We start from the raw sequence: 57,327 nt of genomic DNA, 5'->3' as shown, positions 1-57,327 counted from the left end.
ATCCGGCTTGGCGGCCACCGACAGTCCGCGGCGCTGTGCCTCCTCGCGCACGAGCGCCTTGGAGGGAGTGGGCGCCAGCGGGAAGAGGCAGTGGCGCAGCTGCTGCTCGTCGAGCACGCCCAGCACGTAGGACTGGTCCTTCGCGTCCTCGGCGGCCCGGTGCAGCTCGGGGCGGCCGTCGACCTCGATCACGGACGCGTAGTGGCCGGTGCACACGGCGTCGAAGCCCAGTGCCATGGCCTTGTCGAGCAGGGCCTCGAACTTGATCTTCTCGTTGCAGCGCAGGCAGGGGTTCGGGGTGCGCCCGGCGGCGTACTCGCTGATGAAGTCGTCCACCACATCGGCCTGGAAGCGCTCGGAGAAGTCCCACACGTAGAACGGGATGCCCAGCTTCTCGGCCGCCCGCCAGGCGTCGTTCGAGTCCTCCACGGTGCAGCACCCGCGCGAACCCGTGCGCAGCGTGCCGGGCATGCGGTTCAGGGCCAGGTGCACGCCGGTGACGTCGTGCCCGGCCTCGACGGCGCGCGCCGCCGCGACGGCGGAGTCCACTCCCCCGGACATGGCTGCCAGGACGCGCATGGGGATCTCCTCACAGTGCTTCGGGGTGCTCGATGACCGGCGGGACCGCCGGATCGCCCCTCCAGGGTAGCGGTGCGACGGCAGCCGTGTCCGCCCGGAGCCGCACCGGGCTGCCCGACGACGGTCGGGCGCCGGCTCAGGCGCCGGAGAGCCCTGCGGCCAGGGCGCGCGTGGATCTGCGGCAGGGCCGCGACCAGGGCGTCGACGTCGGCCTCGGTGCTGCCCCGCCCCAGGGTGAAGCGCTGGGCGCCTCGGGCCGTGCGCTCATCCAGTCCCATGGCCAGCAGCACCCGCGACGGACGCGGCACCCCGGCTGTGCAGGCAGACCCGGTCGAGGTGGCGAATCCGGCCGCATCCAGCAGGAAGAGCAGGGAGTCGCCCTCGCAGCCGGGGAAGGTGAAATGGATATTGCCGGGAAGGCGCAGCCCGGAGTGAGGCCGATCCAGCGGTCCCCGCAGCACGGCCTGGGGCACGTCCGCCCGGATGCCGTCGATGAGGCGGTCGCGCAGCTGCGCCAGACGCCGCGCCTGCTCCGGCAGATCAGCCGTGGCCTCCCGCACCGCCGCCGCGAACCCGGCCGCACCGGCAGCATCCAGGGTCCCGGGGCGCAGCCCGCGCTGCTGTCCGCCGCCGTGCAGCAGCGGGCGGATCTGCGCTGCGCGCCCCACCACGAGTGCGCCGCTTCCGACCGGGGCGCCGATCTTGTGCCCGGAGACCGCAATCGTGGTCAGCCCGGGCAGCCGCGAGCTGATCGGCAGGGCCCCCAGAGCCTGGACGGCATCCACGTGCAGCGGGACCTGGAACTCGGCGCAGACCTCCGCCAGCTCGGCGATCGGCTGGACGGTGCCGACCTCGTTGTTCGCCCACATCACGGCCACCAGGGCCACCGATCCCGGATCGCGGGCGAGCATCGCCTTCAGCTGGGCGGGATCCGTGCGGCCGAGCTCATCGACCTCCAGCACCTCGAGCTGCGCGCCGCAGTGCTGGGACAGGTGCTCGGCTGGCTCCTGGACCGCAGGATGCTCGATGCTCGAGACGATCACCCGGCGTCGGCTCGGGTCCTGCGCGGTCCGGGCCTCCCACAGCCCCTTCACGGCCAGGTTGTCGGCCTCGGTGCCGCCCGAGGTCAGGATGACCTCGACCGGATCGGTCTCCAGGGCTGCCGCGATCGCGTCCCGGGACTCCTCCAGCACGCGGCGGGCGGCGCCCCGGAGGCGTGCAGCGAGGACGGGTTGCCGCCGCGCAGCAGCTGTTCGTGCACGGCACGGGCTGCGCCGGCAGGACCGGGTGCGTGGCGGCGTGATCGAGGTAGACGGGCCCGGCGGGCTGGGCGGGGGGCTGCGGATCGGACACGCGGCCAGTGTAGGGAGCCGCCCCGACGGGCTACCGTGACCGATGTGACCGCCGCACCGAGCTCCGTGCCCCGAACCCCGCCGACGGGGTGCCCGCCCTGCGGCATCCGGTGCGCAGCCTGGCCGGGCGGCGGATCGACTTCCGCCGCGACCTGCTGGTCATGGGCATCGTCAACCGCACCCCCGACTCGTTCTACGACCGGGGCCGGACCTTCGGGCTCGAGGCCGCCGTGGCCGCCGGGGAGCGCCACGCGCGAGGACGGCGCGGACTGGGTCGACGTCGGCGGCGTGCCCTTCGCCCCGGGCGAGGCCCTGGATCCGAGGGTCGAGGCCGATCGCGTGGTCCCGGTGATCGAGCAGCTGGCGCAGCTGCGCCCCGGTCTGATCCTCTCGGTCGACACCTTCCACGCGTCGGTGGCCGACGCCTGCCTGGCCGCCGGCGCGCACGTGGTCAACGACACCACCGGGCTCTCCGATCCCGAGATGGCCGAGGCGGTCCGCGACCACGACGCCCACGTGATCGTCACCCACTCCCTGACCGGTCCCGGCGGCCCCCGGACACCGGTGCCGAATCCGCGCTACGACGACGTGGTCGCCGAGGTGCGCGAGTTCCTGGCCCGGCGGATCGACCACGCGCTGCAGCACGGCATCGCGGCGGACCGGCTGATCATCGATCCCGGCCACGACCTGCACAAGACCACCGTCCACTCGCTCGAGCTGACCCGGCGCCTGGGCGAGATCACGAGCCTGGGCCATCCCACGCTGGCGGCGGTGTCGAACAAGGACTTCGTGGGCGAATCCCTGGGCCTGCCGCGCGAGCAGCGCCTCGAGGGCTCGCTGGCGGCAGCGGTGGTCTGCGCCCTGAACGGCGCCCGGATCTTCCGCATGCACGAGCCCGCCCAGGCACGCCGGGCGCTGGACATGGCGGCCACGATCATGGGCCTGCGCGAACCCGTCGAGGCCCGGCACAACATGGAAGGACCACGATGACGCATCCCGATGCGCCGGAGGATATCCGCGGACTCGAGCGGGTCTGGCCCGAGCCCGGCTTCCTGAGCCTCGATGAGCTGCGCGAGGACTATGCGCGCACCTGGCCCGATGCCTCCGAGGGCTCCGGGGCCATGATGATCAGCTCGCTCGACGGCTCGGCGGTGCTCGGCGCGGTCTCCGGCGGACTGTCCTCGCCCGCCGATCAGAAGCTCATGGATGTGCAGCGCGGCGTCGTCGACGCCGTGGTGATCGGCGCAGGGACTCTGCGCGAGGAGGGCTACGGGGGCCTGCAGGTCCACGACGATTCCGCCGCCTGGCGCCGAGCCCGCGGCATGAGCGAGCACCCCGTGCTCGTGGTGGTCTCCCGCAGCCTGGACCTCGACCCGGCCTCGGACTTCCTGGCCGAGGCTCCCGTGCGGCCGCTGATCCTGACCGGTGCCGCCTCCTCCGCGCAGCGCAGGAAGGCCCTCGAGCAGGTGGCCGACGTCGAGGTGATCGACGACGGCACCGGCGGCGTTGATCCGCAGGCCGCCCATGAGCTCTTCGCCCGGCGCGGCTGGCAGCGGATCCACAGCGAGGGCGGTCCGACGGTGCTGGCGGCGTGGATGGCTGCGGGGCGGATCTCCGAGCTGCACCTGAGCCTGTCCCCGTGCTCGCCGGCCGGACCCGGGCTGGCCTGCTGGGCGAGGCGATCGACCCGCAGCGCCTCGAGCTGGCCCAGGTGCTGCGCGACGGCTCGATGCTGCTCACGCGCTACCGGGTCCGGAAGGCCGCGCAGCGCCCGTAGACTCTGGGCCCATGGTGCGCATGCTTCTGGTGGAACCCGAGATCCCCGGCAACACGGGCAACGTCATCCGCCTCTCGGCGGTGACGGGTGCCGAGCTGCACCTGGTCGAGCCGCTGGGCTTCGACTTCGACGACGCCAAGCTGCGCCGCGCCGGACTGGACTACCACGACCTCGCGGGCATGCACGTCCACGCCGATCTCGAAGCCGCGTGGGAGGCGCTGCGACCGCAGCGCGTCTTCGCCTTCACCACCACCGGCACGTCCTCCCACACCGCCGTGCAGTGGCGCGACGACGACGTCATGATGTTCGGACGCGAGTCGGTGGGGCTGTCCGAGCAGCACAAGGCGGACCCACACGTGACGCAGGAGATCCGCATCCCCATGCTGCCGGCTCGCCGCTCGCTCAACCTGGCCAACAGCGTCTCGATCGCCGTCTACGAGGCCTGGCGCCAGAACGGCTTCGACGGCGCCGTGTGAGACGGCGAGCCGCCGCTCAGCACCCGAGCGGCGGCTCCGGCGCACCGACCCGGACGAGCGCTGACCTGCCCGGGGCCGGTGCCGCAGATCAGTCGGCGTCCGCCGCGTTGCCGACCGTGACCTCGACGGTCTTCTCCTGGCCGTTGCGCTCGTAGACCAGCTCGCCCTTCCCGCCTGCCGGGACCTCCCGCACAGCGGCGGTGAGCTCATCGGCATCGAGGGTGGTGTGGCCGTTGAAGCTGCGGATGATGTCGCCCTCCTGCAGGCCGGCGTCATCGGCCGGCGAGCCGTCCTCGACGGGGCGCACGAGCGCGCCCTCGAGAAGGTCCGGCTCTCGCCGTCGTCGGCCGCGGCCGCCGAGACCCCGGCGCCCAGGTAGCCGTGGGTGGCCTCGCCGGTGTCGATGATCTCCTGGGCGATGCGCTCGGCCTGATCGATCGGGATGGCGAAGCCGACGCCGATGCTGCCTGCACCGGCGGATTCCTCGCCCGAGGCCGAGGCGATCGCCACGTTGATGCCGACGACCTTCCCGTCCACGTCGACCAGCGCGCCGCCGGAGTTGCCCGGGTTGATGGAGGCGTCGGTCTGGATCACGTTGAGGAACACCGATTCCGTCTGGCCCTGCGAGGAGTCGCCCTGGCCGTAGTCGAAGAAGAAGTCCTGCCAGCCGCCCCCGCCCTGGTCCTCCTCCGAGCTCTCGCCCTCGTCTGGGGTCTCGGGCACGGCGGAGGAGGCCACGGCGATCGTGCGATCGGTGGTGGAGATGATGCCGTCGGTGACCGTGCCGGACAGCCCCAGCGGAGCGCCGATCGCGATCGCGGTATCCCCCACGTTCAGATCGGACGAGCTGCCCAGCTCGGCGGGCACGAGCCCGTCCTCGTCGATCTTGATAACGGCCAGATCGGACAGCGGATCCGTCCCGACGACCTCGGCAGTGGTCACCGTGCCGTCCGAGAGCTGGACCTCGATCGACGGGTCGCTGGACTGCCCGTCCATGGTCACCACGTGGGTGTTGGTGAGGATGTGGCCCTCCTCGTCCAGGATGATCCCCGAACCGGAGCCTGCGCTCTGGCCGTCCGACGAGGAGATCGTCACGACCGAGGGCGAGGCCTTGGCCGCGGCGCCGGTGATCTCCGTGACGGAGTCGGTGTCGTTGACGATCAGCTCGCGCGAGGCCGCCGCTGTGGAGGCGGCGTCCGAGCCGGCGACCGTGTCCACGGCCGCGTAGGTCCCCGCCCCCACCAGGGCGGAGAGGATCAGACCGCCGGCGATCAGACCGGCACCGCCGCGGCGGCGGGTCCGCGCATCGGTGCCGCCGGCCTGGTGCCCCGGGCCGAATCCGGAGCCGGCCTGAGAGCCCGCTGCCTGCGGCTGCTGCGAGTACGGGCTGTGCGGCTCCGGCTGTCCGTACGGGCCTGCCGAGGACGCCTCCGCCTGGGGTCGCGTCGACGAGCCGGAATCCTGCGAGCCGGACGAGTACGGCCCTGCCGTCTGCCGCTGATCGCTCCCCTGCTGCTCAGGGTGCTGCTGCCCGGCGCGGGGATCCTGCCTGACGATCGGCTGCCGGGCCGTGCGCGGGCGTCGCCGTCGGAGCCGGGGGACCGGCTCGTGGGGCCGATGCCCCGGCTGCCATCCGGTGCCGCCGTCTCGGCGGTCGTCCGGACGGGGGTGTCGGCGCCGTTGCTCAAGCCAGTGCTCCTCATGCGAAGTTCTCGTCGATGGATGCGCCCGGACCGTCCGGGAACTGCCCCGGATCGGGCCGCGCAGGCCGGGCCCGCGCACGCGCATCGCGGCCCACAGTACCCAGCGTATGCCTGGAACACCGCTGGGTGTCGGGACGAGACCCCTGGGAGCCGCCTGTCCGAGCTCTGTGCGTCGACTGCCCTGCCCTCGGGGCGTCGCACCGGGCACCTATACTCGCCGGTGAGTGACCGACACCACGTCGCGGATGCCCTCGTCCATCGGATGCTCCGGTGCGCGCCGCACGCGACCGACCCCACGGAGACCATGCCTCAGCACAGCAGCAGGGCCAGCCGCCGATCCGGTGCCGCACAGCGCAGCATCGTCTGCGCCCTCGGGGCCGTCGCTGTGCTCAGCGCGGCCTCCCCGGCCTGGGCGGAGCCGCCGGTCGACCTGCCCAGCGACGAGCGCATCGTCGACGACTCGGGCGTCCTCCAGGATCCCGCCGGGCTCGAGGAGCAGATCGACGAGCTCACCCAGGATGAGGGCATCACGCTCAGCGTCGTGATCGTCGACGAGTTCACAGATGCCGCCTCCGCCGACGAATGGGTCGAGCAGACCTGGCTCGCCAGCGGGATGGGCAGCTCGGATGCCCTGCTGGCGGTGGCCTCCGAAGATCGGGAGGCGCGCTTCCTGGCCGGCGACGGCGGCGGCATCAGCCTCGACGAGCAGGACAGCATCTATCAGGACGAGATCGTCCCCGAGCTGTCCGACGACGACTGGGACGGGGCGGTGGCCGGTGCCGTCGAGGGCCTCGACCAGGCCGCAGGGGGCACCAGCGGCTCCTCCGACAGCGGCGACGGGGGCCTGTCCTTCAGCCCCGTGCTGCTGGTCCTGCTGATCGGCCTGGCCGCGATCTTCGTCCCGTTCGTCCTTCGCGTGGCCCGGCGAGTGAACAGGCAGCGCGCCGGCCAGCGTCAGCAGCAGGGCGAGGCCCGCCAATCGCGCTACGGCGAGTTCGCCGATGTCCCGATCAAGGAGCTGCGCGTCCGCGCCGGGGAGCAGATCGTCGCCGCCGACAACGCGATCCAGCACTCGGAGCAGGAGCTCGAGTTCGCCCGTCTGCAGTACAGCCAGGCGCAGGTCGCCCCCTTCGAGGAGGCGATCCGGCAGGCCAAGGAGCACATGCGGGCCTGCTTCGCGCTGCAGCAGCAGCTCGACGACCACATCCCGGACACCGAGGACGACCAGCGCTCCTGGCTCACGGAGATCATCGGCCGCACGCGGGATGCGCAGCGGCCTCTCGAGGAGCAGAAGGAGGCCTTCGCCGGGCTGCGGCAGCTGGAGACCCGTCTTCCCGAGGCCCTCGCCCAGCTGAAGGAGGAATCGCAGCGCGTCTGTCCGGAGCTCGACGCCGCCGCCGCCCACATCGACCAGCTCAGCACCCGCTACGCGGACTCGGCGCTGCAGCCGCTGCGCGAGGACCTCGGCCAGGCCGCGAGCGCCCGCGCTTCGCGGACGACATGGCGGCAGCGGCCGAGGAGGCCGCCCACAGCGACGACCGCTCGAGCGCCGTCGTGCGGCTGCGCGCCGGCGAGGAGGGCGCCGGCCAGGCCGCCGAGTGCTGCGCTCGATCCGGGAGGCCGCGGACGGGCTGAGCGCGGCGGAGACCGGTCTGCGCGATGCCATGGCCCTTGCCCAGCGCGACATCGCCGAGGCCGAGTCCTATGCGGGCGATGGCTCCCGGCCGGATCTGGCGGCCGCCGCGGCCGGGGTGCGCTCCGTACTCGGGACCATCGACCAGCAGCTGAAGGACCAGCGCATCGACCCCGTCGAGCTGCAGCACCGCCTGGATCTCTCCCGGGATCAGCTCGATCGCACGCTGGGAGGGCTGCGCACCGCCGCCGAGCAGGACCGAGCGCTTCGCGGGCGGCTCAACCAGGCCATCGACTCGGCCCGAACCAGAGTGCAGGCCGCCGAGCGCTACATCTGGGGCAACCGCGGCGGCATCGGCCACGAGGCCCGCACCCGGCTCGCCAACGCCCAGAGCTATCTGGAGCGCGCGCAGGAGCTCGCCCAGTCCGATGCGCAGGCCGCTCTCGATGCGGCGCAGCAGGCCGAGCACCACGCCCAGCAGGCCCTGGACGGCGCCCACACCGACTCTCTCGACTTCTCCCACCGCCGCTCCCCCGGATCCGGCAGCTACGGAGGGGCCGCGCTCGGCGGCATCCTCCTGGGCTCGATCGTCGACGAGGTCATGGACGGCTCGCGCCCGCGGCTCCGGCGGATTCAGCGGCGGAGGCTTCAACGGCGGGTTCAGCGGAGGCTTCGGCGGAGGAGGGTTCGGCGGCGGGTCCTTCGGAGGCGGAGGGGGACGACGCCGTTCGAGCGGGGGCTCCTTCGGAGGCGGCGGGCGCCGCTCCGGCGGAGGCGGCGGACGTCGCAGCTCTGGCGGGAGGTTCTGAGGGCTCCGCCCGAACTCTCAGACAGACTCCCTCTCAGCACTCTTGACCAGCAGGCCGCACCGACCATCAGATTCCCAGCACCATCAGCTCCCCATCCACAGGAGGAACCGACATGTCCAAGCAGTCCATCTTCGGGCGCATCGCCCAGCTCACCCGCGCCAACATCAATGCGCTGATCGACCAGGCCGAGGATCCGCAGAAGATGCTCGATCAGATGGTGCGCGACTACACGGAGAACATCCGCGAGGCGGAGGCCGCCGTCGCCCAGACCATCGGACAGCTGCGGATGCTGGAGCAGGATCACGACGAGGACGTGCGCGAGGCCCAGGAGTGGGGCTCCAAGGCCCTGGCGGCCTCGAGCCGGGCGGATCAGTTCCGCAGCAGCGGCCAGAGCGGCGAGGCCGAGAAGTTCGACAACCTGACCAAGGTCGCCATCCAGCGCCAGATGCAGCACGAGTCCGAGGCGCGCGCGGCCGAGCCGCAGATCCAGGCGCAGACCGAGGTCGTCAACCGCCTCAAGGACGGTCTGAACAAGATGCACGGCAAGCTCCAGGAGCTGTCGAACAAGCGCGATGAGCTCAATGCCCGGCAGAAGACCGTGCAGGCGCAGTCGCAGGTCCAGGATGCGCTCAAGGCCTTCGACGTCATGGATCCCACATCCGAGGTCTCGCGTTTCGAGGACAAGATCCGCCGTGAGGAGGCCCGCGTGATGGGCCAGCAGGAGCTCGCCGCCTCCAGCCTGGACGCCCAGTTCGAGTCACTGGAGGATCTCAGCCAGGAGTCCGAGGTCGAGGCCCGGTTCGCCGCCCTCAAGGCCGGGCGCACCACCGATCACCTCTCCAGCCTGCCCGCGCCCCAGCAGATCGGCGAGATCGAGCACTGAGCCCGCTGGACCCGACGGCCGGCCCGCTCCCCCGAGACACGGGGCCGCGGACCGGCCGTCGGTCTGTCCGCGGCCGATCGGCGCGCGAGGGCCCTGACGAGGGGGCCCTTTCGCCGGGCCGAGCCCCCTGACGGGCAGGCCCCGCTCTCCCCTGCCGTCCGCGGCAGCGAGGAGTCGCTTGTGCAGGGCATCGGCAGGATCAAGCCCTGCACAAGCGACTCCTCGCTGCCGATGCGAGTCTCAAGGTGGGTCCATGCGGGGTTCAAGGTGGGCACAGGGTCCGGGCACAGCAGAAGACCCCCGGAACCGACGGTTCCGGGGGTCTTCTTCACTACGTGGTTGCGGGGGCAAGATTTGAACTTGCGACCTCTGGGTTATGAGCCCAGCGAGCTACCGAACTGCTCCACCCCGCGGCGACAGAGAAAGACTATACGCACTTCCCCGAGCCTTCGCAAACCGAGGGTCGCCCGGCGTTCACGGCCCGTCCACCAGCCTGTCGCCGACTGCCTCACCCGCAGACGCAGGAGGGCCCCGTCGGGGTCGTGCGGTGCACGCCTTCCCGACGGGGCCCTCCTGCGCCTCAGCAGCCGACCGGCTGCCCGATCACTGATCTGCGTTCGGATCCGTGGGACCCGGCGAGGCGCTGGGGTCGATGCCCTCGGCCGTCATGGCCCGCCCCAGGGCGTCGTCGAGACGGTCCTGAGCCTCGCCGTAGGCGGCCCAGTCGCCCTCCTCCATGGCCGTCTGCGAGTCCTCCATGGCATCGGCCGCATCCGACAGCGCCGAGTCCAGGTCGGTGCCGCCGCTCGGGCGGTGGTCTCGCCATCGGCGGGCTGCTCCTCCTCGGCCGGCTGCTCGCCGTCCTGGCCCTCCGCCGCCTCGGCGGCCTCGGCCTCGGTGACGCCCGCGCCGTCGGTCGTCTGAGCGCCCGAATCGCCGCCGAAGACCTGGTCCAGGGCCTCGTCGAGCGTGGGAGCGAATCCGACCTCCTCGCCGAAGCTGACCAGCACGCGCCGCAGAGTGGGATAGCCGGACTCGCCCGAGGAGCGGACGTAGACGGGCTGGATGTACATCATGCCGTCGTTGACCGGCAGGGCCAGCATGTTGCCGTTGATCACCTCGGAGCCGCCCTGGCGCAGCAGGTTCAGGGCGGAGGAGACCTCGGTGTTCGAGTTGAAGTTGTTCTGCGCCTGGCCCGGTCCCGGGACCACGGAGCTGCGGGGCAGCTCGAGCAGCTTCAGGTCTCCGTACTCGTCCGACTTCACGCCGTCCTCGCCGGTGCCGGCATCGCCGTTGGCGGCCAGGTAGCCGTAGAGCACGTTGCGGGAGTTCTCCCCCTCGTTCTGCTGCGGGATGAACGGGGTGGTCAGCTGGAAGCTGGCCTCCGACTCCTCCGGCATCTGCATGGAGAGGTAGTACGGCGGGATGGCCGCGGCGGCGTCGGTCGTGGGGTCGTTCGGGATCGACCAGACGTCGTCGCCGGCGTAGAACGAGCCCGCATCGGTGACGTGGTACCGGTTGAGCAGCTCGCGCTGGACCTTGAAGATGTCCTCCGGGTAGCGCACGTGCTCCATCAGCTCGGCCGACATCTCCGAGTACGGCTTGTACGAGGTCGGGAAGATGCCCTGCCAGGCCTTCAGCACGGGATCCTCCTCGTCCCAGGCGTACAGGTCCACGGAGCCGTCGTACGCATCGACGGTCGCCTTGACCGAGTTGCGCATGTAGTTCGCCTGCTCGCTGGGCAGCGCCGCGGAGGCGCCCTCGGCGGTCGCGGTGTCCTCGGTCGCGTCGTCGAGCTCCATGGGCGTGGAGTACGGGTAGGCGTCCGAGGTCGTGTAGGCGTCCACGATCCACTTGACGCGCCCGTCCACGATGGCCGGGTACGGGTTGCCGTCCACCGTGAGGTACGGGGCGACCTTCTCGACGCGCTCGCGCGGGGTGCGATCGAACAGGACCTGCGAATCGGGCCGCACGGCATCCGAGAACATCAGGTCCGTGGACTGGAACTTGATGGCGTAGGACAGCCGGTTCAGGGGGTTGCCCACGTTGGGGCCGCCCTCGCCGGAGAACGTGGTGCGGACGTCGTCCTCCTCGTCGTCCGAGGTCGACGGGCGATCCAGCTCGAGGTTCGGGTCCTCCTCCGCACCGCCGACGATCGAGTACTCGGGAGACTGCTCGCCGAAGTAGATCCGCGGCTCGTAGTCCTCCGAGATCTCGCCGCCGGCCATGATGCCGCCCTGGATGAACGACGGGGAGCCGTCGGCCTCCACGCGGTCGCCGAAGGCTGCGATCAGGCCGTAGCCGTGCGTGTAGACGACGTGCTGGTTGTACCAGCCGTCGGTCTCGCCCTGGTTGAGCTCGCGGGCGGCCAGAACGGTGTCCTGGACCTGGCCGTCGATCTCGTAGCGGTCCACGTTCAGGGTGGAGGGGAAGGAGTAGTACGGGCGGAACTGCTGCAGCTGCGCGAAGGCCGGGGAGACGACGTTCGGGTCGAGCAGACGGATGTTGGACGTGGTCTCCTCGTAGTCGGCCAGCGCGCCCTCCTGCGTCTGCGTGGTCGCGTCGTAGGCCTGCGTCTCGGTCTGATCCAGGCCGAAGGCGGCGCGAGTGCCGTCGATGTTGCGCTGGATGTACTCGTCCTCCATCTGCTGCTCGGAGGGCAGGACCTGGAAGCGCTGCACGAGCGACGGGTAGATCCCGCCTGCGACCACGGCGACGATCACGAGCATGGCCGTGCCGATCATGGGCAGGCGCCAGCGGCCCATGACGGCCGAGGCGACGAACAGCGCGGCGACGACAAGCGCAGCAGCGGCCAGGATCCCGCGCACCGGGATCACGGCGTTGACGTCCGTGTACATGGCGCCGGTCCAGCTGCCGCCGGTGTTCTGCAGAGTGGCGTAGCGGTCCAGCCAGAAGTTCACGCCCTGCAGCACCAGGAAGGCGGCGGCCGTGACGGCCAGCTGCACGCGGGCCGCGCGGCTGAAGCTCAGTCCGCGCTCGGAGAGGCGGATGGCGCCGTAGAGGTAGTGGACCAGCAGCGCCGCGATGCCGCACAGCAGCAGCGTGGAGGTCAGGAAGCCGATCAGCAGCTGCAGGAACGGCAGGGTGAAGACCCAGAAGGCCAGGTCCATGCCGAACTCGGGGTCGTCCTGCCCGAAAGGGACCTGGTGGAAGAACAGCAGCACGGTCTCCCACTGGGAGGCGATCGTGGAGGCCGTGAACAGCCCGAACAGCACGGGCACCGCGATCATGGCGATCCGGCGCACGGGCTCGAAGGCCTGCTGGTAGCGCCGCAGGTTGTCATCCGTGGCGTCGGCCGCGGTGATCGGCCGGCTGCGGTAGGCCACGCGCATGGAGAGCCACAGCAGAGCAGCCACCAGCGCCGCGGCCACCAGGAACAGCCCCGCGCGGACGATGTTCTGCGTGGCGAACACGTTCAGGTACCCGAGCTGGTCGAACCACAGGATCTCCGTGTACACCTGCGTGAAGGCGACGAACGCGGCGATCAGCGCCACCACGATGATGACGGTCGGCAGCAGGGCTCCGTTGCGCCGGGACTGACGAGCCGCGGGCCCGTCTCCAGCGGGAGTGCTGCCTGCGGGGCCCTTCGGCGGGCGGGGCGGTTCTGCCGGTCCAGCGGTCACGAGATCCTGGGCCTTCCCTGGGGGTAGGAGCGTTCGAGCCGGTCCCGGATGACGCGCTGGTCAGCGCAGCTCGAGCGGGATGGTCGAAGATGTCAGGCGCTCCGACGACAGACGGGGCACCGCCTCCATTGTCGGCCCTGACGAGCGTATGGGCAAAGTCGGTGAATCCTCTGGGAACCGGAAGAGCTGCCCGTGCTCAGCCCTGCGCGTCCCCGCAGCTGGGCAGGGCGGACAGATCGCCGTCATCGGCCAGGACGGCCAGGGCCTCCTCGGCCTCGTCGAGGGTGTCCACGGCGACGACGGGCAGGCCGTCCGGGGTGTGGCCGCGCACCTCGTCGCAGTTCTCGACCGGCGCCAGGAAGAGATCCGCCCCGGCCTGCGAGGCTCCGATCATCTTCTGCCGGATGCCGCCGATCGGGCCGACGTCGCCCTCGGCGTCGATGGTCCCGGTGCCGACCACGTGGTGGTCTCCTGCCAGCGAGCCCTCGGTGAGCTGGTCGATCAGGCTCAGCGAGAGCATCATCCCGGCGCTCGGACCGCCCACGTCCTCCAGGCCGAAGTCGACCTCGAAGGGGAAGTCGAACTCGCGGTCCAGGTAGACGCCGAGCTGACGGCCGTGGCCCTCGTCGATCGTCTCGACGGAGACGTCGGTCCGGGCGCCGTCGCGCAGCACCGTGAGCTGGGCCGTGTCATCCGGCATGGCCAGGAGGTCGTCGCGCAGGGACTCGAACGAGGCGATGGGCTCGCCGTCGAGCTCGAGCAGCTGGTCGCCGACCCGCAGGGACGACTCCGCGGGCACTCCGGGCTCGATCGCGGAGACGCTCAGGGAGGTCTCGTAGTCGTAGTCGAGGTCGTTGAGCCCGGCGGCGATCGCCATGTCCTGCGAGGACTCCATGGCTGCGGTGCCGGAGTCGGTGACCTCCTCCTGCGTGGTCGCCGGCGGGTACATGACCTCCAGCGGCACGACCGCCATCCCCGGATCCGCCCACGAGATCATGGTCTCGAGCACCCGGGGGCTCGAGCCCGGCCCGCCGACCACGTAGACGGTCGAGAAGTCGAGCTGCGAGTCGGTGGGAAAGGTCTCGGCCCCGTCGATCGTCATGATCGGCTGCTCGCCGACCTCGCCGGCGATGTCGAATGTGGGCCCCGGCCGCTCGACCACGTACGGGGTGGGGGCCCAGGCGCACACGATCAGCAGCGCACCAGCCGCGATCAGCGATCCGCCTTCCAGGCCGGGGCGGAGTCGGGGGCGGGACACGGGGATCAGGACCTCGGGATCTTCTCGGGCACCGGCGGGACGGGGCTGCTCGCACTCGACGAGCGGCACCGACCGATCCTAGTCCGACGCGCCCCGACATGCTTCCAGCGAACGGCGGGCCGCGGCCGAGTCGGCGTCGCTACGCTGGGACGACGACGCCCGCGTGCCCAGCGCACGAGGGCCGGCGGCAGACCGCCGGACGCAGCCCGACCGGGGCGGCGCCGATGCCGCACACGCAGCCATCGATCTTCAGAACAGGACCAGGACCATGAGCTCCCAGTCACCGAACGGCGACGACGACCGCGAGGGTCAGGGCCAGGACCCCTTCCAGCAGATGTTCCAGCAGTTCCTGGGGCAGTCCGGGATGTCCCAGGAGGACCTGCAGAAGATGGGCATGCCGACCGATCCCGCCGCCATGCAGGCCATGTTCGCGCAGGTGCAGTCCATGTTCTCGGGCGCTGGCCAGGACGGCCCCGTCAACTGGCAGGCCGCCAAGGACCATGCCCGCCGGGTCGTCTCGGCCGGCGGGGATCCGTCCGTGACCGATGCCCAGCGCAAGGTCGTCGACGACGCCGTCCAGCTCGCGCAGCTGTGGGTCGAGGACCACACGAGCTTCGGGCAGGCTCCGCTGCAGCCGGCTGCGTGGTCGCGCTCCGAGTGGGTCGAGGGCACGTTCGAGACCTGGCGGGAGATCACCGGCCCCGTGGCCGAGTCGATCACCAAGGCGCTGACGGACACCCTCACCCAGCAGCTGCCGGAGGAGGTCTCCCAGATGATGGGCGGGGCCTCGAACATGCTCGCCGGTGCCGGCGGGATGATGTTCGCCATGCAGCTGGGCCAGGCCATCGGCGGCCTGGCCGCCGAGGTCGTCTCGTCCTCGGACATCGGCCTGCCGCTGGGCGGGGACCGTCCGGCCATGCTCCCGCGCAACGTCGAGGAGTTCGGCGAGGGCCTGGACATCCCCGCTCAGGAGGTCGTGATCTACCTCGCCGTCCGCGAGGTCGTGCACACGCGCCTCTTCCACGCCTCGCCCTGGCTGCGCCCCCACCTCATCGATCTGATCACCCGGTTCTCCCGCGAGATCCACATCGACATGGAGCGCATCGAGGGCCTGGCCGCGGACATCGATCCTTCGGATCCCTCCGCCGTGCAGGAGGCCCTGGGCTCCGGGGTCTTCGTGCCCGAGCAGTCCGCCGAGCAGAAGGCCGTGCTGGGCCGCCTCGAGACGCTGCTGGCGCTGATCGAGGGCTGGGTCGACGTCGTGTCGGTGCGCGCGACCGCCAACCTGCCTTCGTCGGCTGCGCTGTCGGAGACCATCCGCCGTCGTCGCGCCTCGGGCGGGCCGGCCGAGCACGCCTTCGCGTCCCTGATCGGGCTCGAGCTGCGCCCGCGCCGCATGCGCGACGCCGCCGCCTTCTGGGAGCGCGTCGAGCAGCGCCGCGGCCTCGAGGACCGCGACGGCCTCTGGGAGTCCGCCGAGCTGCTGCCCACCGACGAGGATCTCGACGATCCGGAGGGCTACGAGTCCCGTCGCGGGCTGCTCACGGCCTCCGAGGACGAGCTCGACGCCGCCCTGCGCAACCTCCTGGACAGCGAGTCGATGTCCGAGGACGACGCACAGGACTCCGGCTCCTCCGCGGATCAGGATCCCGAGTCGGGCCCCGGCCCGGACTCCGATCCGGACTCGGGAGACAGCGGACGCTGATCCGGCTCCCCCAGGGCCCAGGCCGCTCCCTCGAGGAAGGCCTGGGCCCTGTCCATGTCCGGGTGCAGCGCCTCCAGACGACGGAACTGCGGACCGTGGCCGGCCTCCAGCAGGTGGCACAGCTCGTGGTGCAGCACGGTGTCGAGCACCCATTCGGGGGCGCTGCGCAGGCGATCCGAGACGCGGATCCGACCGGTGGCCGGCGTGGCCGAGGCCCAGCGCGCAGTCTGCCGGGACGTCCACACCACGTCCGTCGGCTGCGCCCGGCCCCCGAGAAGGCGCACGGAGAGCTCCCGAGCACGGCCCATCAGGTACTCGTCGCGCCCGCGCGCGTTCGAGGCAGCTCGGGTGCGCTCGCGCTGGTCGACCAGGCGTGTGGTCATCTGCTCGGCCCATCGCGCGACCTCGCGGGACGACATCATCGCGGGGACCTGCAGGATGATCCGCTCCCCCGACCAGTGCGCGGAGACCGTGCGGCGGCGGCGCTGCGAGCGCCGGACCTCGACCTCGGGCTCCTCGCCGGTCTCGGCCTCGGCGGAGGCGCCTGCAGCGGCAGCGCTGTCCGGACGATCGGCGGAGTGCTGGCGGGGGCGACGGGCGGCAGGCATGGACCGAAGGCTACCTATCCTCGCCTGTGGACAGCGCTCGAGACTGCTCGAGGCCGCGCAGACTGCAGGCCCGGGGCGCTTCCCGGATCCGCTCGGTGCGCCATCGAGCGCGCGGCCGCCTGCTGAGAGGACTCCCATGCTGCCCACAGCCCCCGTTCCCGCCGCACCGGCACGGCTCGACCCGCTGCTCATGCCCCGCTCCAGCACCACGCACCTGCGTCTGGGCGCGGCCGTGTGCGACATGCGCGTGCTGCTGCTGGGCCTGAGCCCCCTCACGGCGGCCGCGGCCGTGATGCTGGCCGGGTGCGGGGTGCGCGGCTTCACCGTGGCCGACGACGGCTGGGTCACCTGGGCGGATGCCCGCGCAGGCTCCTTCGACTCGACCGAGGTGGGACTGCCCCGGGACCTGTGCACGCGCCGGCGCATCCGGGCGGCCAACGCGCTGGCAGCCCCGGTGACCTGGACCGATGATGTCCTCACCGACGCCCGACCCGGCCGTGTGGTGCTGCGGTCCTCCCGGCTGCGGGCTGCCGCGCAGGAGGGGCTGTGGCTCGAGGTGCCCGGCGACCATCTGAGGCTGCCGGACGGGGTGCCCCTGGTGGAGGTGCTGCAGCTGCCCGAGCTCGCGGGGCTCAGCGCCGCGGTCCTTGAGCAGACCGGCGCCTGGCACCGGCGCCCCTGCCAGCAGTGCCTGCAGCGGATCGCCGAGCACGCCCACCAGGACGGCGCGCAGCAGCTGGACCGGCCTGGGCCGCTGATGGCCATGCGCGCAGCGGCGCCCGCTCATACGGCGTGGGCAGCGGGAATGGTCGTCCAGGCGGTGCTGGCCGCCGCCCTGGACCCCGAGGCGCCGCAGCAGAAGTCGCCGCGGCGGTGGCTGCCCGGTCCCGGGCACCCCTTCAGCACCCGCACCGCCGTGTCCGAGCCGCCCGGATCCGCCTGCAACCTGTGCCGCGTGTGAACTGCGCCCGGCGGATCGGCTGCCGGACGCGGCTCAGCGGGTGAGCAGGAGGTCCTTCAGGAAGCGCGACGGGCGCCGGTTGGCGCGTCCGCCCGGGGTCCGCGAGGCTGAGCACGAGAGCATCAGCTGCTCGCGGGCACGGGTGATGCCGACGTAGAGCAGTCGGCGCTCCTCGTCGATCTCGTCCGAGGTCTCGGCGAACGTGATCGGCATGAGCCCCTCCGACAGCCCCGTCAGGAAGACAGCGTCCCACTCCAGGCCCTTGGCCGAGTGCAGGGAGGCCAGGGTGACCCCCTCGACCGGGGGCGCGTCCTGGGCCACGGCCCGACGACCCAGCTCCTCGGCCACGTGCCGCAGGGTGAACGGGCCGGGGCCCTCCGTCCCGGCCCGCTGAGCGGCCTGGAGCGATTCGGTGTGCGCGGCGGCCAGGCGGTCCGTCATGTCCACCAGCGCCGCCATGGACTCCCCACTTCTCCCGCGTGCTGCCCACGGTGCGCGGGGCGTGCTGCGACCAGCCCAGCGAGCGCAGCATGTCCCGGACCTGCTGGGCCACGGCGCCGGTTCCGGACTCCGCCTCGGCCCCTGCCGCGGAGCGGATCTGCACCATGGCCTGGCGCACCTCCGGACGGCGGAAGAACTGCTCGGTGCCGCGCAGCCGGAAGCCGATGCCGGCATCGGCCAGTGCGGTCTCGAAGGCCTGGGCCTGCCCGTTGGTGCGGTAGAGCACGGCGATCTCGGTGGCCGGGACGCCGTCCTGGAGCAGGTCCTGGATGCGCACGGCGGTGCCCTGGGCCTCTGCCTGATCGTCCTGGTACTCGTGCCAGTCCGGGACGGGACCGGCGGCGCGCTGCCCCACCAGGCGCAGGGGCTCGGCCCACAGCCCCTCGGTCGAATCCGGGCCGGCACGACGCGCACTGAGCAGGCGATTGGCCGTGTCCACGATCTGCGGGGTGGAGCGGTAGTCGCGCACCAGGCGGATCACCCGGGCGGATTCGTAGCGCGCCGGGAACTCGAGCAGGTGCCGAGACGTGGCGCCCGTGAACGAGTAGATGGTCTGGGAGGCATCGCCCACCACGCACAGGTCGTCGCGCGGGCCGAGCCAGGCGTCCAGGAGGCGCTGCTGCAGCGGCGAGACATCCTGGTACTCGTCGACCACGAAGTGCTGGTACTGCGCCCGCACAGCGGCCGCGATCCGCTGGTCCTCCTCGAGGATGCCGGTCATGATGGCCAGCACGTCCTCGAAGTCGATCAGGTTCCGGTCGGTCTTGAGATCCTCGTAGGTCTGCCACAGTCGCTGGATCGTGGTGGCGCTGTGCCCGCCGGGCAGATCCCGGACGGAGCCGGCCGCGGCCTCTCGGGCGATGGCATCCGGGTACATGTCCGGCACGAGCAGCAGCGCCCGGGCGCGCTCGATCTCCCCCGACAGGTCGCGGATCGCCGCGCGGTCGCTGCTCAGGCGCATGGAGCCGGCCGCCTCCGCGATCAGCCGCGCCTTGTGCGTGACCAGGTCCGGGATGGAGCCGCCGACGGCCTGGGGCCAGAAGTACTGCAGCTGGCGCAGGGCCGCCGAGTGGAACGTCCGGGCCTGCACGCCCTCCGCGCCCAGCAGACGCAGGCGATCGCGCATCTCGTGGGCGGCCCGGGCCGTGAAGGTCAGGGCCAGGACCTTCTGGGGGGTGTAGACCCCCGTGGCGATCCCGTAGGCGATCCGGTGGGTGATGGCCCGGGTCTTGCCGGTGCCCGCGCCGGCCAGCAGGCACACCGGTCCGCGCAGGGCCGTGGCGGCCTCGCGCTGCTCGGGATCCAGGCCTTCGAGGATGCGCTCCTCGAGAGGAAGCTGCTCGGTCTCCGGCAGCGCGAACAGTGCCGCGGAGGCGGCGTCCGGGACGATCTCGCGCTCGAGGTGCTCCAGGCTCACCATTCGGCCCCCGTCAGAGGGCTGCCGTTCCAGTGCTCGATCAGGGAGCGGGCGATGGAGATCCGCCCGGGCAGAAGCAGCTCACCGACCTCCGAGGTGCGGCGCAGCTGCTCGCGGGTCACCCAGCGCAGCTCGGCGATCTCCTCGCCGTCCGGGGCGACCTGCCCGCCCTGCAGGCGCGCGGTGCAGCCGATCATCAGCGATCGCGGGAACGGCCACGGCTGGGAGCCCAGGATGCGGACATCGCCCACGTCCGCCCCGGACTCCTCCTGGATCTCGCGGCGCACCGCCTGATCGATCGACTCCCCCGGCTCCACGAACCCAGCCAGCGTGGAGAAGCGGCCCTCCGGCCAGGCCGCCGCGCGGCCCAGCAGCAGGCGCTCCTGGTCGCTTCCGGGCTCGCCGTCGGTGACGGCCACGATGATCGCGGGATCGGTGCGGGGGAAGTGCAGGGAAGAGTCCTGCGGGCAGACGCGTATCCAGCCCGAGCGCGCGACCTCCGTGACCTCGCCGCAGCGCGGGCAGCGGGGGTGGTCCAGATGCCAGGCCATGGCGGCCTGAGCGGCCACCGCCAGCGCCTCGTCCTCCGGGGACCGGCCGATCATGGACAGGGCCGCCTGACGCAGCCCCTGCCACTGATGTCCCGGGGCAGCGGTGTCGAGCTGGGCCTGGACGGCCGCGATCTGCTGGCCGAGCTCGTCGACGACGCCGTGGGTGGTGTCCTGCAGAGCGGACTGGGAATCGTCCAGGGCGCGCACGGTAACTCCCACGCGCTGCTGCGGATCATGCTCCTCGTCCGGCAGCGCGGCGGCGGCGGCGACCTCCCCCAGAAAGACCTCCGGCCGGGCGGGATCCGCCGGAAGCTCCGGCAGCTGCGAGCGCTCCAGCAGCACCAGGCGGTCCCCGTGCAGGGGAAGCCGCCCGCCGAGCATCACGAGCACGAGCCGGGCGCCGCGGCGCAGATCCGTGCGCTCGCGCTCGACCGCGCGCCGGTCCAGCGCCTCCGTGGAGAGCATGGACGAGGGGTCCAGACGATCGAAGCCCGGCCCCGAGGAGGTGCCGGGCGCCTGGTGATCGTGGGCGGAAGGTGTATCGCGGGTCTGGTCTGTAGGCACGCGACCACTGTAGAGCCCGCAGCTGACGACGCATCGCGGCCCGTCGCGTGCCCCGATGCCCCCACCGGGAAGCGGTGGAGATCGCCCGGGCCCCGCTGAGCAGGAGGGCGCTGTGGAGCGAGGCCGGACGCGGTCGTCGTGCGCGGGAAGCGACCAGGATGCGCTTGTAGGGTTGCCTGCATGACATCGTCCCTGGAGCACCTTGCGGCCGCGGCGGCCGCGGCCGTCCCCGGGCTGCGACCTGCGGGTGTGGCCCCTCCCCGACGACGACGCCGACTTCCGCTCCGCCGTGGTCGTCGATGCCTCGCAGCGCCGGTGGCGCGTGCGCAGCTCGCTGACCGACGAGGCCTCCATGCGCCTGGCCTCCGAGCACGCCGTTCTCAGTTCGTTCAGCCCGGCGCTGCGCGCCAAGCTGCCGTTCCACATGCCCACCATCGTGGGCTCGGTCGAGGACCGCGGACGGCGCCTGTTCGTGTACTCGCACCTTCCCGGTGGCCCGGTGCCGATCGACGACCTCATGGACCTGGCCGACGCTCCGCCGGCGCGACCGCAGCCCCCGAGCGCCGAGCCCGTGCCGCAGGCCGCCGCGCAGCTGGGCCAGCTGATCGCCGCGATCCACTCGCTGCCGCGCGCCATGGTCATGGACGCCGATCTGCCCGCCTACAGCTCGGAGCAGTGCCGCCGGCGCCGGCTCAGCGAGCTCGACCAGGCAGCGACCACCGGACGCATCCCCGCGGCTCTGCTGCGGCGCTGGGAGGATGCGCTGGAGGACCGCACGCTGTGGCGCTTCTCCACCCACGTGATCCACGGCGACCTCCACGAGGACAACCTGACCGTGGAGGGCAACCGGATCACGGCCGTCACCGGCTGGTCGGACGTGCACGTGGGCGATCCCGCCGACGACTTCGCCTGGCTGATCGGGGCCAGCGACCCGTCGTTCGCCGCCGCCGTGGTCGCGGAGTACTCGCGGCACACCTCCGCCGAGCCGGACCCGCACCTGCTGCGCCGCGCGCATCTGGAGGCCGAGTTCGCCCTGGCCCGCTGGCTCGTGCGGGCGTCTCACGGGATCTGCCGGAGCTGGTCGCCGACGCCGAGTCCATGCTGCGCATCCTGGAGAAGGACGTGGAGGCCTACGACCGGGAGCTCTCGGCCGCACGCGGAGCCGAGGCCGAGCAGTCGGTCGAGGCCCGCACCGAGCATGCCCGCACCTCCCGGCAGCGCGCCGAGGAGGCCTCCTTCACGGCCACCGGCCTCCACGGCCTGAACCGGGACTCGCTGTTCTCGGATCCCGCTGACGACGCAGGAGTCGGCACGGCCAAGCCTCTGGCGGACGACGACTCCCCTGAGCCTTCCGGCGCGAAGGACGAGGGTCCCGCCGCCGACCCGCACACCGGGGCCACCGTCACCCCGCTGCGCCGACCCGGCCCCGGGACGTCGCAGGACTGAGATCCAGGGCCGAGACCGCGGCGGCGGCGGCGTCGCCCACCGCGGAGGACCATGACTGCGGGCTCCTCGCGGCCCGAGGGGCTGCGACCCGGGGCGAGGTCCTCAGCCGAAGGCCCGGCTCACCATCCGCTCGAGCTGCTGCTCATCCGCCAGGTCGTGCGGGCGGATGGTCCGGTCCTCGGAGACGAAGTAGAACGCCGCCGAGACGTCCTCGATCGGCACGCCCTGCAGTCGTGACCAGCCGAGGCGGTAGACGGCCAGCTGCACGGCTCGACGCGCCAGCTCACTCTGGGCCGGCACGGCTCCGGTCTTCCAGTCCACGAGCTCCCAGCGGCCGTCCTCGGTGCGGAAGACGGCGTCGATCCGACCGCGGATGGTGACTCCGGAGATCGGCGTCTCGATGGGGTGCTCGACCGACCACGGCTGCCGGTTTCCCCACTCACCTGCCCGGAAGGTCTCGGCCAGGCGCGGGAGGTCGTAGGACTTGTCCACGAAGTCGTCCTCCGCGGGGACCTCGTCCAGGTCGAAGATCGCCGAGGACTGGAAGTGGTCCTCGACCCACGAGTGGAAGGCCGTTCCGGCGCGCGCGGCCATGCCTGGGCGACGCGGCATGGGTCGGCGGAACTGCGCGGCGACCGCCTGCGGGTCACGGCCCAGCTCGACCACCGTGGAGGCCGACAGGTGCGAGGGCAGGGCCAGCTCCTGGACCTCGCTGCGGGTCTCGTGGGCGGCCAGCAGGATGCGCGCCTCCTCGAACCAGCGCTGGATCTGCGGATCCCGGAGGCTCTGCTCGGCCTCCAGGCGCTCGATCTCCGCGTGGTCGGTCTCGGACTGCTCGCTCACCCGGTGAGCGGCGGCCTCCACCCGGGCGCGTCGCCCGGCCTGCGGGGCCGGTTGCCTCTGCACGCCGGGCTGATCCGGGTCGATGGGAGCCTGGGCCTGCTCGCCGCGCGTCTCCAGGACCTCAGGGCCCTCGAGGGGGTCGTACGGCCAGGCCGCCCACAGGCGACGCGACTGCTCGGGGTTCTTCTCGTCCGCGGCGACATCCTCCCAGCCGACGAGCTCGATCCCGTCGATGCTCCGGTGCTGGTCGTCCTGGGGCAGCTCGACCGGCGCGGAGTCGAAGGCCTTCTCCTGGGCGGCCTCCCGCGCGATCTCCAGGCCCTGCTGACCGCTCAGCGGCAAAAGCTCCAGGAGGAAGCGCGACGGCGTCCGCCGCGTGGCGGCCGAGCCAGAGAATGCGTTCGAGGACAGGTGCAGGCGGCTCCTGGCACGGGTGAAGGCCACGTAGGCCAGGCGGCGCTCCTCGGCCTCGGCATGCTGGGCGGCATCCTCCTGGAACTGCGCCAGGGAGTCGCTGAGGGCGTCGAGATCCGAGGTGTCCTCGCTCCACTGCGGAAGGAATGCCCGGTCCCCGCGCAGCGGCCAGGGGACGTCCGAGGGGTTCTTGGTCCAGCGGGTGTCCCGGGTCATGGGGAAGTGCGACTGGTTCATGCCCGGCACGTGCACGTGATCCCATTCCAGCCCCTTGGAGGCGTGGACGGTCAGCAGCTGCACCGCACCCCGAGCAGGCTCTGGCGGGGCGGTGTCGAGCTTCTCCTCGCGGGAGGCGATGTCCAGCCACCCCAGGAACGCCCCGACGTCCTGCGTGGCGCTGGCCGAGCTGAACGACGCCGCCAGGTCCAGGAAGGCGTCCAGGTCGCGGCGACCCTGCGCGGCTCGAGCGTCCGGGCGGGCGGCGACCTCGATGTCCAGACCGAGGGTCCGCTCGATCACCGAGATGATGGTGGCCAGGTCCTCGGAGAGCCAGGTCCGCAGCTCGGCCAGCTCCTCGGCGAAGGCGATGAGTCGCTGACGGCCGGTCTCGCTGAGGCTGCGTCCGGCTCCGGAGATCCAGTCCGGGCGCGGCAGGGTCTCCACGGCCTCCACGAGGGAGGCGGCGTCTACCCGGTCCGGTTCGACCAGGACGTCCTCCTGGGGCGATCCCTGCACCGCGTCCCCAGGGTCGCCTGGCGAGTCGATGTCCTCGATCAGGCCCATGTCCGCCGCAGCGCTGCGGCGCCGCTCAAGGTGTCCGGCCCAGTCGCCGAGAGCGGCAAGGTCTTGGGCGCCCAGCCGCCAGCGGGCTCCGGTCAGCAGTCGGGCCAGGGAGTCCGAGCGACCGGGATCGGTGAGCACCCGCAGCGTGGCCACGATGTCGACGACCTCCGGGACCTGCAGCAGACCGCCGATCCCGACGACCTCCACCGGGATCCCCCGTGCGATCAGCTCGCGGCGCACGGGCTCGAACTGGGAGCGGCGGCGGCACAGCACCGCCGTGGTGGGAAGCTCCTGGTCCTCGCGGACCCGGCCGCGCGCGGCCAGGATGTCGTCCGCGATGGCGACGGCCTCGTCCTGATCCGAGCGGTGCCGGGACAGCAGGACCTGCCCGCGATCTGCCTCTGGGCGCGGGTCCAGGCCGGGGACCTTCTTCAGCCCCTGTCCGGCGCTGCCGGTGCTCCACGGGGGCGGAGTGCGCAGGGGCTCGGCAGCGCTGTTGGCGACGTCGAGGATCGCGGTGTCGTTCCGCCAGGCGGTGGTCAGGAAGGAGACGGCGTCCTGGGGATCGCCGGGGGCCGGGAAATGGTCGCTGAAGCCGAAGAGCTGTCCGGCAGAGGCTCCGCGGAAGCCGTAGATCGACTGCTGGGGGTCCCCGACCGCCATCACGGAATGGCCCTGGCCGAAGAGCTCGGCGAAGATCTTCATCTGCGCGTGCGAGGTGTCCTGGAATTCGTCGAGCAGCACCACGCGGTAGCGCTCCCGCTCCGAGGCGCCGCAGGTCCGATCCTCCTGGGCAAGGCGCGCCGCGTGGCTGAGCAGATCACCGAAGTCCATGACCTCGGCCTCCTGCTTGGCCTGCTGATAGCGCTGCGCCATGCGGCACAGCACGCCGGTGCGCAGCAGACGGCCCGCGGCTTCCTGGGTGTCCTTGGTGACCTTCTTCTTCTTGCCCCCCGGTCGCGGCGGGGTCTCGAGCATGGCCTGCCCGAGCCGAGCCGTGTGCCGCCGGATCTCGTCGAGGTCCAGCAGGTGCTCCGCGGCGCCCGAGGACAGCGCGAGGACCTGCTCGACCGCCGTGGACATCTTCAGATCGGACGGGACCTCACCGTCCCAGGACTCCACGACCCGCGAGGCGATCTGCCAGGCCTGTGCCGGGCCGAGCAGCGCGGTCTCCGGCTCCAGGCCGATCCGCAGCCCGTAGGTGCGCACGAGCGCGCTGGCATACGAGTGGTAGGTCAGCACCGTGGGCTCGAGCACGGGCGCGGTGTCCCCCTGGCCGGCGGGGGCGCCGCGGTCCGCGTCGGCCGCTGAGAGCTCGGAGGGGTCCTCCGGTCCGGGCACGACGAGGCCCTTGGAGCGCAGCACGCCCAGTCGGCCCCGCACGCGGTCGCGCAGCTCACCGGCGGCCTTGCGGGTGAAGGTCACGCCCAGCACCTGATCCGCGTGCACGATGCCGTTGGCCACGAGCCACACGACCCGGTCGACCATGGTGGCGGTCTTGCCCGAGCCGGCACCGGCGACCACGAGCCGCGGGGTCAGCGGCGCGGCGATCACCTCCGCCTGCTGCTCCGTGGGCCTGTTGCCGCCCAGCGCCTCCGCCAGCTCCTGGGGGCTCCAGCGCGGCTCGACGCCCAGGTACGGGTGCGGGGATCCATCGCCCTTCATCGCCCCGGGACCTGCAGCGCAGACCGCGGGCTCCGACGCCCCCGCGGGCGAGGACGACGCTGCGGACTCCGGTTCGCCTGACCACGACGCATCCTCGGATGACGACGTCTGGGGGCGGGAGTCGTGCTCGAAGGCCATGCCGGGCTCCTTCTGGGTCTGGTCGTGGTTCGGCTCGTGCGGCGAGCGGCCGCTGGAGGCGGCGGAGACGCTCATTCGGTGACCTGCCGTCCCTCGGCGCACAGCGGGCAGATCTCCGGGAGGCTGCAGCCGATCCCGCCGTGGCCCGTGTTCGACCCTGCGGTGTGACTGGCCAGGAAGCGGTCCCCTGCCACCAGATCCGCAGCGGCCGAGACCAGCTCGCGGACCTGCACGCCGCCTTCCTCGGTGAGCCCGTCCTGCAGCTGCGTGCTGACGTTGACCCTGTCCACGCCCAGCTGGACCAGCAGCGCACCGCCGGGCAGATGCTGAAGGGGCTCTTCCCGCAGCACCAGGGGCTCGCTCGGCTCCGGCTTCAGCCCTTCCGCATCCGTGCTCTGCCGGATGCCGCGCTGCTGCTCCTCGACCATGGCCTGACCGGCACCGGCCGCCAGCGCCGCCTGATAGGCCAGCAGCTGAGGATGCTCGGGCAGATCCTTGGTGGCAGGTGCGCTGCGCCCCGTCTTGAGGTCGACCACCACGAAACGGCCCTGGTCATCGATCTCCAGGCGATCCACCCGACCGCGCAGCAGGGCATCGCGGGCGCGGCCGTGGATGAGGACCTGGAAGCCCCCCTCCACGAGGGCCAGGCGGCGGTGCTCGTCCTTGCGAGCCTGGATCACGTACTGGGCGAATCTGCGAAGCATGGTCTCGGCCCGCTCCTTGAGCAGGTCTGATTCCCAGGTCTCCGGCAGCCCGAGCTCCCTCCACCTGCGGTGGATCTGCGCCGCGAGCTGATCGCCGGTGCCTTCTGGGGACTGCTCTGCGATCGAGTGGACCAGGGTGCCGACCGAGCGCGCCGCATCCGAGGCCTCCTCGGCACGAGCCGTGGCCACATACCAGTCCAGCGGCGAGCGCTGGATGGTCTCGAGGCGCGAAGGAGACAGCGGAACCGGCTGCTGCGGGTCCAGGACCTCCTGCGTGGACGACAGCGGCAGCAGGCCCCACCACTGGTGCGGGGCCGCCCCGTCCACGGGCTCGGGCGAGGAGGCGAAGCGGTGCAGCAGCTGTGCCGCCGCCTCCCTCTGCTCCTGCGAGGCCGTCCCCTGCTGGAGCACCCGGCGCAGCTCGGCGGTCAGGGCCCGCAGCGTGGGAGGACGCGGCGCGGTGTGCACGGGACGTGCCCGGTGGGCGGCCTCCGGGTGCAGCGAGGGATCCCACGGATCCACGATGTCCAGGAACTCCGAGGGGTTCTCCTCCTCGGAAGACACGGCCGTGGCGATCAGCTCGCGCGAGGCACGGGAGACGGCTGTGGCGAACTGCCTCAGCTCGTCGTGGCGGACCTCCGTGAGCCGGGTGGCGGGGCTGGCCTGAGCGGCGACCTCCACGCCGAGCTCGACGGCGTCCGAGAGGCGCTGGGCTCCCAGCAGCTGCCCACGAAGCGTCGTGTTGGGCCACCTGCCCTCCTGGAGGCCCGCGATGAACACGACCGGCCAGCCGCGACCGGCTGCGGTGGCCGGAGTCATGATCTCCACGGAGGCCCCCGTGGGGGCGCGGGCGGCGAGGGTGTCCATGGGCAGGTCCTGATGCTCCAAGAAGTCCAGGAACTCCTGCGGCCCGGCTCCCGGGCGGTGATCGGCGAAGCGCTCGGCCGTGCCGAACAGCGCGACCACGGCATCGAGATCGCGATCGGCCCGCTGGCCCTCCGGACCGCCGGCCAGGGCGGTGCGCTGCCAGCGTCCTGCCACTCCGGAGGCGTCCCACAGCGCCCAGAGGACCGTCTCGGCGGTGGCCCCGTCGGCACGCAGCGCGGTGCGCCCGGCTTGGAGCATCCGGGCGACACGACGCGCCGGGGCGGCCCTGACGCCTGCATCCTCCATGACGGTGGGGTCCAGCAGCGCCTCCACGAGCAGCTGGTCCGAGCTGCGTCCTCCGCCGCTGCGCAGCTCGTGGGCTCGCAGGCGCTGGCGCAGGCGGCGCAGGTCCATGGCCGAAGCGCCTCCGATCCGGGAGCTGAGCAGCTCGACGGCCTCGTGCGCCTCCAGCACGGCGCTGCTCTGCGCGGTCCCCTCTCCCGTCTCCGAGGCCCGCGGCGCTTCCGGGGCATCGGATCGCAGCGATTCGGGGTCCGGCTGCTCGCGCTCCAGCTCCTGATCGTGCTGGGCCGCCGAGCGCTCCGCCACGATCAGTCGCAGCGCGGACAGCAGGGGACGCACCGCGGACTCGTCCCGGACGGGAGTCTCGGCTGCCGAAGTGGTCACCGGCACTCCGAGAGCCGTGAGGTGGCGCTGCAGGGACTGCAGGCGATCGCTCGAGCGCACGATCACGGCGATGTCCTGCAGCGCCACGCCCTGCAGCAGATGGCGCTCGAGGATGGCGTGGCCGATCCAGCGCGCCTCCTGCGCGGCCGAGCCGAGCAGGACCGCCTGCGGCAGCTCTTCCGCCTCCGGATCGCCCCCCGGCGGCACGGGACGAGGACGGCGGGCCCCCAGGGCGGTCTCGAGAGCGGGGATCCGCTGAGCCGCGCGCTGCCAAGCCAGCTGGATGGCCGCGGGCATGCGGTGCCCGGTGCCCAGGACGCGACGCGTGAGGGGGCCGCTGCGGGGTGCCCAGGCGGTCGTCGAGTCCGCGCAGCAGGTCCGGGCGAGCACCGCGGAACCCCTGCACGACGGTGTCCGGCGACGCCGCGATCACGACGTCCCGGCCCCGGCACAGCACCTCCAGCAGACGGTGGATCGACGGCGTGGCCTCCTGGAGGTCGTCGATCACCACGAGCTCGAGCCGCTGCTGCTCCCGGTGGAGGAAGTCGGGGTGCTCCACGAGGACCCGGCAGGCCTCGCTCACCAGGGCCGCGGGGTCGAAGGCCTCCGGCATGCGCAGGCGGCGCACGCGCAGGTACTCCCGGCGCAGCACGGAGGCGGCGATCCAGTCCGGTCGCTGCATCTGGTGCCCCAGCTGCTCGAGGTCCTCCGGGGACAGCCCGTGCTCGCACACGCGGTCGAAGAGATCGCGGACCTCCTGGCGGAAGCCGCGCGTGCCGACGGCCTCCGAGAGATCCGGCGGCCACACGACGGCGGCGCCGTGGCCGCTGCGGTGACCGGCCATCAGCTCCTTGAGCAGGACGTCCTGCTCCGGTCCCGACAGCAGCTGGGGCGGCTGGTCGACTCCCGGCAGCAGTCCTTCCGCCTGAGCCCGGCGCAGGAGGTCGAAGGCGTAGGCCTGCCACGCCCGCACCGGCGGAGAGGTCATGGTGGTGGCCGCGGTGGCGGTCAGCGTGTCCCTGGCGCGGGCGGCCGCGGCGCGCGACGGGGTGAGCACGAGCAGCCGGTCAGCGGGCAGGCCCTCGCGCAGCCTGCGGGCGGCCAGCGAGAGCAGGGCCGTGGTCCGGCCCGTGCCCGGCGCCCCCAGCACGAGCTGCGGGCCGCAGCCGCCGGCCAGCTCGGCGATCTCCCGCTGATCGCGATCCAGGGCCGAGAGCTCCGGGAGCACGAGCGAGCTGCGCTCGGCCGGGACCAGGCGCCAGGCCGAGCGCGACGCGGAGAGATCGACGACGGGCTCGGGGGGATGCGACGGCCGCTGCTGGGACATGGCCACATCGCACCACAGCGCTCTGACAGCACAAGGCCATCTCGGGCGGCAGGTGCGCCGCCCCCCCCCCCCCCGAGGCCCCGACCTCAGCGGCATCGGCATCGCCATCGGCCGCATCGCGCCGGAACAAGCCGCCGGCCCAGTGCTGTCGGAGCGGCTCCGTACTGTGTCGGCATGGCCAGCAGACCCGATCCGTCCGAGCAGACCGATCCGCTCTTCGATCTCCCGACCCCGTCGGGCAGCAGCCCGGCGAGCCCCTCGCAGCCCGAGGCCCAGGAGGCCCAGCTGTCGCTGTTCGACACCCCCGCGGGAGCGACCGGTGCCGGGGATCGGCCGAGCGCACCCGCCGCGAGCGCGGCGCCCGCCGATGCTGGGGCGCCGCGATCCGACCAGAAGGCACCGGCCCCGCAGGACCCTGGCACCCCCTGGACCGAGCTGCCGCGAGCGGCTTTCGACCTGGAGACCACGGGCAAGGACCCCCACGAGTGCCGCATCGTGACCGCCTCGCTGCTGCTGATCGATGCCCGGGGCGAGATCCTCCAGCGCTGGGACTGGCTCGCAGATCCCGGCGTGGAGATTCCGGAGGGCGCTGCGGCCGTGCACGGCATCTCGACCGAGCACGCTCGCGAGCACGGTCGTCCGGCGGCGGAGGTGGTCCCGGAGATCGTGGCCGCCGTCGCCGATCTGCTGGAGCGCGGGATCCCCGTGCTGGCCTTCAACGCGTCCTACGACTTCACGGTCCTGGCCGCCGAGGCCCGACGCCACGGGCTGCGGGCCCCGGAGGCCTTCCCGGTGCTGGACCCCTACGTGATGCACAAGCACGTGCGGGTGAGATGGCGCGGCAAGCGCACGCTGGTGGCTCTGTCCGAGGCCTATGAGGTGGACCTGGAGGAGGCGCACACCTCCGGGGCGGACGCCCTGGCCGCCGAGCAGGTCGGGCGTCGTCTGGCCGAGGAGTTCGCCGAGCTGCGCGTGGGCGCCCCGCAGATCCACCGGCAGCAGATCGAATGGTCCGCCGAGCAGGCCGCCGACTTCCAGGAGTTCCTGCGCAGCCGTCGTCAGGACCCCAGTATCGTCATCGACGGCACCTGGCCTGTGCGCGACCTGCCGGGATGATCCCAGCAGGACTGCCGCAGGTCGGGTTCCCGCAGTAGACTTCGGATTCCCCGTCGGCCTTCCGGTCGACAGCAGAGCACAGGAGGTTCCCATGGGACTCGGTGACAAGATCAGCAACAAGGCCGAGGAAGCCTCGGGCCAGGCCAAGCAGAAGCTCGGCGAGGCCACCGGCGATGAGCGCCTGCAGGGCGCCGGCGAGCAGCAGGAGAACTCCTCGAACCTGAAGCAGGCCGGCGAGAACCTGAAGGACGCCAAGGACAACGTCCTGGGCGACAAGAACTGACGCGTCGCCGACGCACAGCGCCCCGGTCCGCTCCGCGATGCGGAAGAAACCGGGGCGCTGTCATGTCCGTGAAGCTGGGCCCGGAGCCGATCAGCCCTGGACGGGCTGCGCCTGGGCGGCAGCCTCGGCGGCCTTGGGCAGCGCGTCGATGATGCGCTGCATGGCGGTCTCGTCGTGCGCTGCGGAGAGGAACCAGGCCTCGAACACCGACGGCGGCAGGTACACGCCCTGCTCCAGCATGGCGCGGAAGAACGGCGCCCAGCGGAAGACCTCCTGGGACTTGGCATCCGCGTAGGTGCGCACCGGGCGCTCCGAGGTCCCGAAGGTCACCGAGAACAGCGAACCGGCGTTCTGGATCGAGTGGTCGACTCCTGCGGCAGACAGCGCCGAGGAGACTTCGCCGCGCAGCTGCTCGGAGAGACGGTCGATCGTCCGGTAGCAGTCGTCGTCGGCCAGCTGCAGCGTGGCCAGCCCGGCGGCCATGGCCACCGGGTTCCCGGACAGCGTGCCGGCCTGGTAGACGGGGCCGGTGGGGGCCAGGTGCTCCATGATCTGGCGGCGCCCGCCCAGTGCCGCCACCGGCAGACCGCCCCCTATGACCTTGCCGAACGTGAAGATGTCCGGCTCCCAGCCGCCCTCCTGCGGCGAGGTCAGGCCCCAGTAGCCGGCGGGGTCCACGCGGAATCCGGTGAGGACCTCGTCGAAGATCATCAGGGCCCCGTGGGCCCGGGTGATCTCCCGCAGGCCCGCGTTGAATCCCGGATCCGGCGGGACCACGCCCATGTTGGCCGGGGAGGCCTCGGTGATCACGGCGGCGATGCGCCCCTCGTGGGCGGCGAAAGCCTCGCGCACGGCGTCGAGGTCGTTGTACGGGAGTACGAGGGTCTCGGCCGCCGTGGCCTCGGTGACGCCGGCCGAACCGGGCAGCGACAGGGTGGCCACACCGGAGCCGGCCTCCGAGAGCAGCGAGTCCACATGGCCGTGGTAGCAGCCGGCGAACTTGATCACGAGGTCGCGTCCGGTCACGCCGCGGGCCAGGCGCAGTGCGGTCATGGTGGCCTCCGTGCCGGTCGAGACCATGCGGATCTCATCCAGCGCCGGGACGCGCTGCACCAGGTGCTCGGCCAGCTCGGTCTCACCGCGCGTGGAGGCGCCGAAGGACAGGCCCTTCTCGACGGCGGCGTGCACGGCCTCCAGCACGACCGGGTGCGCGTGGCCGACCAGCGCCGGTCCCCACGACCCCACGAGATCGACGAACTCGCGGCCATCGGCATCGGTCAGGTACGGCCCGCGAGCCGCCGAGATGTACGGCGGGGTCCCCCCGACGGAGGCGAACGCGCGCACGGGCGAGTTCACCCCTCCGGGGATCACGCGGCGGGAGCGCTCGAAGAGCTCTTCGGAGACGGTCATGGGGTCCTTTCGGAAGCGATGTCTCGAAAGCCGACGGCGGCGCGGCAGGGCGCGGCCGATGGCTTCCGCTGTGGTCGTCGTGTCGTCTGGGGGCCTGTCAGCTCAGGCCGTTGTCCTCGCGCCACCAGCGGGCCAGGTCAGTTGCGAAGTAGGTCAGCACGGTATCGGCGCCGGCGCGGATGATCGAGAGCACCGACTCCTGGGCCGCACCGCGGCGGTCGATCCAGCCGTTGGCCGAGGCCGCCTGGATCATCGCGTACTCCCCGGAGATCTGGTAGGCGGACACCGGCACCGGCGACTGGTCGGCGACCTCCCTCAGGATATCGAGGTAGGACATGGCCGGCTTGACAATGACCATGTCCGCACCCTCGGCCAGGTCCAGCTCGAGCTCCCGGAAGGCCTCGCGCCGGTTGGCGGAATCCATCTGGTAGGTCTTGCGATCGCCGGTCAGCGCCGAGTCGACGGCCTCGCGGAACGGGCCGTAGAACGCCGAGGAGTACTTCACGGCGTAGGCCAGCACCACGGTGTCCTGATGACCGGCGGCATCCAGGGCGGCGCGGATGACGCCCACCTGCCCGTCCATCATCCCGGACGGGGCCAGCACGTGGGCCCCGGCCCGGGCCTGGGCCACGGCGGCCTGCGCGTAGATCTCGAGGGTCGCATCGTTGTCGACGCGGCCCTGGTCGTCCAGCACGCCGCAGTGCCCGTGGTCGGTGAACTCGTCAAGGCACAGGTCGGCCATCACCAGGAGGTCGTCGCCGACCTCGTCGCGGACCTCGCCCAGCGCACGGTTGAGGATCCCCTCGGGATCGATGAGGCCCGAGCCCCGGGCGTCCAGGATGGCCGGGACGCCGAAGATCATGATGCCGCCGAGCCCGAGCTCGACCGCCTCGGCGACCGCACGGCGCAGCGAGTCCATGCTGTGCTGCACCACCCCGGGCATGGAGGCGATCTCGACCGGCTCCTGCAGCCCCTCCTTCACGAAGACCGGCAGGATCAGCTGCGACGGGTGCAGGCGGGTCTCGCGCACGTGGCGGCGCATGGTCTCGGACTGGCGCAGGCGCCGCGGGCGGTGCGGCAGATCGACGCTGAAGCGGCGGCTGCGCGGAGCCTCGGCTGCTGCGCTGGGATCGATGCGATCGTTCATGTCATTCCTCCTGTGCTGATGGGGCGATGTCCTGGGGTGGGGCGGGCCGCCGGCGCCCCGGCGGAGCGGCCACGGCCCGCTCGAGTGCTTCGATGAGCCCGGACGGCGCCGTGGACTCGGCCACGACCGCCTCGAGGCCCAGTGCGACGACGGCGGTGTGCGTGGGCTCCCCGATGGCCGCCAGCGCTGGCGACGGAGCCCGCACGAGTCCGTCTGCCAGGGCACGGACGGTCGACGGGGCGGTGAGGATCACGCCGTCGATCGCGCCGGCTGCCAGCTCCGAGCGGGCATGCTCGACGGTGCGCACCGGATCGTGCTGCCCCACGGGTGCTGCGACCAGGGGATCCTCGGCCGGCCACGGGGCCATCCGGTAGGCGTCGCGGCGCCGCACCTGCCAGCCGAGCTCCTGCAGCCCGCGCGTCAGCTCGGGCGAGGCCGCCGCCGATTGGGGCAGCAGCACGGTGCCGGGGCGCACCGGGGCGAGGGCCGTGTCCGGGCCCTCCGGCCGCGCCCAGGTCTCGAGCAGCCCGGCGGCCGAGGCCGTGCGATGGGGCTGCAGATGAACGGGCACGGCATGGCTCTCGAGCTCGGCCGCGGTGGCCGGTCCGACGGCTGCCACGCGCAGCCCGCGCTCGATGCCGGGCTCCAGCAGCTCCCCGAGGCCGCGCCCGTGCGTCTCGAGCGCCAGACGATGCAGGGCGCGCACGGTGTTGGCCGAGGTCACCACGAGCCACAGCGGCTCGGCCCGGTCCGGGGATCCATGGGAACCTGTGGCCGGTGCCGACGAGCGGCCCTCCGTCCAGCTGCCGGGGGGCACTGCTGGCCTCGGCCCCTGCGCCGCCGCCTCGAGCAGCTCGTACAGGTCCTGGCGCTGCTGGCCGGTGACCGGCTGCGCCTCCTGGACGGGCACGAGCACGGGCTCGGCTCCGCGCTCGCGCAGCAGCTCGAGCAGCTCCGCCGCCCGATCCGGGGTGCGGGTCACCAGCACGGACCGGCCCCGCAGCGGGCTGTCTCCGCAGCCGGCCGGGTGCTCCTGCCCCTGCCCCGCCGGCCCTGGCCGGCCCGGGCGCGGTCCCGAGCCTGCCGCCCCGGACGCAGGGGGCTGCGCGCAGGCTCCCGCGCTCGGCGCGCTGAACCGCGCCGAGTCCCGGGACGGGGAGGCCGTGGGCACCGTGCTCCAGGCCAGCCCCGCCAGTCGGGCCGCGCCGTCGGCGAGCAGGCCGTCGCCCACGCGGCGCCCGAGCTCCCGGGCGGCGGCCGTGGACAGCTCGTGCGAGGCCTCGGTGCGGCGCATGACCTCGGCCCCGTCCGGGGGAGGCCACGGCGACCTGCAGGGTGAGCATGCCGTTCTCGACCGTGGCCAGCGTGCCCACCGGTGCGGCGCACCCGGCCTCGAGCCGTGCCAGCAGCGCGCGCTCGGCGGTCACGGCCCAGCGGGTCTCCAGGTGGTTGATCCGCGCCAGGCCCTGCAGCAGGTCGCTGTCGAGCGCGTCCTGCCCGGGGCGGGCACGCTGCGCGGCGACGGCGTCCTGTGAGGAGCCGGAAGCCTGCTCGGCGAGCTCTGGATCCCTCTCGAGCACCTCGGTGCGGATCTCGAGGGCCAGCGCCCCCTGTCCGGGAGCGGGCAGCACGACCGACGGGTCCAGCGCCTCCGTGATGTGCGCCTGCAGCCCCAGTCGGCGCAGGCCGGAGGCGGCCAGGACCACGGCGTCGAGATCGCCGGGGCCCTCGGGGTCCAGCCCGGCAACGCGCGCCAGGCGGGTGGGGACGTTGCCCCGGATGTCCACGATCTGCAGGTCCGGGCGGGCCAGCAGCAGCTGAGCGGCCCGTCGGGGCGAGCCGGTGCCGACCTTCGCGCCGTCGGGCAGCTGCTCGAGGCGCAGGCCGTCGCGGGCGCACAGGGCGTCGCGGGGGTCCTCGCGCTCGGGCACTGCGCCGATGGACAGGCCAGGGGTGGGTGCCGTGGGAAGGTCCTTGAGCGAGTGCACGGCCATGTCCACGCGATCCTCGAGCAGCGCCACGCGCAGAGCCGCCGCGAACACGCCGGTCCCGCCCAGGGTCGCCAGCGACCCTGTGAGGACATCGCCCTCGGTGCGGATGATCTCCAGCTCGTGGGAGACCCCGGCGGCCTCGGCCACCCGGTCCGCCGCCCAGGTGGTCTGGGTGCGGGCCAGCGCGGAACCGCGTGTGCCCACCCTCAGCACGGCGGCCGGCTGCCGCTGGTCCTCGGTGCGCTCCGCCTCGCTCATGTCCTGGCCTACCTGATCGGTCTCGTGGGGCTGCCCGCTCATGCGCGCACCACCTGGCCCGTCTCGTCGAGACCGACCGGGATCGGCTCTCCCTCGGGCCTCTGCGCGATCGTGGGTCGCGGCTCGGTGCTGCCGCGCAGGATCTTGACGCAGCAGTCGGCGGGGCAGTCGTCGAACCAGGTGCCGTCGCTGCACGCGGAGGACCTGGGCTCGCCTGAGCGCCCGGCCATGCGCTGCTCGATCAGATCCGCTAGTCCGGACACGAACGCCGGATGGGTCCCCGGAGTCGGTGTGCGCGCAAAGCCCAGGCCGCGCTCCTGCGCGGTCTCGCGGGCCTCGGTGTCGAGGTCCCAGAGCACCTCCATGTGATCGGACACGAAGCCGATCGGAACCACGATCACGGAGCCTGCGCCGTCATCCGCCGCCTGCTCGACGGCATCGTTGATATCCGGCTCGAGCCACGGCATGGACGGCGGACCCGAACGCGACTGGAACACCAGATCCCAGCTCAGCGACTCGGGCAGCGACAGCCCCTCGTCCTGCAGCCGCGCCCGAGTGCGCTCCATGACCTTCCGCGAGGCCGCGAGCAGCTGATCCGCGTAGGCCGAGCCGGTCGCGAAGCCCTCCCGCATGGTCTCGGGGCCGGCGGCCAGGGCGTCGGTGTCCGGCACGGAGTGGGCGGCGAACAGGATCCTGAGGGGACCGCGCTCGGCACGCTGGAGCAGGGCCTCACGCAGCCCGTCGACGAACGGCTCCAGGAACCCGGCCATGTCGAAGTACTGGCGGATCTTGCCCACGACCATCTGCTCGCCGAGCCCGGTCTGCTCGAGGGCCACTCCCCAGTCCTCGCGGTACTGCCGGCAGGACGAGTAGCCGGAGAACGCGGAGGTGGCCAGCACCAGGACCCGACGGCTGCCCTGGTCGTGCAGGGACTGCAGGACATCGGCGACGTAGGGCTCCCAGTTGCGATTGGCCCACGTGATGGGGGTGTCGATCCCGCGCTCGCGCAGCTCCTGCTCGAGCGCGCCCAGCAGCGCGCGGTTCTGCGCGTTGATCGGCGAGACCCCGCCGTTGGCGCGGTAGTGCCCTGCCACGGCCTCGAGCCGGTCATCGGGGATGCCGCGGCCCCGGGTGACGTTGCGCAGGAAGGGGATGACGTCGTCCTGGCCCTCCGGGCCGCCGAACGACGAGAGCACGATCGCATCCCAGTCCGCGGGCTCCTGCGCTCGGGCCCGGGAGAGCTGCGGCGCCTGGGCCGGGTGCGGCCAGGAGTCCACGGCGCGACCGCCGGGGATCGTCACCGCCGACGGCGCGAGCTCGGGCTCCTGCGGCACCGGGGCGCCTCCGGGCGCGGTCATCGCAGCACCTCGGCCAGGTCCGCGGTGCTCACCCGTCGACCGGTGTAGAACGGGGTCTCCTCGCGCACGTGCAGTCGGGCCTCGGTGTTGCGGAAGTGGCGCATGACATCCACCAGGTCCACCAGCTCGGGGGCTTCCAGGGCAAGCATCCACTCGAAATCGTTGAGCCCGAAGCAGGCGATCGTGTTGGCCAGCACCTGCGGGTAGTCGCGGGCCTTCATGCCGTGGTTGCGCAGCATGCGCGAGCGGTCCTCGGGATCCATCCAGTACCAGTCGTACGAGCGCACGAACGGGTAGACGCAGACCCAGGCCTCCGGGGCGACGCCCCGGGCGTAGGACGGCGAGTGGCCGGCCGTGAACTCGGCCTCGCGGTGGACGCCCATGGCGGCCCAGACCTGGTGGGTGCCGGCCAGCAGCGCGGTGCGGCGAGCGCGGCGCAGGGCCAGCTGCAGGGCCGCGGGGTCCTGGCCGTGCAGCCACAGCATGATGTCGGCGTCCTCGCGCTGACCGGAGACGTCGTAGGTGCCGCGGACCACGATGCCCTCGGCCGCCAGCTGCTCGACGAGGGCGTCGAACTCCTGGACGGCGGCCGTCTCCTGCTCGTGGGTCGGCACGGTGCGGTCGTTGTCGCGGGCGTAGACGGACCAGACGGCCCAGTGCTGGGTCCCCTGCTGCTCGACGTCCTGGGACTGCTCGGTGCTCTGAGCGGACATGTGCGGTGCTCCTCTCGTTGGGCTCCGATCGGAATCGCCCGATCGGCGTGCTGTGCTGTGATGCGCGGGGCTCAGGCCCCGTGCGCTGCTGCCTCTGCGGGCGGCGGTTCGGTGACCCCGTGCTCCTGCAGCACGCGGGCGATCTCCCGGCGGGTGTCTGCGACGACGGCGACCAGCCCGGTGCCGGAGAGCCACGAGCCGACCGCTGCGACGTCCTGCATCTGCGCCACGGCCTGACGGAAGGCTGCGACCTTCTCGGCGTGCCCGGCCGACGGGCGGGCCATGGCCTGCTCCCAGCGCACGACGTCGCCGTCGACCAGGCAGGAGTGCGGCAGCTCGACGCCCAGCAGGTGCGAGGCATCGCGCATGGCCAGGGTCAGCAGCTGGTCGTCCTTGAGCTGCAGCTCCGGCGAGGCTGTGCGCCCCGAGCTGTCGACCCGCCCGTAGGACAGGCGCAGGACATGGCGTCCGTCCGGGAGGGACTCGCGGACCCAGCCCCATTTGGCGCTCACGTGCGTGAGTGCCTTGGCGCGGACGTGCGGGACGCCCTCGGAGACCAGGATGCCTGTGCCGCGGGGCGCGGCATCCAGCTCGGGCTTGTCCACGACCAGCGTGGCCAGGGCGATCTGGGGGCCTCGCTTGGGCTGGAACTCGGAGATCTCTCGGGACTGTGCCCCGAGCAGGCGCACGGCCGTGGGGCCGTCGGAGGCCAGGACCAGCAGCTCGCCGCGGGCGATAGCGGACTTGTCCCCGAACTCCGGCTGGCGCTGCAGGACCATCCAGCCGGGACGGCGCGGATCCCGGTCCACTGCCAGGACGTCGTAGCCGAGCACGAGCTTGACCTCGCGCTGCTTGAGGTCCTCCACGAGGGCCTCGGCCAGAGTGTTCATGCCTCCGCGCAGACCCGCGACGTTGCCTCCCGGAGGTGCTGCCCGGCGCAGGGAGGCCGCCGCGCCGCTGAGGCTGCCGTGCTCGCGCAGGGCCTGGCGCATCCCCGGCGAGACGGTGTCCAGGTCCAGGGCGTCCGGGTGGGCGGAGTGCACCCCCATGGTGAAGGGGGCGACCATCCTCTCCAGCACGGCGGTGCCCATGCGCTGGCGCACGAGCTCCCCGAGGGTGCGCGCCTGCGCCCCGACCCTCGCCGGGCGCTTGAGGTCCGCGCGCGCCCGCCGCAGCCCGAAGCGCCCCAGGGTCTCGGCCAGGCCGGGCTCCGAGAGGTCGCCGGGGATGCCCAGGATGCCCGTGCGCTGCGAGGGCCGGGGGCCGTCCGGTAGGGCCGTCCAGGAGCCCAGGGGCTCAGGGGAGATGATCCGATCCCCCAGCCCGAGCTCCCGGGCCAGCTCGGCGACGGCCTCCGAGCGGGTCGCGAAGGAATCCGCGCCGGAGTCCAGCACGAGGTTCTCGACCAGGTGGGAGCCGACGGAGCCGCCGAACTGGGGGCGGGCCTCCACCAGGGTGACGCGCAGCCCGGCCGCGGCGAGATCCCGCGCGGCGCACAGGCCCGCGATGCCTCCGCCGACCACGAGCGCGGAGCGCAGCGGTCCTCGCGCGCACTGCTGGCCCGAGAGCCCCGACACGGTCTGCTCCACCGCTGCACGTCCTTCCTGCACTGGTGCGCCTGCGCCCAGGCGCCTGCTGATCCGAGTTCCGCTGCGGGGACCGGCCGGTCCGCGGATCGACGACCGCCGGCCCTCATCTGCTTCCAGGATGCCACTGCGCACCGACAACGCAGCCGCCGCGCGGCCACCGCCTGCAACCGGCCCCCTGCTCAGCCGTCGGCGGGCCTGGGCGCCGGCTGCTGGTCGTGGATGTAGGAGACCAGGTCCGTGAGCACCTGGGGATCGGTGCTCGGCGGGACGCCGTGGCCCAGGTTGACCACGTGGCCTGCGGCCTCCGCCCCGGCCGCCAGCACCTCGTCCACGTGGCGGTGCAGCACCTCCGCGGGGGCCGGAAGCAGGGCCGGGTCGATGTTGCCCTGCAGGACCGTGCCGTGCCCGACCCGGCGCACGGCCTCGCTCAGGCTCAGGCGGTGGTCCACGCCGACGGCCTCGGCCCCTGCATCGCGCATGGCGGCCAGCAGATCCCCGGTGCCCGTGCCGAAGTGGATCCGCGGGACCGGCAGGTCCGCCACGGACTCCAGGGCCGCCGCCGAGTGCGGGGCCACGTGCTCCTGGTAGTCCCGCAGCGACAGCGATCCGGCCCACGAGTCGAAGAGCTGGACGGCCGAGGCGCCGGCCTCGACCTGGGCGCGCAGGAAGGCGCCCGAGGCGCGCGCCGCCCACGCCGCCAGCGCCTGCCAGGCCCCGGGATCGGCATGCATCATGGTGCGCGGGCGCAGATGATCCCGCGACGGCCCGCCCTCGACCATGTAGGCCGCCACGGTGAAGGGCGCCCCCGCGAAGCCGATCAGCGGGGTCGCTCCGAGCTCGGCGGTCGTCAGCCGCACCGCCTCGCGGATGGGCTCGAGGGCCTCGTCGTCCATCTCGGGCAGGGCATCGATCTCCGCAGCGGTGCGCACCGGGTGCTCGAGCACCGGGCCCTTGCCGGGGACGATGTCCACGCCCACACCAGCCAGGCGCAGCGGGACCACGATGTCCGAGAAGAAGATGCCGGCGTCCACGCGGTGGCGGCGCACGGGCTGCAGCGTGATCTCCGCGGCGAGATCGGGCCGCAGGCAGGCGTCGAGCATGGCGGTGCCCTCGCGGACCTGCTTGTACTCGGGCAGCGAGCGTCCGGCCTGTCGCATGAACCAGACGGGGTGCGAGGCAGCGCGGCGCCCGGTCAGCTCCCGCAGCAGCGCCGAGTCATGGGTGCCGGCGCTGCGCAGCGGGTGCTCCGGGGCAAGGCGCTCGAACCCTCCGCGGAAGCCGTCGGGGGCCGTCTCGTCCGTGATGGGCCGGATCGCTGCAGTCTCAGCTCCGGAGGTCTGTGCTGCGTGGGTCATGGCTCCCATTGTGCCCTCCGTCAGCATGCTGGTTTGGCGACGAGACGTCTGCACGGCCCCCGCAGGCAGGAGGTGGTCCGCGCCACCGGTGCGAGCTTGCGACGTCGCGGTAGGATGAGGGGATTGTGGTCCTGTTCTCCTTGGTGGCATCCCACCGCACCGTTGATTTGAGCACCGTCGCGCGTCTGGCCGACGGTGCTGCCAGCGCTCCCCTGGAGCTCGGCCCCACGGCCGGGCTGAGCGGCTCCGTCTCGCTGTCCACCTGCAATCGCCTGGAGATCTACGGCGAGCTCGACGACAGCACCGGCGCCGCCGGCATCGGCCCCGCTCGCGAGGCCCTCGCCCGGCTGCTGGCCGAGCGCTCCGGAGTGGCCCTCGAGGACGTCCTGGAGTCCATGGACCTGCACGTCGACGAGGACGCCGCCCATCACCTCTTCACCGTCGTCTCGGGGCTCGAGTCGGCCGTCGTGGGCGAGCGCGAGATCACCGGGCAGGTGCGCCGCGCGCTGATCGATGCCCAGCGAGGCGGCACCGCCTCCGGCGGGCTCGTGCGCCTGTTCGAGGAGGCCGCCAAGACCGCCCGAGAGGTCGGTACCAGCACGAGCCTGGGCGAGCGCGGCCGCTCGATCGTCTCGGTGGCACTGGACCTGGCCGACGACGTCACCGACGGCCGCTGGCCCGAGCGCCGCGCGCTGGTCTTCGGCACCGGCGCCTACGCCGGGGCCACCATGGCCGCGCTGCGCGACCGCGGCTGCGCCGACATCGAGGTCCATTCCGCCTCGGGACGAGCAGAGGCCTTCACCGCCAACCGCGGCGGAACCCCGGTTCCCGTGGACGGCCTGCGCGAAGCCCTCGAGCGCGCGGACGTCGTGATCGGCTGCTCCGGAGGATCCGAGCCGCTGTCGGCCGATCAGCTTCCCGAGGGCCCGCTCACGGTGGTCGACCTGGCCCTGTCGCGGGACTTCGATCCCTCGGTCGTGGACCTGGACGGCGTCGAGCTGATCACGCTCGAGTCGGTCAAGCTCGCGGCCCCCGAGGCCACCGAGGAGTCCGTGGCCTCCGCCCGCCGCATCGTCGCCGAGGCCGCCAAGCGCTTCCGCGACCGCCGGTCCGAACGGGACATGGACGCTGCGATCGTGGCGCTGCGCAAGCACACCATGTCCGTGCTGGACACCGAGCTGGAGAAGGTCCGCCGCCAGCACGGCTGCACCGCCGCCGCCGAGGAGGTCGAGTTCGCCATGCGCCGCATGGTGAAGTCCCTGCTCCACGAGCCCACGGTCCGCGCCCGCCGCATGGCCAAGGAGGGCCGCGCAGAGGACTACCTGACCGGGCTCGAAGCCCTGTTCGGCCTGTCCGTCGATCTTCCCGAGCAGGCGGCGCCCGTGCGCGCCGAGCCCCTCGAGACCCCGGCCCCCACCGGTCCCGGCTCCTCCCGCAGCGACGCGGCAGGGACCACGGACCCCACCCACTGCGGCCGCGGCCGCACCGATCAGCGAGCCGAGCCGACCCCCGGGCCCCGCACGCACCACGACGCGGCCGACGGCCACAGGCAGCTGCCCCGCGCCGCTGGCTGAGCCCAGGAGCCCCATGCCCACACCCCGTCCTCGCACCACCCGTCTGCCCAAGGAGCAGCGGCGCCGCCAGCTGCTGCAGGTCGCCCTCACCGTCTTCTCGGAGCGCGGCTACCACGGCGCCTCCATGGAGGAGATCGCCGATGCCGCCGGCGTCTCCAAGCCCGTGCTGTACCAGCACTTCCCCGGCAAGCACGAGCTCTACCTGGCGCTCGTGGAGCACAGCCTGGAGCGCCTCGGCGGCGACCTGCTCCAGGCCCTGCAAGGCGCACAGGCCCGCGAGGGGATCACGGTCAACCGCGCGCGCGTCGAGGAGATGCTGCGCGTGTACTTCGACTTCGTGGACTACGACCCGCAGTCCTACAAGCTGATCTTCGAATCGGACCTCATGGCGGATCCGCAGATCGGCGAGCGCTTCGAGGACTTCCACATGCGCGTCGCCGAGGGCGTGGGCAGCGTCCTGGGCCCGAACACCGGAATGAGCCAGGACGCGGCCGTCATGCTCTCGCGCTCGCTGACCGACATGGTCCAGACGGGTGCCGGCTACTGGTCGCGCCACCGCGACCTCATCTCCCGCGAGGAGGCCCAGCTGCTGGTCTTGCGTTTAGCCTGGGGCGGAATCGGAGTGCTCGACGAGGACTGGAAGTGACCCGCTCCTAGACTCGTCAACCACCAGGAGTCCGGCCGCAGCCCTCGCGGCCCGCAGATCATTCAGGAGGAACCGTGGAGATCAAGATCGGGATGCAGCACGTCGGACGGGAGATCGTCGTCGACTCCCCGCTGGGCGCGCAGGAGGCCACTGACCTGGTCACCGCCGCACTGAACGAGGGCACCGTCCTGTCCCTGAAGGATTCCAAGGACAACCTGACGCTGGTGCCGGCCTCGGGGATCGCCTACGTCGAGATCGGCGCGGAGACCAAGCGCCGCGTGGGCTTCATGCCCGGAGTCAGCGCCAGCTGAGCCGCAGCTCGCAGCCAGCGCGCGAGCGCACCCGGGCCGCGTCGCGCTCGCCTCGACCGAGGCAGCGCGCCGCGGCCCCTTCCCTGCCCGGGCACACAGCCGAGTACAGTGGTCCCGCAACCGGATGCCCGATCGTCGATGACGAGATCACCCGAAGACCTGCACGATCGGCTCCCACCCCTGGCACGTCCTCCCCTTCCGCCCCGGCCCCGCAAGCGGCCGCGAGCCCCGGAAGCGGTCGCAGCGGCGTGCCCCGTCGCACCTTCGCGCCGCGGACCGCGGCCGCGCGAGCGCGCACGGATGACCACGGGAAGGACCCGAACATGAGCCAGACCGAATCCCCCGAGACCGAGCAGTCTCCCGAGACCGCCCCGGACCAGGGCGAGGCCCAGCTGGAGGCCATCGCCGAGGACTCCGTGGAGGTGGAGCCCCAGGCCCCCGTCGAGACCCGCACCTTCGCCGACTTCGGCGTCCGGGAGGACATCGCCGAGGCCCTGGCGGAGGCCGGGATCGTCCACCCGTTCCCCATCCAGTCCATGACGCTGCCGATCGCGCTGAGCGGGCAGGACATCATCGGGCAGGCCAAGACCGGCACGGGCAAGACCCTGGGCTTCGGCATTCCGGCGGTTCAGAACGTCGTGGGCCGCGACGACGACGGCTGGGACCGCCTGGAGCGCCCGGGCGCACCGCAGGCGCTGATCGTGGTCCCCACCCGCGAGCTCGCGGTGCAGGTGGGCTCGGACCTGTCCATCGCGGCCAAGACCCGCAACGCGCGCGTGCTGACGATCTACGGCGGCCGCGCCTACGAGCCGCAGATCGAGGCCCTGGAGAAGGGCGTCGAGGTCGTGGTGGGCACCCCCGGGCGCCTGATCGACCTGAACCGCCAGCATCACCTGGACCTGTCCCAGGTCAAGACGGTCGTGCTGGACGAGGCCGACGAGATGCTCGATCTCGGCTTCCTCCCGGACGTCGAGAAGCTGCTCTCGGCGGTGCCGCGCGTGCGCCACACCATGCTGTTCTCCGCGACCATGCCCGGCCCCGTCGTGGCCATGGCACGCCGGTACATGTCCAAGCCCATGCACATCCGCGCCGCCGCCCCGGACGAGGGCTCGACCAAGGCGGACATCCGCCAGGTCGTCTACCGCGCGCACAACCTGGACAAGCCCGAGATGCTGGGCCGCGTCCTGCAGGCCGACGGCCGCGGCCGGTGCATCATCTTCACTCGCACCAAGCGCACCGCCGCCAAGGTCGCCGACGAGCTGATCGAGCGCGGCTTCGCCGCCGCCCCGCTGCACGGCGATCTGGGGCAGGGCGCCCGCGAGCAGGCGCTGCGCGCGTTCCGCTCGTCCAAGGTGGACATCCTGGTGGCCACCGATGTCGCCGCCCGCGGCATCGACGTCGACGACGTCACCCACGTGATCAACTACCAGTGCCCCGAGGACGAGAAGACCTACCTGCACCGCACGGGCCGCACGGGTCGTGCCGGGCGCAAGGGCACCGCGATCACGTTCGTGGACTGGGATGACATCCCCCGCTGGCGCCTGATCGACAAGGCGCTCGAGCTCGGGATCCCCGAGCCGGTCGAGACCTACTCCTCCTCGGCCCACCTGTTCGAGGACCTCGGCATCCCCAAGGGCACCAAGGGGAAGCTGCCGCGCTCCAAGCAGACCCACGCCGGTCTGGGCGCGGAGAAGCTCGAGGACCTGGGCGGCCCGGATTCCCGCGGCGACAAGGGCGATTCCCGCTCCTCGCGCGGCGGCTCGAGCGGCCGCAAGGGCTCCCGCGGCGCTCGCTCCGGCGGATCCGGCTCGGGCGAGCGCGAGTCCGGCTCGGGTCGAGGCGGCTCCGGCCGCTCGCGCAGCCGCTCCCGCGGCGGGCGCTCGGAGGACACCGCACGCTCGAACCGCACGGAGCGCTCCGGCGGGGGCTCGCACGACGGGCAGCGCAGCGGCGGCTCCCGCGGTGCGGCGAAGGGCGGCTCCTCGGACGAAGGCCGCTCCCAGCGCGGCGGGCGCCGTCGTGGCTCAGAGACGGGCAAGTCCTCGCGCAGCCCTCGAGAGGGCCGCAGCGCAGAGCGCACCCGCGGCTCCGAGACGGCAGCTCCGGAACACCGGTGAGGACCGCGCCACGGCGAACGCCCGCCGTCGGCGCCGCCGCCGCTCCAGCGGCGAGCAGCTGACGGGCTCCCCGGCTCGCCTGGTCGACGGCCAGGACTGATCCTCCGGAGCTGATCCGCTCGCGCCGCCTCGGCGCGAGCACCCCTGAGGCGGACTCTTCAGGGACGCACGACCTGCGTCCCGGAGCCCGCCTCCGCCATGATCCGGCGCAGGGACTGCTCCGAGGTGAGGTTCTCGCCCAGCTCATTCGGCTTGCCGGAGCCGTGGTAGTCGGAGGAGCCGGTGACGATCAGATCGTGCTCGGCCGCCATCTGCGACAGCACCGCCCGAGCTTCGGGCGGATTGTCCCGGTGAGCGATCTCCAGGCCCGCCAGGCCCGCCTCGATCATGGCGTCGAAGACCTCCTGCCCGACCGTCCGCCCCCGCACGCCGGCCAGCGGATGGGCCATGACCGGCACACCTCCGGCCTGGCGCACCAGCCGCACCGCGGTGACCGGATCCGGGGCGTAGTGGCCCACGTAGTAGCCCGAGCGCGGGTGCAGGACCGTGCTGAAGGCCTCGGAGCGGGTCTGCGCGATCCCGGCGGCCACGAGGGCGTCGGCGAGGTGCGGCCGACCCACGGTGGCATCCCCGACGACCTGGTCCAGGACCTGCTCCCAGCTGATGGGATAGTCCTCGGCGATCAACTCCACCATCCGCTCGGCGCGCGTGCGCCGCGAGCGCCGAGCCCTCTGCATGACCTCGTCCAGCGCCCGGTCCTGCGGGTCCTGCAGGTAGGACAGCAGGTGCACCGAGATGCCGTCGTCGGTCTGGCACGAGACCTCGGTCCCGGGCACGAAGGCCACTTCGTGCTCGCGCGCAGCCTCCGCGGCCTCCTCCCACCCGGCGGTCGTGTCGTGATCCGTGAGGGCCACGACGTCCAGACCCGCCTCCGCCGCGCTGCGGATGACCTCTCCCGGCAGCTGGGTGCCGTCGGAAGCCGAGGAGTGGGTGTGCAGATCGATCTTCATGGCCCCATCGTGGCACGGCCCGCAGACGCCGCCATCCCGCTCGGCGGGCGGGCTCAGATCGCCTCGACCCCACCCCCGTCGGAGCCCGGTGGCACCATGGCAGGACGAAGACCGCGCAGCTTACAGGTGACGGCTGCGCCCCGAGCAGCCGGTCCCCGACCGGCAGGACGGAGCGAGCATGACGGATCAGCCCTCGGAGACCACCCCCGCAGCCGCCCGCGAGGCGAGCGCCGGCGCACCGGCAGACACCGGCGCAGAGCCCGGCTCGCAGCCGCTGTCCGAGCGAGTGGACAACAGGACCCACTCCCCCGAGTCCTCGGCCTTCGCCGAGTTCATGGCCTCGCAGTGGGCCCCGGCAGCGCTGAAGGACCTGCCGCGGGAGGAGGTCGCCGATCATGCCGCCCAGCGGCGGCTGCGGATCTCGAAGGAGCACACCGGTCAGCGCCTGGTGATCCCTGCGGGGGCGCCCAAGGTCCGCTCCAACGACACCGACTACCGCTTCCGCCCCCACTCGGCCTTCGCCCACCTCACCGGGCTGGGCGTGGACCACGAGCCGAACGCGGTGCTCGTGCTGGAGCCGGTCGAGCCGGGCAGCGGGGACGACGCCGGTGATCACACCGCGGTGCTGTACTTCCATCCCATGGCCGGGCGGGACACCCGCGAGTTCTACGCCGATGCCCGCAACGGTCAGTTCTGGGTGGGCGACCGGCCCACGCTGCGCGAGATCTCCACCGCCTACGGCCTGCGGACGCGGGATCTGTCGGAGCTGGAGGCCGCGCTGAGCAAGGACGTCGGGGCGGACGGCGTCCAGCTCCGTCTGGTCCGCGCGCCGGACGCGGCCGTGGACGGCATCGTCGACTCGGCCCGGCAGGCGGGCGGCGTGGAGCTGGAGCAGGCTCACCTGCAGGACGACCAGCTCGTGGAGCGGCTCTCCGAGCTGCGGCTGATCAAGGACGAGCACGAGATCGCGCAGCTGCGCGAGTCGGTGGACATGACCGTCCGGGGCTTCGAGGACGTCGTGCGGGCCCTGCCCCACGCCATCGCCAAGCCGCGCGGCGAGCGGCTCGTGGAGGGGGCGTTCTTCGCCCGCGCCCGAGCTGAGGGCAACGACCTCGGCTACGACACCATCGCGGCCTCCGGGAACAACGCGACCGTGCTGCACTGGATCCGCAACACGGGAGAGATCCGCCCGCAGGACATGATCCTGCTGGATGCCGGTGTGGAGGCCGAGTCGCTCTACACGGCGGACATCACCCGCACCCTGCCGGTCACCGGCGAGTTCTCCGAGATCCAGCGCCAGATCTACCAGGCCGTGCTCGATGCCGCCGATCACGCGTTCACGGTCGCGGTGCCCGGCAACCGGTTCCGCGACGTCCACGACGCCGCCATGTCGGTGCTGGCCGCCCGGCTGGAGGAATGGGGCCTGCTCCCGGTCTCCGCCGAGGTCTCGCTCTCGGAGCGCGGCCAGCACCATCGCCGGTGGATGCCGCACGGGACCAGCCACCACCTGGGCCTGGACGTCCACGACTGCGCCCAGGCGCGCCGCGAGCTCTACCAGGACGCGGTGATCGAGCCGGGCATGGTCTTCACGATCGAGCCGGGCCTGTACTTCAAGGCCGAGGACCTGGCCGTCCCGGAGCAGTACCGGGGCATCGGCGTGCGGATCGAGGACGACGTCCTGATCACCGCCGACGGCAATGAGAACCTCTCGGCCGCTCTGCCGCGTCATCCGGACGATGTCGAGTCCTGGATGCAAGGCCTGTTCGAGTCCTCCGAGACGTCCTCGACCGCGCACTGATCAGCCGACGGTCGCGGGGCCGGTCGCAGCTCCGGCCCCGCGACGGGCGGCCGCCTCCGCAGGCGGACGACCGTCCGACAGCAGGTCATCTGCCTGCAGAAGCTCAGCTGCGCTGCTCGCCGCCGCTCCACGGGCCGTCGGTCTGGGAGTCCCCACCGGGGGCAGCCTGGTCCGGGCCCTGGCCCTGCTCCTGGCCCTCGGGGTGCCCCCGGTGCGCCTCCTGCTCCTGCGGGGAGACGCGCACGCCGTAGAGCGGGCGGCCGTCCGGGGTCTCATCGGGGCGCGAGACCGGAGCCGACTGCTCCTGCGGCTGCCCGTCGGGGGCGGCGCCCAGATCGCCGACCGGCCCGGCGGCTCCGGGAGCCGGCGAAGCGGGCGCCGCCGCGCGCGGGGCCCTGCCTTGCAGACCGGCCCCCTGGAGCATGCGCTCGGCCTGATCGGCCACATCCGGTCGGGCCAGGACGTCGTAGCGCGTGGCCACGATCGTGGACATGGAGGTGAAGTCGCGGCGTCCGCGCTGGGCGGCGTAGGAGACCACGCCGAGCAGCATCCAGAACGCCGCGCCCAGGGCCACGGTCAACAGGATGGCCAGGGGCCCGCCGCCCCCGAACAGGCTGAGGATCAGCCCGAAGAACAGGCCGAAGAACGCGCCCTGACCCGCGGCCATGAGGGCCACGCGGGGATATGTCAGCCGGCCGGTGACCTTCTCCAGGGTCGCGAGGTCGTGCCCGACGATCGACAGCGCCGAGACCTCGAGCTCCTCGTCCGAGAGGTGGTCCACGGCCCGCTGCGCGTCCGCGTACTTGGTGAACGAGGCGATCACCCTGCCCTCCGGCAGTCCTGCCCCGGAGATCTGACGTGCCTTCTGCGCTGAGCTGCTCATGGGCTCAAGACTCCCCCATGCAGCTGACCGGAGCCTTGAGACGCAGGTCTCGATCGCGCCCGGCTGAATCCGTGCAGCGACTACCCTGGTGCGGTGAGCAGTTCACTCGAGAAGATCTTCATCGCGCGCCTCATCGGCCTGGACGTGTTCGACCCCCTGGGCGACCGCGTGGGGCGAGTGCGCGACCTCGTCATGATCAGGCGCGACAGCGCCGGTTCGGCCAAGCAGCCGGTGGTCGTGGGCCTGGTGGTGGAGGTCCTGGGCAAGCGCCGCGTGTTCCTGCCCATGACCCGGGTGACGTCCATGGACTCCGAGCAGGTCCTGTGCACCGGCCTGGTGAACCTGCGCCGCTTCGAGCAGCGCGGCTCCGAGATCCTGGTGGTCGGCGAGATGTTCGACCGCACCGTCACCATGCGCGACGGCAGCGGCACCGCCACCATCATCGACGTCGGCATGGAGCTGGCCCGCTCTGGCGACTGGCAGGTCACGCAGCTGTTCGTGCGCCGCGCCCCCGTGGGCGGCGGCCTCATGCGCCGTCGCAGCGGCGAGACGCTCGTCATCGACTGGAACGAGGCCACCGACCAGGAGGCCGTCGGCCATCAGCCGGCGACGCAGTGGGTGAGCTCGCACGAGGACGACAAGCCCGCGGACCTGGCCGACGAGCTGCGCGAGCTGCCCCGCAAGCGCATCCTGGAGATCACCGCCGAGCTGCGCGACGACCGCCTGGCCGATGTCCTGCAGGAGATGACCGAGGAGGATCAGGTCTTCGTCCTGACCCACCTGGAGGTCGAGCGCGCCGCCGACGTCCTGGAGGAGATGGAGCCGGACGACGCCGCGGACCTGCTCAACGAGCTGCCGGACCCGGATGCCGAGTCGCTGCTGGAGCTGATGCAGCCCGAGGACGCCGACGACGTCCGCCGCCTGCTCGAGTACGAGGAGGGCACCGCCGGCTCGATGATGACCCCGGTGCCGATCATCCTGGCCCCGGAGACCACGGTGGCCGAGGCGCTGGCCGCGATCCGCCAGGAGGAGGTCTCCCCGGCCATGGCCGCGGCCGTGTTCGTGTGCCGTCCGCCGCTGGAGACGCCCACCGGGCGGTACCTGGGCATGGTGCACATGCAGGAGCTGCTGCGCGTGCCGCCGCCCGAGCCGATCGGCAGCCTGATCGACTCGGCGATCGATCCCGTGAAGGACCTCTCCCCCATCTCGGACGTGGCCCGCGAGCTGGCCACCTACGACCTGACGATCATTCCCGTGATCAACGAGCACCGCCGCCTGGTGGGAGCGGTCACGATCGACGACGTGCTCGATGACCTGCTGCCGGACGACTGGCGGACCTGGGACGACGGAACCCCCGTGAGGAAGGTGGGACGACGCTATGACTGAGAGCCGCACCGAGCGCCGCACTGCCGGCCTGGACACTCCCACCGGCCTGCGCCACGGGATGTGGAACCGGCTGCGTCCCAACCCGGACGCCTTCGGCCAGCTCACGGAGGGCTTCGCCCGGTTCATGGGCACCCCGCAGTTCCTGCTGTGGATGTCCGTCTTCGTGTTCATCTGGCTGGGCTGGAACACGTTCATGCCCGAGGACATGCAGTTCGACCCGCGCGCGTTGAACTACACCCTGCTCACGCTCATGCTGTCCCTGCAGGCCTCCTATGCGGCCCCCCTGCTGCTGCTGGCCCAGAACCGCCAGGACGACCGCGACAAGGTCGTGGCCGAGCGCGACCGCCAGCGCACGCAGGAGAACCTGGCCGACACCGAGTACCTGACCCGCGAGATCGCCGCCCTGCGCATGTCCATGCGAGAGGTCGCCACCCGCGACTACGTCCGCTCCGAGCTGCGCGACCTGTTCGAGGAGCTGCTCGAGGAGCTGAACGAGCCTGAGGGCGCCGACGACGCAGACCCCGAGCCCTCCAGCCGCAAGCGCAAGGGCCGCAAGAAGCAGCGCTCCGGCGAGACCGTGGCCGCCCGCTCGGCCGGTCTCGAGCGGCCGAGCGCCGAGCAGCACAGCGCCCAGCAGACGGCGGCCGTGGCGTCGGCGGCGGAGGATCCCGAGAGCCCTCGGAGCACAGGTGACCATGACTGAGCAGGACCCCATCGATCCCCGCCTGGCCGCGGCCCTGTCCTCCGTGGAGGACCCCGAGCTGCGCCGCCCGCTGATCGATCTGGGCATGCTGCGCGCAGCCCGGCTCGACCCGGACGGCACCGCGGTCGTCGAGGTCCTGCTCACGATCTCCGGCTGCCCGCTGCGCTCCACGATCGAAACGGACGTCGCAGAGGCCGTGCGCGGGGTCGACGGCGTGCATCGCACCGTAGTGGAGCTGGACGTCATGACCCCGCAGCAGCGCGAGGAGCTCAAGGACAGGCTCGGGCACACGCGCACCATCCCGTTCGCGGATCCGACGTCGCTGACCCGAGTGCACTCGGTGACCTCCGGCAAGGGCGGTGTCGGCAAGTCCACGGTGACCGCCAACCTGGCCGCGGCCCTGGCCGCGCGCGGACGCTCGGTGGGCGTCGTCGACGCCGATATCCACGGCTTCTCGATCCCGGGCCTGTTCGGCATCACCGCCGGGCCCACGAAGGTCGACGAGATGATCCTGCCGCCCGTCGTCGAGGTCCCTGACTCCGCCGCGTCGGAGGACGGAGCCTCGCGCGCCGCCGACGGGCACCGGCGCGGCAGCGTCCGGGCCATCTCGATCGGCATGTTCACGGATCCGGCGAACCCGGTGGTGTGGCGCGGACCGCTGCTGGACCGAGCGGTCGAGCAGTTCCTGGCCGACGTCCACTTCGGCGATCTGGACCACCTGCTGCTGGATCTGCCGCCCGGCACCGGCGACGTCGCGATCGCGGTGGCCCAGAAGCTGCCCGGCTCGGGGGTCCTGGTGGTCTCCACGCCGCAGCAGGCCGCAGCGGGTATCGCCGAGCGCTCCGGGGCCCTGGCGGCCATGACCGATCAGACGGTCTCCGGGGTCATCGAGAACATGTCCGCCATGGTCATGCCCGACGGCTCGTCCTTCGATCTCTTCGGCAGCGGCGGCGGCGAGCAGATCGCCGACTCCCTCACCCGCCGCATGGGCTACGACGTCCCCCTGCTGGGCTCGATCCCCCTGGACATCGCCCTGCGGCAGGCCGGCGACGCCGGAATGCCGCTCGTGTGGTCCGACCCGGAGGCACCGGCCTCCCAGGTCCTGCGCGGTGTGGCCGCGCGCCTGGACGGTCCTCGCGGCCTGGAGGGACGCTCCCTGGGGATCACCCCGCGCTGAGCGCTCAGGTGCCCTCCCCACGATGGAGGTCTGCGTCTCAGGTGGCCTCGGGATCGAACGGGGCCTGCTGGGAATCGCCCAGGCGCATGAACGGCTGGGCCTGCGCCGAGAGGTCCTCGCCGGCGGCCGCCGCCTCCTCCTCCCGCCGGCGCTTGCGCTCGGCGCGCGCGGCCTCGCGCTCCTCGCGCTCGCGCTTGCGCTTCTCGGCGGAGTCCTCCTGATCGGCCTCCAGCAGGGCATCGCGCACGATCGTGCGAGGGTCGTACTGGCGCGGGTCGAGCTTGCGCCAGTCGAGGTCGCCGATCTCCGGGCCGAGGGTCTCGCGCAGGTCCTCCTTGGCGCCGCTTGCGTAGCGGCGCGCCCGCTTGACCAGGTCTCGGAGGTTCTCGGCGTACTCCGGAAGCCTCTCCGGACCCAGGACGAGCAGGATCAGGACGATGAGGACGATGGCTTCCCAGCCGCTGATGCCTAACACGTCGTCGAGATTATCAGGGCGTGCACCGGCTCAGGCCCCGATCCCGAGCATGCGCCGCCAGCCGCTGAGCACGGTCTCCCCCGGTGAGGAGGTCTCCTCCGGACGCTGCACCAGCGTGGCCCGGTCCGCGGCCTCGGTGTGGTGCATCAGGCGCACCATCTCCGCGGCCGAGGACTCGCTCTGCAGCGTGTAGACCACGTCGTCGTGGACGATCTGCGCGCGCCACGGGCTGCCCTCGCGCACCCGCACCGGGGTGCCGCTCAGGACCGCCGGGTCCAGACCCGTGGTCGTGGACGGCAGACCCGCGATGCCGTCGGTGGGGTGGTACTGATCGATCCTGCCGCGCTGCTCGGTGATCTGGACATCGCGGCCCTGCGCGTCCTGCAGCTGCATGCGCACAGCGGGCTGACCGGCGATCGTGTCCTCGCTCAGCGAGAGCACCTCGTAGCCGGGCATCCCGGCCAGCGGCAGCGTCCAGCCCTGTGAGCGCAGGACGTCGAGGTCGGAGACCTCCGAGATCAGCAGCCCCGAGGACTGAGCCCACGGCGAGCCCTGCGCCGCGGTGGCGCCCGGAGTCGAGGGCACGCTCGAGCGCGATCCGGCGAACCACCCCAGCAGCAGGATGCCGAGCAGCAGCAGGAGGATCACCGAGACCACGGCCGTGATGAGCCGAGCCCTGGAGAGGAACGTGGGCAGAGCCGTGGAGCTCATGGTCCTCCCCTGGGGTGCTCGCGGCGGATCGAGCGCTGGCCGCGCTCGTGCAGGCCAAGGATCCGAGACGGACCTTGACGGATCCTGTGTGCGCTCTCGCCCTCGACGCCGCTGCCGGCCCGTTCGAGGCGCCGACCCCCACGTCGCAGGCGGACGGGGGCCGACGGGTAGGATGACCCGAAGTGCACTGCGCAGCCGGTGCCGCCGCGCCCTGATCACCGGCCGCGCGGAATCGGCGGCGCGAAGGCAGCAGGGCAGGACCGAGCAGAGGAACGGGCGGGTGGCGATGAGCAGCGGCAAGGCGACCAGCTGGGCCTACGCCGAGGCCTATCCGCAGGAGGACGACGTCCTGCTGCGGGCCCGCGAGCGCTCCATGGCCCTGCGACTGCGTCCGGTCACCCCCGCGGTGGCCGCCACGCTCACGGTCCTGGCCGCCGCAGGTCAGCCCCGGGCGGCCGTCGAGGTCGGCACGGGAGCCGGCGTCTCGGGTGCCGCGCTGCTGCGCGGCATGCCGGAGGATTCGGTGCTCACCACCATCGACACGGACATCCGGGCCCTGCGCGCGGCCCGCGAGACCTTCCGCGAGATCGGCACGCAGCCGCGCGTGCGCACCATCTCCGGGCGAGCCTCGCTCGTGCTGCCGCGACTGAGCTCCGCGTCCTACGACCTGGTCTTCCTCGACGCGGAGCCGTCGAACACCCTGCTCTACGTGGACGAGGCCGTGCGCCTGCTGCGCCGCGGCGGCACCCTGATCGTCCAGGACGCCCTCGATCAGGACCGCGTGCCGGATCCCGTGCAGCGCCAGGACTCCACCCGCGTGCACCGCGAGATCCACCGCATGCTGCGCGAGGACGAGCGCTTCGTGTCCACCATCCTCACTCCGGGATCCGGGCTGTTCGTGGCCGTGCGCCGCTGAGGCGGGCCCCCATGGGAAGGACCCCCGCACCCTGGTCGGGTGCGGGGGTCCTTGTCGATGCTCGTGGGGTTGTCAGCCGGTGACGCCTTCGAGGCAGCCCTTCAGCTCTGCGGCCTCATCGGCCTTGAGCTCGACGACGAGACGACCGCCGCCTTCCAGGGGCACGCGCATGATGAGGCTGCGACCCTCCTTGGTGACCTCCATAGGGCCATCACCGGTCCTGGGCTTCATAGCCGCCATGGAACTCGATCTCCTGTCCGTCGGCACGTTCTTCCAGCCCCCATCATATCGGATGCGTCACACGAGGCGTGGCGGGGGTCTCCAGGGGTCCCCGATCACGGCGGATAGTCGCCGCCCTGCGGCAGCGGCGACCACTGCCACAGCACCCCGACCCACACGATCTGCGACAGCGCGCAGACCACCACCAGGCCCCACCGGTAGGCCCTCGACTCGCTCACCGCGACCAGCGGCGCGGCCAGCACGAACAGCGGCAGCAGCAGGCGCGGCGTGGAGGACTGGGGGTGCAGGAAGAGCAGGAGGTAGACGGCATAGGCGTGGACCCACACCTGCAGGCCCAGCGGCAAGGTGCGGCGCACCGCGGTCGTGGTCATCAGCAGCACCCACAGCACCACCAGGACCAGCACGAACAGCCACCCCCAGCCCTCCCCGAGCAGCTGAGCGCCCAAGACCGCCCAGGGCTCGAGCGGCACCAGCGAGGTGCCGCGCCATGCGGTCTCGGTGTCCGTGTACGCGCGCGGCTCCCCCGTGGCCAGCCACGCGATCGCCGGCCAGGCCAGCGCGCAGGCGCAGGCCCACAGGGCCAGCCAGAACCAGCGGTCCAGGACCTGGCCGAGCCCGCCCGGCCCCCGTTCCCTCAGCACGCGCCCGGCGCGGAGGGCCCAGACGATGCCGAGCGCCGCGGCGAACGGCACCCCGGCCGGACGCGAGAGGCACATGACCAGGATGGCGACGGCGGCCAGGGCGCTGCGCCTCTGCAGCACGAGCAGCAGCGACAGCGCCAGCAGCGCCAGATGCAGCGACTCCGCGTAGGCCGTCTGCAGGATCGGCGAGACGGCGCACAGGCCCACCACCGCCAGTGCCCATAGGGCATCGCGCTGCCCGAGCAGACGACGGAACAGCGCCGCGATCGCCAGGGCCGCGGCGAAGCTCGCGGCCAAGGAGACCAGGGGCGCGACGATCGACCACGGCGCCCCCGTCAGGCTCGTGATCCCGCGGACCAGCAGGGGGAACACCGGGTAGAAGGCCCAGGCGTTCTCCTCGGCGCTGCCGGTCCGGTCGCGAGGGATCTGCGTGGGATAGCCGTCGTCGTGGATGCGCTGGTACCACTGGCCGTCCCAGATCCCGGCCGTGCCGAAGTAGCCCAGCGGAGTCTCGCCCCACGGACCGTCCGGGGCCTGCCGGTCGATCACGATCAGCACGAGAGCCGACCAGGCTCGGGCCACCGCCCAGAGCAGAAGGACCTGCAGCCACAGCGGCTGACGAGCCAGCCGAGCACCGGCCTCGCCGGCCCAGCCGGCCAGGGCCGAGTGGACCCGCGTGGGACGGACGTCGGCGGCGGCAGTCCCCGCAGCGGAACCGCCCTGTGCAGCGGTGCTGCGCACAGTGCCGACATCGACTCGCGACCTGGTCCGTGCTCCGAGCCGTTCTGCGGGCCGGAGGCCTCCGGCCCCGCCGAGTTCACCGGTATACCCCGGGGACGCGCGCCGCGCCTGCTGACCGCCCGGATCGCGGCCCGCCGGAGGTGCGAGCCGCTCGCGCCCGTGCCGGTGCCCCCGACCTCGCTGCGGCCTCGGCGCGTCCAGTGCACGGGCGCTGCGGCCGAGGGACCGGAAGAGGGCTCAGCGACCCCCGAACGCCCCAGCTGCCGCACCGCCGCGGCGGTTCCCGCCGCGACGAGCAGGAGGCTGAGCACCATCGCCATGACCGGAGCGCTCACCAGCGACCCGCTCGGCCGTCGTCGTCGAAGTCCCCGAAGGGCGCCTGGTCGTAGCCGCCCAGATCGGCGCGGTGCTCTGCCTCGCGGGTGAAGCGGTCGTGCGCCTCGCGCATGATCCGCACCGCCTCCTCGGCAGAATCGGTCAGGCGCACCAGATCCGGATCATCCGGGGAGACCATCCCCTGCTCCACGAGCGAGCCGCGGATCCACTCGAGCAGCGGTGTCCAGAACGCGACGCCCATGAGCACCACCGGGAAGCGGGTCACCTTGCCGGTCTGGACCAGGGTCAGGCACTCGAAGAGCTCGTCCAGGGTCCCGAAGCCGCCGGGCAGGGCGATGAAGCCGTGGCTGTACTTGGCGAACATGGTCTTGCGCACGAAGAAGTACCGGAAGTTGATGCCCAGGTCGATGTAGGGGTTCAGGCTCTGCTCGTGCGGCAGCTCGATCCCCAGGCCCACGGACGGGGCCTCGACGTCGTGCGCGCCGCGGTTGGCTGCCTCCATGATGCCGGGACCGCCGCCGGTGATCACGGTGTAACCGGCGCGGCCCAGCGCCCGGCCGACCTCGCGGGCCAGGTCGTAGTCGGCGGCGCCCTCGGGCACGCGCGCCGAGCCGAAGACGGTCACCGCCGGCCCCAGCCGGGCCAGGGTGTCGAAGCCGTCGACGAACTCCGACTGGATCCGCATGATCCGCCAGGGGTCCGTGCGGGTGAAGTCGTCGTCGTGATCGAAGTCCTGGGGTCCGCCCTGCTCCAGCAGCCGCTGATCCGAGGTCCGACGGTGGGCCTCGCGGCCGCGCAGGACGATGGGCCCTTTGAAGCGCGAGGGTCTGGTGGCGGGGCGCTCGGCCGAGGAGGAGACGGGCTGGTCCTCGCCCGGGAGGTCCTGTGCGGACTCGCGGCGGTCGCTGGCGCGGGGGTCGCTGTGACTCATGACCCCAGGCTATGCCCTAGGACAGCCAGCTCAGCAGGACCCGGCGGCACTGACGGATCGCCTCGGCCGAGACGTGCTCGTCGTCCGTGTGGGCCAGCAGGGCGTCTCCGGGGCCGAAGTTCACGGCCGACACGCCCATGGCCGAGAAGCGGGCCACGTCGGTCCAGCCGTATTTGGGCTTGGGCTCCTGCCCGACGGCTGCCACGAAAGCCGCCG

The 57,327-nt window shown here is 72.5% G+C and carries 45 protein-coding genes, 1 tRNA gene and 6 pseudogenes (2 of these 52 running past the window's edge); 22 read left to right on the top strand and 30 right to left on the bottom strand.

The genetic code is table 11. The annotated features are described in order from the left end of the window. Together mnmA and OVA15_RS01625 are read right to left on the bottom strand one after the other, a co-directional pair. A protein-coding gene (gene mnmA, locus OVA15_RS01630; RefSeq protein ID WP_268142673.1) for a tRNA 2-thiouridine(34) synthase MnmA crosses the window boundary here: on the bottom strand, positions 1 to 579 show its start. 600 nt of this gene lie to the left of the window's left edge; 579 of the gene's 1,179 nt are visible here — the first part of the coding sequence; the start codon lies at positions 577 to 579; the stop codon falls past the left edge of the window. Then, complete coding sequence (locus OVA15_RS01625; RefSeq protein ID WP_326493252.1) at positions 477 to 1,772, bottom strand: cysteine desulfurase family protein; 1,296 nt, start codon at positions 1,770 to 1,772, stop codon at positions 477 to 479. Before OVA15_RS01625 ends, mnmA begins: the two co-directional genes overlap by 103 nt. A gap of 447 nt (positions 1,773 to 2,219) precedes the next feature. On the opposite strand from OVA15_RS01625, the gene folP reads away from it, so the two are divergent. The 4 genes and pseudogenes from folP to OVA15_RS01610 all read left to right on the top strand — a co-directional run bounded on the left by folP (position 2,220) and on the right by OVA15_RS01610 (position 4,184). Beyond that, on the top strand, positions 2,220 to 2,921 hold the full coding sequence (gene folP / locus OVA15_RS01620; protein ID WP_326493251.1) for a dihydropteroate synthase: 702 nt from the start codon (positions 2,220 to 2,222) through the stop codon (positions 2,919 to 2,921). Then, positions 2,918 to 3,511: pseudogene (locus tag OVA15_RS13355) on the top strand (dihydrofolate reductase family protein); the annotation flags it as partial. The gene folP and the pseudogene OVA15_RS13355, both read left to right, overlap by 4 nt. A gap of 59 nt (positions 3,512 to 3,570) precedes the next feature. Next, a complete protein-coding gene (locus OVA15_RS01615) occupies positions 3,571 to 3,708 on the top strand; it encodes a hypothetical protein (RefSeq protein WP_268142671.1) in 138 nt (45 codons plus the stop codon). 11 nt (positions 3,709 to 3,719) lie between these two features. After that, the gene (locus OVA15_RS01610) at positions 3,720 to 4,184 is read left to right on the top strand and encodes a tRNA (cytidine(34)-2'-O)-methyltransferase (protein WP_024290877.1); all 465 of its coding nucleotides are present in this window, start codon (positions 3,720 to 3,722) and stop codon (positions 4,182 to 4,184) included. Between the two features lie 88 nt (positions 4,185 to 4,272). Here OVA15_RS01610 and OVA15_RS13190 read toward each other — a convergent pair whose 3' ends face one another. Beyond that, on the bottom strand, positions 4,273 to 4,665 hold the full coding sequence (locus OVA15_RS13190) for a PDZ domain-containing protein (RefSeq protein WP_326493299.1): 393 nt from the start codon (positions 4,663 to 4,665) through the stop codon (positions 4,273 to 4,275). Between OVA15_RS13190 and OVA15_RS01600 the strand changes: the two genes are divergently transcribed. After that, positions 4,627 to 4,830, top strand: a complete 204-nt coding sequence (locus tag OVA15_RS01600; protein WP_268142667.1) for a hypothetical protein — start codon at positions 4,627 to 4,629, stop codon at positions 4,828 to 4,830. The genes OVA15_RS13190 and OVA15_RS01600 overlap by 39 nt on opposite strands. Here the strand turns inward: OVA15_RS01600 and OVA15_RS01595 are convergent. Continuing rightward, positions 4,731 to 5,972: pseudogene (locus OVA15_RS01595) on the bottom strand (S1C family serine protease); the annotation flags it as partial. The gene OVA15_RS01600 and the pseudogene OVA15_RS01595 sit on opposite strands and share 100 nt — an antisense overlap. On the opposite strand from OVA15_RS01595, the pseudogene OVA15_RS13350 reads away from it, so the two are divergent. Further along, positions 5,886 to 6,626, top strand: a pseudogene (locus OVA15_RS13350) (TPM domain-containing protein); the annotation flags it as partial. The pseudogenes OVA15_RS01595 and OVA15_RS13350 sit on opposite strands and share 87 nt — an antisense overlap. 676 nt (positions 6,627 to 7,302) lie before the next feature. Here the strand turns inward: OVA15_RS13350 and OVA15_RS01585 are convergent. Next, positions 7,303 to 8,043: a hypothetical protein gene (locus OVA15_RS01585; protein ID WP_268142664.1), complete on the bottom strand. Its 741-nt coding sequence runs from the start codon at positions 8,041 to 8,043 to the stop codon at positions 7,303 to 7,305. A 398-nt stretch (positions 8,044 to 8,441) separates the two neighbouring features. Here OVA15_RS01585 and OVA15_RS01580 point away from each other — a divergent pair, with 398 nt between their 5' ends. Further along, the gene (locus OVA15_RS01580) at positions 8,442 to 9,212 is read left to right on the top strand and encodes a PspA/IM30 family protein (protein WP_053447084.1); all 771 of its coding nucleotides are present in this window, start codon (positions 8,442 to 8,444) and stop codon (positions 9,210 to 9,212) included. 336 nt (positions 9,213 to 9,548) lie between these two features. On the opposite strand, the gene OVA15_RS01575 is transcribed toward OVA15_RS01580, so the two are convergent. The 3 genes from OVA15_RS01575 to OVA15_RS01565 form a co-directional block, all read right to left on the bottom strand. Beyond that, positions 9,549 to 9,625: transfer RNA gene (locus OVA15_RS01575), tRNA-Met, on the bottom strand. A gap of 252 nt (positions 9,626 to 9,877) precedes the next feature. Then, positions 9,878 to 12,856 carry a UPF0182 family membrane protein gene (locus tag OVA15_RS01570; protein WP_442786715.1) on the bottom strand — a complete coding sequence of 993 codons (2,979 nt, stop codon included), beginning with the start codon at positions 12,854 to 12,856 and terminating at the stop codon, positions 9,878 to 9,880. Positions 12,857 to 13,052: 196 nt separating this feature from the next. Beyond that, positions 13,053 to 14,183 (bottom strand): YlbL family protein, encoded by a 1,131-nt coding sequence (locus OVA15_RS01565; RefSeq protein WP_268142662.1) that lies wholly within the window; start codon positions 14,181 to 14,183, stop codon positions 13,053 to 13,055. Between the two features lie 199 nt (positions 14,184 to 14,382). On the opposite strand from OVA15_RS01565, the gene OVA15_RS01560 reads away from it, so the two are divergent. Then, positions 14,383 to 15,819, top strand: a complete 1,437-nt coding sequence (locus OVA15_RS01560) for a zinc-dependent metalloprotease (RefSeq protein ID WP_268142660.1) — start codon at positions 14,383 to 14,385, stop codon at positions 15,817 to 15,819. On the opposite strand, the gene OVA15_RS01555 is transcribed toward OVA15_RS01560, so the two are convergent. After that, a complete protein-coding gene (locus tag OVA15_RS01555) occupies positions 15,756 to 16,427 on the bottom strand; it encodes a M48 metallopeptidase family protein (RefSeq protein ID WP_268142658.1) in 672 nt (223 codons plus the stop codon). The genes OVA15_RS01560 and OVA15_RS01555 overlap by 64 nt on opposite strands. A 136-nt stretch (positions 16,428 to 16,563) precedes the next feature. Between OVA15_RS01555 and OVA15_RS01550 the strand changes: the two genes are divergently transcribed. After that, entirely contained in the window at positions 16,564 to 17,388 is an 825-nt protein-coding gene (locus tag OVA15_RS01550) for a hypothetical protein (protein WP_268142656.1), read from the top strand. A gap of 33 nt (positions 17,389 to 17,421) precedes the next feature. Here the strand turns inward: OVA15_RS01550 and OVA15_RS01545 are convergent. Both OVA15_RS01545 and nudC read right to left on the bottom strand, forming a co-directional pair. Further along, a pseudogene (locus OVA15_RS01545) lies at positions 17,422 to 19,309 on the bottom strand (ATP-dependent helicase). Next, positions 19,303 to 20,421 carry an NAD(+) diphosphatase gene (nudC, locus tag OVA15_RS01540; RefSeq protein WP_268142654.1) on the bottom strand — a complete coding sequence of 373 codons (1,119 nt, stop codon included), beginning with the start codon at positions 20,419 to 20,421 and terminating at the stop codon, positions 19,303 to 19,305. Before nudC ends, OVA15_RS01545 begins: the two are co-directional and overlap by 7 nt. A 247-nt stretch (positions 20,422 to 20,668) precedes the next feature. On the opposite strand from nudC, the gene OVA15_RS01535 reads away from it, so the two are divergent. Beyond that, positions 20,669 to 21,685, top strand: coding sequence for a macrolide 2'-phosphotransferase (locus tag OVA15_RS01535; protein WP_268142652.1), 1,017 nt, complete (start codon positions 20,669 to 20,671; stop codon positions 21,683 to 21,685). 284 nt (positions 21,686 to 21,969) lie between these two features. Here OVA15_RS01535 and OVA15_RS01530 read toward each other — a convergent pair whose 3' ends face one another. From OVA15_RS01530 to OVA15_RS01520, 3 genes and pseudogenes are all read right to left on the bottom strand, one after another. After that, positions 21,970 to 25,785, bottom strand: a complete 3,816-nt coding sequence (locus OVA15_RS01530; protein WP_268142650.1) for an ATP-dependent helicase — start codon at positions 25,783 to 25,785, stop codon at positions 21,970 to 21,972. Beyond that, positions 25,782 to 28,358, bottom strand: coding sequence for a PD-(D/E)XK nuclease family protein (locus OVA15_RS01525; protein ID WP_268142648.1), 2,577 nt, complete (start codon positions 28,356 to 28,358; stop codon positions 25,782 to 25,784). Before OVA15_RS01525 ends, OVA15_RS01530 begins: the two co-directional genes overlap by 4 nt. 31 nt (positions 28,359 to 28,389) lie before the next feature. Further along, a pseudogene (locus OVA15_RS01520) lies at positions 28,390 to 29,295 on the bottom strand (UvrD-helicase domain-containing protein); the annotation flags it as partial. Between the two features lie 174 nt (positions 29,296 to 29,469). Here OVA15_RS01520 and OVA15_RS01515 point away from each other — a divergent pair. Together OVA15_RS01515 and OVA15_RS01510 are read left to right on the top strand one after the other, a co-directional pair. After that, positions 29,470 to 30,411, top strand: a complete 942-nt coding sequence (locus OVA15_RS01515) for a 3'-5' exonuclease (RefSeq protein WP_326493250.1) — start codon at positions 29,470 to 29,472, stop codon at positions 30,409 to 30,411. Positions 30,412 to 30,502: 91 nt separating this feature from the next. After that, the gene (locus OVA15_RS01510; RefSeq protein WP_006215798.1) at positions 30,503 to 30,694 is read left to right on the top strand and encodes a CsbD family protein; all 192 of its coding nucleotides are present in this window, start codon (positions 30,503 to 30,505) and stop codon (positions 30,692 to 30,694) included. 90 nt (positions 30,695 to 30,784) lie between these two features. On the opposite strand, the gene hemL is transcribed toward OVA15_RS01510, so the two are convergent. The 4 genes and pseudogenes from hemL to hemC all read right to left on the bottom strand — a co-directional run. Beyond that, positions 30,785 to 32,104: a glutamate-1-semialdehyde 2,1-aminomutase gene (gene hemL, locus OVA15_RS01505; RefSeq protein ID WP_268142646.1), complete on the bottom strand. Its 1,320-nt coding sequence runs from the start codon at positions 32,102 to 32,104 to the stop codon at positions 30,785 to 30,787. A 97-nt stretch (positions 32,105 to 32,201) separates the two neighbouring features. Beyond that, positions 32,202 to 33,251, bottom strand: coding sequence for a porphobilinogen synthase (gene hemB / locus OVA15_RS01500; protein WP_268142644.1), 1,050 nt, complete (start codon positions 33,249 to 33,251; stop codon positions 32,202 to 32,204). A 1-nt stretch (position 33,252) separates the two neighbouring features. Further along, positions 33,253 to 33,978, bottom strand: coding sequence for a uroporphyrinogen-III synthase (locus tag OVA15_RS01495; protein WP_268145560.1), 726 nt, complete (start codon positions 33,976 to 33,978; stop codon positions 33,253 to 33,255). 450 nt (positions 33,979 to 34,428) lie between these two features. After that, a pseudogene (gene hemC / locus OVA15_RS01490) lies at positions 34,429 to 35,425 on the bottom strand (hydroxymethylbilane synthase); the annotation flags it as partial. Between hemC and OVA15_RS01485 the strand changes: the two are divergent. Beyond that, the gene (locus tag OVA15_RS01485) at positions 35,343 to 35,516 is read left to right on the top strand and encodes a hypothetical protein (protein WP_268145739.1); all 174 of its coding nucleotides are present in this window, start codon (positions 35,343 to 35,345) and stop codon (positions 35,514 to 35,516) included. The pseudogene hemC and the gene OVA15_RS01485 overlap by 83 nt on opposite strands. Before the next feature lie 22 nt (positions 35,517 to 35,538). On the opposite strand, the gene OVA15_RS01480 is transcribed toward OVA15_RS01485, so the two are convergent. The 4 genes from OVA15_RS01480 to hemE all read right to left on the bottom strand — a co-directional run bounded on the left by OVA15_RS01480 (position 35,539) and on the right by hemE (position 40,524). Beyond that, entirely contained in the window at positions 35,539 to 36,858 is a 1,320-nt protein-coding gene (locus OVA15_RS01480) for a ferrochelatase (protein WP_268142642.1), read from the bottom strand. Further along, a complete protein-coding gene (hemQ, locus tag OVA15_RS01475) occupies positions 36,855 to 37,571 on the bottom strand; it encodes a hydrogen peroxide-dependent heme synthase (RefSeq protein WP_061712710.1) in 717 nt (238 codons plus the stop codon). The genes OVA15_RS01480 and hemQ overlap by 4 nt, the downstream gene beginning before the upstream one ends. A 71-nt stretch (positions 37,572 to 37,642) precedes the next feature. Next, the gene (gene hemG / locus OVA15_RS01470; protein WP_268142639.1) at positions 37,643 to 39,160 is read right to left on the bottom strand and encodes a protoporphyrinogen oxidase; all 1,518 of its coding nucleotides are present in this window, start codon (positions 39,158 to 39,160) and stop codon (positions 37,643 to 37,645) included. Between the two features lie 179 nt (positions 39,161 to 39,339). After that, entirely contained in the window at positions 39,340 to 40,524 is a 1,185-nt protein-coding gene (gene hemE, locus OVA15_RS01465; RefSeq protein ID WP_053447074.1) for a uroporphyrinogen decarboxylase, read from the bottom strand. 116 nt (positions 40,525 to 40,640) lie between these two features. Here hemE and OVA15_RS01460 point away from each other — a divergent pair, with 116 nt between their 5' ends. The 4 genes from OVA15_RS01460 (at position 40,641) to OVA15_RS01445 (ending at position 45,163) form a co-directional block, all read left to right on the top strand. After that, positions 40,641 to 42,089 (top strand): glutamyl-tRNA reductase, encoded by a 1,449-nt coding sequence (locus tag OVA15_RS01460; RefSeq protein ID WP_053447073.1) that lies wholly within the window; start codon positions 40,641 to 40,643, stop codon positions 42,087 to 42,089. A gap of 13 nt (positions 42,090 to 42,102) precedes the next feature. Continuing rightward, a complete protein-coding gene (locus tag OVA15_RS01455; RefSeq protein ID WP_006215769.1) occupies positions 42,103 to 42,735 on the top strand; it encodes a TetR/AcrR family transcriptional regulator in 633 nt (210 codons plus the stop codon). Positions 42,736 to 42,809: 74 nt separating this feature from the next. Further along, complete coding sequence (locus OVA15_RS01450; RefSeq protein ID WP_058871339.1) at positions 42,810 to 43,046, top strand: DUF3107 domain-containing protein; 237 nt, start codon at positions 42,810 to 42,812, stop codon at positions 43,044 to 43,046. 323 nt (positions 43,047 to 43,369) lie between these two features. Then, a complete protein-coding gene (locus tag OVA15_RS01445; RefSeq protein WP_268142635.1) occupies positions 43,370 to 45,163 on the top strand; it encodes a DEAD/DEAH box helicase in 1,794 nt (597 codons plus the stop codon). A 158-nt stretch (positions 45,164 to 45,321) separates the two neighbouring features. On the opposite strand, the gene OVA15_RS01440 is transcribed toward OVA15_RS01445, so the two are convergent. Further along, positions 45,322 to 46,173, bottom strand: coding sequence for a PHP domain-containing protein (locus tag OVA15_RS01440; protein WP_268142633.1), 852 nt, complete (start codon positions 46,171 to 46,173; stop codon positions 45,322 to 45,324). Between the two features lie 178 nt (positions 46,174 to 46,351). Here OVA15_RS01440 and OVA15_RS01435 point away from each other — a divergent pair, with 178 nt between their 5' ends. Next, a complete protein-coding gene (locus OVA15_RS01435) occupies positions 46,352 to 47,971 on the top strand; it encodes an aminopeptidase P family protein (protein WP_268142631.1) in 1,620 nt (539 codons plus the stop codon). Between the two features lie 103 nt (positions 47,972 to 48,074). On the opposite strand, the gene OVA15_RS01430 is transcribed toward OVA15_RS01435, so the two are convergent. Continuing rightward, positions 48,075 to 48,854: a general stress protein gene (locus OVA15_RS01430; protein WP_268142630.1), complete on the bottom strand. Its 780-nt coding sequence runs from the start codon at positions 48,852 to 48,854 to the stop codon at positions 48,075 to 48,077. A 93-nt stretch (positions 48,855 to 48,947) separates the two neighbouring features. Between OVA15_RS01430 and OVA15_RS01425 the strand changes: the two genes are divergently transcribed. The 3 genes from OVA15_RS01425 to OVA15_RS01415 are packed head-to-tail and all read left to right on the top strand — an operon-like array spanning position 48,948 to position 52,120. Further along, positions 48,948 to 50,240 (top strand): magnesium transporter MgtE N-terminal domain-containing protein, encoded by a 1,293-nt coding sequence (locus tag OVA15_RS01425; protein ID WP_268142628.1) that lies wholly within the window; start codon positions 48,948 to 48,950, stop codon positions 50,238 to 50,240. Then, a complete protein-coding gene (locus tag OVA15_RS01420) occupies positions 50,233 to 50,943 on the top strand; it encodes a DUF1003 domain-containing protein (protein WP_268142626.1) in 711 nt (236 codons plus the stop codon). Before OVA15_RS01425 ends, OVA15_RS01420 begins: the two co-directional genes overlap by 8 nt. After that, on the top strand, positions 50,936 to 52,120 hold the full coding sequence (locus tag OVA15_RS01415; protein ID WP_024290904.1) for a P-loop NTPase: 1,185 nt from the start codon (positions 50,936 to 50,938) through the stop codon (positions 52,118 to 52,120). The genes OVA15_RS01420 and OVA15_RS01415 overlap by 8 nt, the downstream gene beginning before the upstream one ends. Before the next feature lie 37 nt (positions 52,121 to 52,157). On the opposite strand, the gene OVA15_RS01410 is transcribed toward OVA15_RS01415, so the two are convergent. Further along, on the bottom strand, positions 52,158 to 52,595 hold the full coding sequence (locus OVA15_RS01410; protein WP_024290905.1) for a twin-arginine translocase TatA/TatE family subunit: 438 nt from the start codon (positions 52,593 to 52,595) through the stop codon (positions 52,158 to 52,160). Between the two features lie 30 nt (positions 52,596 to 52,625). Continuing rightward, the gene (locus OVA15_RS01405) at positions 52,626 to 53,306 is read right to left on the bottom strand and encodes a hypothetical protein (protein ID WP_024290906.1); all 681 of its coding nucleotides are present in this window, start codon (positions 53,304 to 53,306) and stop codon (positions 52,626 to 52,628) included. A 286-nt stretch (positions 53,307 to 53,592) separates the two neighbouring features. On the opposite strand from OVA15_RS01405, the gene OVA15_RS01400 reads away from it, so the two are divergent. Further along, entirely contained in the window at positions 53,593 to 54,222 is a 630-nt protein-coding gene (locus tag OVA15_RS01400) for an O-methyltransferase (RefSeq protein WP_024290907.1), read from the top strand. Between the two features lie 72 nt (positions 54,223 to 54,294). Here the strand turns inward: OVA15_RS01400 and OVA15_RS01395 are convergent, their stop codons facing one another. The 4 genes from OVA15_RS01395 to dapE all read right to left on the bottom strand — a co-directional run. Beyond that, a complete protein-coding gene (locus tag OVA15_RS01395; RefSeq protein ID WP_081609586.1) occupies positions 54,295 to 54,462 on the bottom strand; it encodes a DUF3117 domain-containing protein in 168 nt (55 codons plus the stop codon). Positions 54,463 to 54,557: 95 nt separating this feature from the next. Further along, a complete protein-coding gene (locus OVA15_RS01390) occupies positions 54,558 to 55,844 on the bottom strand; it encodes a hypothetical protein (protein WP_268142621.1) in 1,287 nt (428 codons plus the stop codon). A 331-nt stretch (positions 55,845 to 56,175) separates the two neighbouring features. Continuing rightward, entirely contained in the window at positions 56,176 to 57,111 is a 936-nt protein-coding gene (locus OVA15_RS01385) for a TIGR00730 family Rossman fold protein (protein WP_268142619.1), read from the bottom strand. Positions 57,112 to 57,127: 16 nt separating this feature from the next. After that, positions 57,128 to 57,327 carry the end of a succinyl-diaminopimelate desuccinylase gene (dapE, locus tag OVA15_RS01380; RefSeq protein WP_268142617.1) on the bottom strand. Its footprint extends 946 nt past the window's final position, so the window shows 200 of its 1,146 coding nt (coding positions 947–1,146); its start codon lies off the right edge, out of view — the gene reads right to left on this strand; it ends in the stop codon at positions 57,128 to 57,130.

Origin of the sequence: Kocuria sp. SL71, assembly GCF_026672465.1 — a bacterium.
Lineage (GTDB): Bacteria > Actinomycetota > Actinomycetes > Actinomycetales > Micrococcaceae > Kocuria > Kocuria palustris.
The sequence above is the reverse complement of the archived record's forward strand: the minus strand, read 5'-3'. Positions and strand labels throughout refer to the sequence as shown.

Bases quoted from the DNA above. Each gene is read 5' to 3' on its own strand.
- OVA15_RS01610 (WP_024290877.1), top strand. From the start codon at position 3,720: ATGGTGCGCATGCTTCTGGTGGAACCCGAGATCCCCGGCAACACGGGC.
- OVA15_RS01600 (WP_268142667.1), top strand. From the start codon at position 4,627: ATGGCGAAGCCGACGCCGATGCTGCCTGCACCGGCGGATTCCTCGCCC.
- OVA15_RS01580 (WP_053447084.1), top strand. From the start codon at position 8,442: ATGTCCAAGCAGTCCATCTTCGGGCGCATCGCCCAGCTCACCCGCGCC.
- OVA15_RS01560 (WP_268142660.1), top strand. From the start codon at position 14,383: ATGAGCTCCCAGTCACCGAACGGCGACGACGACCGCGAGGGTCAGGGC.
- OVA15_RS01555 (WP_268142658.1), bottom strand. From the start codon at position 16,427: ATGCCTGCCGCCCGTCGCCCCCGCCAGCACTCCGCCGATCGTCCGGAC.
- OVA15_RS01550 (WP_268142656.1), top strand. From the start codon at position 16,564: ATGCTGCCCACAGCCCCCGTTCCCGCCGCACCGGCACGGCTCGACCCG.
- OVA15_RS01530 (WP_268142650.1), bottom strand. From the start codon at position 25,785: ATGAGCGTCTCCGCCGCCTCCAGCGGCCGCTCGCCGCACGAGCCGAAC.
- OVA15_RS01515 (WP_326493250.1), top strand. From the start codon at position 29,470: ATGGCCAGCAGACCCGATCCGTCCGAGCAGACCGATCCGCTCTTCGAT.
- OVA15_RS01510 (WP_006215798.1), top strand. From the start codon at position 30,503: ATGGGACTCGGTGACAAGATCAGCAACAAGGCCGAGGAAGCCTCGGGC.
- hemL (WP_268142646.1), bottom strand. From the start codon at position 32,104: ATGACCGTCTCCGAAGAGCTCTTCGAGCGCTCCCGCCGCGTGATCCCC.
- hemB (WP_268142644.1), bottom strand. From the start codon at position 33,251: ATGAACGATCGCATCGATCCCAGCGCAGCAGCCGAGGCTCCGCGCAGC.
- OVA15_RS01480 (WP_268142642.1), bottom strand. From the start codon at position 36,858: ATGACCGCGCCCGGAGGCGCCCCGGTGCCGCAGGAGCCCGAGCTCGCG.
- hemQ (WP_061712710.1), bottom strand. From the start codon at position 37,571: ATGTCCGCTCAGAGCACCGAGCAGTCCCAGGACGTCGAGCAGCAGGGG.
- hemE (WP_053447074.1), bottom strand. From the start codon at position 40,524: ATGGGAGCCATGACCCACGCAGCACAGACCTCCGGAGCTGAGACTGCA.
- OVA15_RS01455 (WP_006215769.1), top strand. From the start codon at position 42,103: ATGCCCACACCCCGTCCTCGCACCACCCGTCTGCCCAAGGAGCAGCGG.
- OVA15_RS01445 (WP_268142635.1), top strand. From the start codon at position 43,370: ATGAGCCAGACCGAATCCCCCGAGACCGAGCAGTCTCCCGAGACCGCC.
- OVA15_RS01440 (WP_268142633.1), bottom strand. From the start codon at position 46,173: ATGAAGATCGATCTGCACACCCACTCCTCGGCTTCCGACGGCACCCAG.
- OVA15_RS01435 (WP_268142631.1), top strand. From the start codon at position 46,352: ATGACGGATCAGCCCTCGGAGACCACCCCCGCAGCCGCCCGCGAGGCG.
- OVA15_RS01430 (WP_268142630.1), bottom strand. From the start codon at position 48,854: ATGAGCAGCTCAGCGCAGAAGGCACGTCAGATCTCCGGGGCAGGACTG.
- OVA15_RS01420 (WP_268142626.1), top strand. From the start codon at position 50,233: ATGACTGAGAGCCGCACCGAGCGCCGCACTGCCGGCCTGGACACTCCC.
- OVA15_RS01415 (WP_024290904.1), top strand. From the start codon at position 50,936: ATGACTGAGCAGGACCCCATCGATCCCCGCCTGGCCGCGGCCCTGTCC.
- OVA15_RS01405 (WP_024290906.1), bottom strand. From the start codon at position 53,306: ATGAGCTCCACGGCTCTGCCCACGTTCCTCTCCAGGGCTCGGCTCATC.
- OVA15_RS01400 (WP_024290907.1), top strand. From the start codon at position 53,593: ATGAGCAGCGGCAAGGCGACCAGCTGGGCCTACGCCGAGGCCTATCCG.
- OVA15_RS01395 (WP_081609586.1), bottom strand. From the start codon at position 54,462: ATGGCGGCTATGAAGCCCAGGACCGGTGATGGCCCTATGGAGGTCACC.
- OVA15_RS01385 (WP_268142619.1), bottom strand. From the start codon at position 57,111: ATGAGTCACAGCGACCCCCGCGCCAGCGACCGCCGCGAGTCCGCACAG.